Annotated in this window: 51 protein-coding genes, 1 tRNA gene and 1 riboswitch; of the genes, 17 read left to right on the top strand and 35 right to left on the bottom strand. The window is 55.0% G+C overall.

What is annotated here, in order from left to right:
• Positions 1-159: 159 nt before the first annotated feature.
• Positions 160-350: riboswitch (cobalamin riboswitch) on the top strand.
• A 214-nt stretch (positions 351-564) separates the two neighbouring features.
• The 9 genes from RDQ42_RS03800 (at position 565) to RDQ42_RS03760 (ending at position 8,488) form a co-directional block, all read left to right on the top strand.
• Positions 565-1,335: a sirohydrochlorin cobaltochelatase gene (locus RDQ42_RS03800; RefSeq protein WP_308588320.1), complete on the top strand. Its 771-nt coding sequence runs from the start codon at positions 565-567 to the stop codon at positions 1,333-1,335.
• A 113-nt stretch (positions 1,336-1,448) separates the two neighbouring features.
• Positions 1,449-2,570, top strand: a complete 1,122-nt coding sequence (cbiD, locus tag RDQ42_RS03795) for a cobalt-precorrin-5B (C(1))-methyltransferase CbiD (protein WP_231357962.1) — start codon at positions 1,449-1,451, stop codon at positions 2,568-2,570.
• A 19-nt stretch (positions 2,571-2,589) separates the two neighbouring features.
• Positions 2,590-3,276, top strand: a complete 687-nt coding sequence (gene cobI, locus RDQ42_RS03790) for a precorrin-2 C(20)-methyltransferase (RefSeq protein ID WP_231357961.1) — start codon at positions 2,590-2,592, stop codon at positions 3,274-3,276.
• Between the two features lie 5 nt (positions 3,277-3,281).
• Positions 3,282-4,049 carry a precorrin-4 C(11)-methyltransferase gene (gene cobM / locus RDQ42_RS03785; protein ID WP_231357960.1) on the top strand — a complete coding sequence of 256 codons (768 nt, stop codon included), beginning with the start codon at positions 3,282-3,284 and terminating at the stop codon, positions 4,047-4,049.
• Positions 4,046-5,062 carry a cobalamin biosynthesis protein gene (locus RDQ42_RS03780; protein ID WP_308588318.1) on the top strand — a complete coding sequence of 339 codons (1,017 nt, stop codon included), beginning with the start codon at positions 4,046-4,048 and terminating at the stop codon, positions 5,060-5,062. Before cobM ends, RDQ42_RS03780 begins: the two co-directional genes overlap by 4 nt.
• Positions 5,063-5,077: 15 nt before the next feature.
• Positions 5,078-5,815 (top strand): precorrin-3B C(17)-methyltransferase, encoded by a 738-nt coding sequence (gene cobJ, locus RDQ42_RS03775; protein ID WP_054331269.1) that lies wholly within the window; start codon positions 5,078-5,080, stop codon positions 5,813-5,815.
• Between the two features lie 12 nt (positions 5,816-5,827).
• Positions 5,828-7,048, top strand: coding sequence for a precorrin-6y C5,15-methyltransferase (decarboxylating) subunit CbiE (cbiE, locus tag RDQ42_RS03770; protein WP_308588316.1), 1,221 nt, complete (start codon positions 5,828-5,830; stop codon positions 7,046-7,048).
• 55 nt (positions 7,049-7,103) lie between these two features.
• Entirely contained in the window at positions 7,104-7,817 is a 714-nt protein-coding gene (locus tag RDQ42_RS03765) for a carboxylesterase (protein WP_231357956.1), read from the top strand.
• Positions 7,818-8,041: 224 nt separating this feature from the next.
• The gene (locus RDQ42_RS03760) at positions 8,042-8,488 is read left to right on the top strand and encodes an Hsp20/alpha crystallin family protein (RefSeq protein ID WP_054331267.1); all 447 of its coding nucleotides are present in this window, start codon (positions 8,042-8,044) and stop codon (positions 8,486-8,488) included.
• A gap of 139 nt (positions 8,489-8,627) precedes the next feature.
• Here the strand turns inward: RDQ42_RS03760 and RDQ42_RS03755 are convergent, their stop codons facing one another.
• The 7 genes from RDQ42_RS03755 to secA all read right to left on the bottom strand — a co-directional run bounded on the left by RDQ42_RS03755 (position 8,628) and on the right by secA (position 17,194).
• Positions 8,628-9,566: a thiamine pyrophosphate-dependent enzyme gene (locus RDQ42_RS03755; protein ID WP_054331266.1), complete on the bottom strand. Its 939-nt coding sequence runs from the start codon at positions 9,564-9,566 to the stop codon at positions 8,628-8,630.
• A gap of 13 nt (positions 9,567-9,579) precedes the next feature.
• The gene (gene porA, locus RDQ42_RS03750; protein WP_231357955.1) at positions 9,580-10,761 is read right to left on the bottom strand and encodes a pyruvate ferredoxin oxidoreductase; all 1,182 of its coding nucleotides are present in this window, start codon (positions 10,759-10,761) and stop codon (positions 9,580-9,582) included.
• A gap of 12 nt (positions 10,762-10,773) precedes the next feature.
• Positions 10,774-11,079, bottom strand: coding sequence for a 4Fe-4S dicluster domain-containing protein (locus RDQ42_RS03745; protein WP_231357954.1), 306 nt, complete (start codon positions 11,077-11,079; stop codon positions 10,774-10,776).
• Positions 11,072-11,653: a 2-oxoacid:acceptor oxidoreductase family protein gene (locus RDQ42_RS03740; protein ID WP_054331263.1), complete on the bottom strand. Its 582-nt coding sequence runs from the start codon at positions 11,651-11,653 to the stop codon at positions 11,072-11,074. Before RDQ42_RS03740 ends, RDQ42_RS03745 begins: the two co-directional genes overlap by 8 nt.
• Before the next feature lie 677 nt (positions 11,654-12,330).
• A complete protein-coding gene (locus RDQ42_RS03735; RefSeq protein WP_054331262.1) occupies positions 12,331-12,900 on the bottom strand; it encodes an XRE family transcriptional regulator in 570 nt (189 codons plus the stop codon).
• 4 nt (positions 12,901-12,904) lie between these two features.
• The gene (locus RDQ42_RS03730) at positions 12,905-14,083 is read right to left on the bottom strand and encodes a M20 family metallopeptidase (protein WP_054331261.1); all 1,179 of its coding nucleotides are present in this window, start codon (positions 14,081-14,083) and stop codon (positions 12,905-12,907) included.
• A 375-nt stretch (positions 14,084-14,458) separates the two neighbouring features.
• Complete coding sequence (gene secA / locus RDQ42_RS03725) at positions 14,459-17,194, bottom strand: preprotein translocase subunit SecA (protein ID WP_071427537.1); 2,736 nt, start codon at positions 17,192-17,194, stop codon at positions 14,459-14,461.
• A 263-nt stretch (positions 17,195-17,457) separates the two neighbouring features.
• Here secA and RDQ42_RS03720 point away from each other — a divergent pair, with 263 nt between their 5' ends.
• Positions 17,458-17,787: a hypothetical protein gene (locus RDQ42_RS03720; RefSeq protein ID WP_054331841.1), complete on the top strand. Its 330-nt coding sequence runs from the start codon at positions 17,458-17,460 to the stop codon at positions 17,785-17,787.
• A 214-nt stretch (positions 17,788-18,001) separates the two neighbouring features.
• On the opposite strand, the gene RDQ42_RS03715 is transcribed toward RDQ42_RS03720, so the two are convergent.
• Positions 18,002-18,910 (bottom strand): LysR family transcriptional regulator, encoded by a 909-nt coding sequence (locus RDQ42_RS03715; RefSeq protein WP_054331842.1) that lies wholly within the window; start codon positions 18,908-18,910, stop codon positions 18,002-18,004.
• A gap of 269 nt (positions 18,911-19,179) precedes the next feature.
• On the opposite strand from RDQ42_RS03715, the gene RDQ42_RS03710 reads away from it, so the two are divergent.
• Positions 19,180-20,427, top strand: a complete 1,248-nt coding sequence (locus RDQ42_RS03710) for a cation:proton antiporter (protein ID WP_269215243.1) — start codon at positions 19,180-19,182, stop codon at positions 20,425-20,427.
• Positions 20,428-20,478: 51 nt separating this feature from the next.
• Here RDQ42_RS03710 and RDQ42_RS03705 read toward each other — a convergent pair whose 3' ends face one another.
• The 3 genes from RDQ42_RS03705 to brnQ all read right to left on the bottom strand — a co-directional run bounded on the left by RDQ42_RS03705 (position 20,479) and on the right by brnQ (position 22,992).
• On the bottom strand, positions 20,479-21,147 hold the full coding sequence (locus tag RDQ42_RS03705; RefSeq protein WP_231357953.1) for a rhomboid family intramembrane serine protease: 669 nt from the start codon (positions 21,145-21,147) through the stop codon (positions 20,479-20,481).
• 197 nt (positions 21,148-21,344) lie between these two features.
• Entirely contained in the window at positions 21,345-21,596 is a 252-nt protein-coding gene (locus RDQ42_RS03700) for a kinase to dihydroxyacetone kinase (protein WP_054331843.1), read from the bottom strand.
• A gap of 82 nt (positions 21,597-21,678) precedes the next feature.
• Positions 21,679-22,992, bottom strand: a complete 1,314-nt coding sequence (gene brnQ / locus RDQ42_RS03695) for a branched-chain amino acid transport system II carrier protein (protein WP_071427535.1) — start codon at positions 22,990-22,992, stop codon at positions 21,679-21,681.
• Between the two features lie 234 nt (positions 22,993-23,226).
• Here brnQ and RDQ42_RS03690 point away from each other — a divergent pair, with 234 nt between their 5' ends.
• Positions 23,227-23,904: a hypothetical protein gene (locus RDQ42_RS03690; protein ID WP_143117178.1), complete on the top strand. Its 678-nt coding sequence runs from the start codon at positions 23,227-23,229 to the stop codon at positions 23,902-23,904.
• Positions 23,905-24,158: 254 nt separating this feature from the next.
• On the opposite strand, the gene RDQ42_RS03685 is transcribed toward RDQ42_RS03690, so the two are convergent.
• Both RDQ42_RS03685 and RDQ42_RS03680 read right to left on the bottom strand, forming a co-directional pair.
• A complete protein-coding gene (locus RDQ42_RS03685) occupies positions 24,159-25,946 on the bottom strand; it encodes a Na/Pi cotransporter family protein (protein WP_071427533.1) in 1,788 nt (595 codons plus the stop codon).
• Between the two features lie 297 nt (positions 25,947-26,243).
• A complete protein-coding gene (locus tag RDQ42_RS03680; protein ID WP_231357947.1) occupies positions 26,244-27,206 on the bottom strand; it encodes a polysaccharide deacetylase family protein in 963 nt (320 codons plus the stop codon).
• A 269-nt stretch (positions 27,207-27,475) separates the two neighbouring features.
• On the opposite strand from RDQ42_RS03680, the gene eno reads away from it, so the two are divergent.
• Entirely contained in the window at positions 27,476-28,777 is a 1,302-nt protein-coding gene (eno, locus tag RDQ42_RS03675; protein ID WP_231357946.1) for a phosphopyruvate hydratase, read from the top strand.
• Positions 28,778-28,861: 84 nt separating this feature from the next.
• Here the strand turns inward: eno and RDQ42_RS03670 are convergent, their stop codons facing one another.
• The 9 genes from RDQ42_RS03670 to RDQ42_RS03630 all read right to left on the bottom strand — a co-directional run bounded on the left by RDQ42_RS03670 (position 28,862) and on the right by RDQ42_RS03630 (position 38,278).
• Complete coding sequence (locus RDQ42_RS03670) at positions 28,862-31,192, bottom strand: hypothetical protein (protein ID WP_231357945.1); 2,331 nt, start codon at positions 31,190-31,192, stop codon at positions 28,862-28,864.
• 426 nt (positions 31,193-31,618) lie between these two features.
• Positions 31,619-32,659, bottom strand: coding sequence for a G5 domain-containing protein (locus RDQ42_RS03665; RefSeq protein WP_308588311.1), 1,041 nt, complete (start codon positions 32,657-32,659; stop codon positions 31,619-31,621).
• A gap of 644 nt (positions 32,660-33,303) precedes the next feature.
• Positions 33,304-33,702 carry a 30S ribosomal protein S9 gene (gene rpsI / locus RDQ42_RS03660; RefSeq protein WP_054331849.1) on the bottom strand — a complete coding sequence of 133 codons (399 nt, stop codon included), beginning with the start codon at positions 33,700-33,702 and terminating at the stop codon, positions 33,304-33,306.
• A gap of 20 nt (positions 33,703-33,722) precedes the next feature.
• Positions 33,723-34,151 carry a 50S ribosomal protein L13 gene (rplM, locus tag RDQ42_RS03655; protein WP_054331850.1) on the bottom strand — a complete coding sequence of 143 codons (429 nt, stop codon included), beginning with the start codon at positions 34,149-34,151 and terminating at the stop codon, positions 33,723-33,725.
• Between the two features lie 403 nt (positions 34,152-34,554).
• Positions 34,555-34,821 (bottom strand): AbrB/MazE/SpoVT family DNA-binding domain-containing protein, encoded by a 267-nt coding sequence (locus tag RDQ42_RS03650; RefSeq protein WP_054331851.1) that lies wholly within the window; start codon positions 34,819-34,821, stop codon positions 34,555-34,557.
• A 102-nt stretch (positions 34,822-34,923) separates the two neighbouring features.
• Positions 34,924-35,202 (bottom strand): AbrB/MazE/SpoVT family DNA-binding domain-containing protein, encoded by a 279-nt coding sequence (locus tag RDQ42_RS03645; protein WP_054331852.1) that lies wholly within the window; start codon positions 35,200-35,202, stop codon positions 34,924-34,926.
• Positions 35,203-35,478: 276 nt separating this feature from the next.
• Entirely contained in the window at positions 35,479-35,943 is a 465-nt protein-coding gene (locus RDQ42_RS03640; RefSeq protein WP_054331853.1) for a small multi-drug export protein, read from the bottom strand.
• Between the two features lie 41 nt (positions 35,944-35,984).
• Positions 35,985-37,388 carry a polysaccharide biosynthesis C-terminal domain-containing protein gene (locus RDQ42_RS03635; RefSeq protein WP_231357943.1) on the bottom strand — a complete coding sequence of 468 codons (1,404 nt, stop codon included), beginning with the start codon at positions 37,386-37,388 and terminating at the stop codon, positions 35,985-35,987.
• A 212-nt stretch (positions 37,389-37,600) separates the two neighbouring features.
• Positions 37,601-38,278, bottom strand: coding sequence for a transcriptional regulator (locus RDQ42_RS03630; protein ID WP_054331855.1), 678 nt, complete (start codon positions 38,276-38,278; stop codon positions 37,601-37,603).
• A gap of 679 nt (positions 38,279-38,957) precedes the next feature.
• Here RDQ42_RS03630 and RDQ42_RS03625 point away from each other — a divergent pair.
• Complete coding sequence (locus tag RDQ42_RS03625) at positions 38,958-39,338, top strand: RidA family protein (RefSeq protein ID WP_054331856.1); 381 nt, start codon at positions 38,958-38,960, stop codon at positions 39,336-39,338.
• Positions 39,339-39,735: 397 nt separating this feature from the next.
• Here RDQ42_RS03625 and RDQ42_RS03620 read toward each other — a convergent pair whose 3' ends face one another.
• From RDQ42_RS03620 to RDQ42_RS03585, 8 genes are all read right to left on the bottom strand, one after another.
• On the bottom strand, positions 39,736-40,596 hold the full coding sequence (locus RDQ42_RS03620; protein WP_054331857.1) for a YitT family protein: 861 nt from the start codon (positions 40,594-40,596) through the stop codon (positions 39,736-39,738).
• Between the two features lie 430 nt (positions 40,597-41,026).
• Positions 41,027-42,415, bottom strand: a complete 1,389-nt coding sequence (locus tag RDQ42_RS03615) for an MATE family efflux transporter (protein WP_054331858.1) — start codon at positions 42,413-42,415, stop codon at positions 41,027-41,029.
• Positions 42,416-42,488: 73 nt separating this feature from the next.
• Complete coding sequence (locus RDQ42_RS03610) at positions 42,489-42,947, bottom strand: MarR family winged helix-turn-helix transcriptional regulator (RefSeq protein ID WP_054331859.1); 459 nt, start codon at positions 42,945-42,947, stop codon at positions 42,489-42,491.
• Positions 42,948-43,318: 371 nt separating this feature from the next.
• Positions 43,319-43,406, bottom strand: a tRNA-Leu gene (locus RDQ42_RS03605).
• 109 nt (positions 43,407-43,515) lie between these two features.
• On the bottom strand, positions 43,516-45,687 hold the full coding sequence (locus tag RDQ42_RS03600; protein ID WP_231357942.1) for a sensor histidine kinase KdpD: 2,172 nt from the start codon (positions 45,685-45,687) through the stop codon (positions 43,516-43,518).
• A gap of 51 nt (positions 45,688-45,738) precedes the next feature.
• Positions 45,739-46,443: a response regulator transcription factor gene (locus RDQ42_RS03595; protein WP_231357941.1), complete on the bottom strand. Its 705-nt coding sequence runs from the start codon at positions 46,441-46,443 to the stop codon at positions 45,739-45,741.
• A gap of 406 nt (positions 46,444-46,849) precedes the next feature.
• On the bottom strand, positions 46,850-47,167 hold the full coding sequence (locus RDQ42_RS03590) for a helix-turn-helix domain-containing protein (RefSeq protein ID WP_054331864.1): 318 nt from the start codon (positions 47,165-47,167) through the stop codon (positions 46,850-46,852).
• A 287-nt stretch (positions 47,168-47,454) separates the two neighbouring features.
• Complete coding sequence (locus RDQ42_RS03585) at positions 47,455-48,309, bottom strand: DUF4438 domain-containing protein (RefSeq protein WP_054331865.1); 855 nt, start codon at positions 48,307-48,309, stop codon at positions 47,455-47,457.
• 308 nt (positions 48,310-48,617) lie between these two features.
• Here RDQ42_RS03585 and RDQ42_RS03580 point away from each other — a divergent pair, with 308 nt between their 5' ends.
• From RDQ42_RS03580 to RDQ42_RS03570, 3 genes are all read left to right on the top strand, one after another.
• Positions 48,618-50,405 carry an aminopeptidase P family protein gene (locus RDQ42_RS03580; RefSeq protein ID WP_071427528.1) on the top strand — a complete coding sequence of 596 codons (1,788 nt, stop codon included), beginning with the start codon at positions 48,618-48,620 and terminating at the stop codon, positions 50,403-50,405.
• Positions 50,406-50,411: 6 nt separating this feature from the next.
• Positions 50,412-51,497, top strand: a complete 1,086-nt coding sequence (locus tag RDQ42_RS03575; protein WP_054331868.1) for an ethanolamine utilization protein EutH — start codon at positions 50,412-50,414, stop codon at positions 51,495-51,497.
• Positions 51,498-51,611: 114 nt separating this feature from the next.
• Complete coding sequence (locus RDQ42_RS03570) at positions 51,612-51,788, top strand: sporulation transcriptional regulator SpoIIID (RefSeq protein WP_369949295.1); 177 nt, start codon at positions 51,612-51,614, stop codon at positions 51,786-51,788.
• Positions 51,789-52,143: 355 nt separating this feature from the next.
• On the opposite strand, the gene RDQ42_RS03565 is transcribed toward RDQ42_RS03570, so the two are convergent.
• From RDQ42_RS03565 to RDQ42_RS03545, 5 genes are all read right to left on the bottom strand, one after another.
• Positions 52,144-53,583, bottom strand: coding sequence for a hypothetical protein (locus tag RDQ42_RS03565; RefSeq protein WP_308588307.1), 1,440 nt, complete (start codon positions 53,581-53,583; stop codon positions 52,144-52,146).
• 89 nt (positions 53,584-53,672) lie between these two features.
• The gene (locus RDQ42_RS03560; protein WP_195277068.1) at positions 53,673-54,407 is read right to left on the bottom strand and encodes a PmeII family type II restriction endonuclease; all 735 of its coding nucleotides are present in this window, start codon (positions 54,405-54,407) and stop codon (positions 53,673-53,675) included.
• Positions 54,394-55,590, bottom strand: coding sequence for a DNA cytosine methyltransferase (locus RDQ42_RS03555; protein ID WP_195324375.1), 1,197 nt, complete (start codon positions 55,588-55,590; stop codon positions 54,394-54,396). The genes RDQ42_RS03560 and RDQ42_RS03555 overlap by 14 nt, the downstream gene beginning before the upstream one ends.
• Positions 55,591-55,603: 13 nt before the next feature.
• Positions 55,604-55,813 carry a helix-turn-helix transcriptional regulator gene (locus tag RDQ42_RS03550; RefSeq protein WP_021966360.1) on the bottom strand — a complete coding sequence of 70 codons (210 nt, stop codon included), beginning with the start codon at positions 55,811-55,813 and terminating at the stop codon, positions 55,604-55,606.
• Positions 55,814-55,860: 47 nt separating this feature from the next.
• Complete coding sequence (locus RDQ42_RS03545; protein WP_308588303.1) at positions 55,861-56,340, bottom strand: very short patch repair endonuclease; 480 nt, start codon at positions 56,338-56,340, stop codon at positions 55,861-55,863.
• Positions 56,341-56,451: the final 111 nt, after the last annotated feature.

Raw genomic sequence — 56,451 nt, 5'->3', positions numbered from 1 at the left:
GTTTGATTCAAAACCGTTCTAAAGGCCGTACTCCTCCTATTTGACACCCTATCCCCCATGGGATATTAGGTGATGGGAACAACTTGCCCGCTCTGGGATGGCTTTCCTTGACTTCCCCTCCGGCAAGATGCTACAATGATCGCAAGCGATCTTTGGGGGAAATCTCCCTCTCCTCGCTGTATATACACAAACAAAAAAGCTGTAGTTCGGAAACGGGTGCAAATCCCGTGCGGTCCCGCCGCTGTAAGGGCCAAGTCCTCCTGCTGGATGCCACTGGGAAACTGGGAAGGCGCAGGAAAGACACTGGGAAGGCCCAAGCCAGAATACGGACAGCTTTTTTCAGGGAAGGCGCCTCTTGCGAGCGACAAAGGCAGCCGGTTGGGCGGGGAAAACTCCGCCTTATTGGTGTTGTTGAGACCTCCGGCGCAGGGTAAGCCGGGGGCCTTTTCCATTTCTGGCAGGTTGTCCCAGCAAGAGTCATGGCCCTGCCATCCCCTGCTCCACGCGGCGGGCGCGCCTTCCCTTTTCATTCACACCAGCCAAAAAACGACGCGGAGGATTTTTATGGAACAGCAAGCGATTTTAGTGGTCAGTTTCGGCACCAGCCACGACGGCACCCGGGAAAAAACCATAGGCGCCTTGGAGCGGGAGGTGGCTAGTGCCTACCCTTCTATCCCAATTCGCCGTGCTTTCACCAGCAAGGTGATCCTCCGGGGGCTGGAGCGGCGGGGAATCCAGGTGGATTCGGTCCCCCAGGCCCTGGACAAATTGGTGGAGGAAGGGTTTTCCAACGTGGCTGTCCTCTCCTCTCATCTCATCCCCGGGGAAGAGTATGACAAACTCCGCGCCCTCATCGAGGAATACCGCCCCCGCTTTCCATCCCTTTCGCTGACTGCCCCCCTCCTGCACACCACCGGGGATTTGCTGGCAGTGGCCAAGGCGGTCCTAGGCCGGCACCCTGTCGCAGAAGGGGAGGCTCTGGTGCTGATGGGCCACGGTACTTACCATCCGGCCAACAGCATCTACCCTGCCCTGGACTTCGTCTTCCGGGACCTTGGCCGGGAGGATGTCTTTGTGGGCACGGTGGAGGGCTACCCGGAGGTGGATTCGGTGCTGCGGCGGCTGCAAAGGGCCGGGTACACCAAAGCCCTCCTTGTTCCGCTGATGCTGGTGGCCGGGGATCACGCCATCAACGACATGGCCGGGGAAGAGCCGGACAGTTGGAAAAACCAGTTGGAAGGGGCCGGCATCGCCGTCCGCTGCGCTTTGGAGGGGCTGGGGGAAGTCCCCGCCATCCGGGAGCTGTACCTCTCCCACCTGCGGGAGGTTTTGTAGGAGGATTTTCCTTTCCCTCACAGGCTTTTTTTGGTACAATGGTTCCATAGCAGGACAAAACGGCGCCCAAAGACCGCATGCTGCGGTCTTTTCTTTTAAAAGGGGGGATTTTCTTGGCATTTGAACAATATTTGCAGCGGGGCCGCCAAAAACTGCGCTGTGGATACACCACCGGCGCTTGCGCCGCCTTAGCGGCAAAGGCCGCCGCCAAAATGCTGCTGACCCAGCAGATGGCGCAGGAGGAAACCCTTGTGTTACCCAAGGGTTTGGCCGTCACCGTGCCCATAGAAGAAGCAGCCTTTTCCCCCTCTTTCGCCTCCTGTGCCGTCCGCAAGGACGGGGGGGACGACTGCGACGCCACCCATGGCCTTCTCATCTATGCCAGAGTCTCCCCCTGTGCCCACCCCGGTGTGGAAATCGACGGAGGCCAAGGGGTGGGCCGGGTCACCCGCCCCGGCCTGGATCAACCGGTGGGGGCTGCGGCCATCAACTCCACCCCCCGGCGGATGATCCGGGAGGAGGTGGAGGCAGTCTGCCGCAGTTTGGACTACCAAGGCGGCCTCTCGGTGGTGATCAGCACTCCAGGCGGGGAAGCGGTCGCCCAGAAGACCTTTAACCCGGTGCTGGGCATTGAAGGGGGGATCTCCATCTTGGGCACCAGCGGCGTAGTGGAACCCCAAAGCCTCCAAGCCCTCTTAGACACCATTCAAGTGGAGCTAAAGATGCATGCCGCCGCCGGCTGCAAAGAGGTCATCTTCACCCCTGGCAACTACGGGGAGGACTTTTTGAAGGCCCATCCCCCGGTCCGGGAAATCCCGGTGGTAAAAATCTCCAACTTTGTGGGGGATTCCCTGGATTTTGCGGTGGAGATGGGTTTCACCCAGGTGTACCTGGTGGGCCACCTGGGCAAATTTGTCAAGCTGGCCGCCGGGGTGATGAACACCCATTCCCGTTATGCCGACGGCCGGCGGGAGGTCTTTGCCGCCCATGCGGGGATGGCTGGGGCCAACCAGAACTGCATCTGCCAGCTGATGGAAGCCCCCACCGCCGACCAGTGCCTCGCCATTTTGGAAGACGCCGGCCTTCGGGAGCCGGTTCTCGATTCCATTTTCAAACAGATTCTCTACCACACCCGCCGCCGGGCCGATGGGATCCAGGTGGAGGCGGTGGTTTTCAGCAACCAATCCGGCGCACTCGCCTACAGCGAGGAGGCGGGCCGGTTATTTCGTTTGTAACAAAGGAGGGCATCCGCCCATGAACAAAGGCGTTTTCTGGGGGGTCAGCGTTGGCCCCGGCGACCCTGAACTCCTCACCCTGGCCGCCCAAAAGGCCATCCTCCGCTGCCCGGTGCTGGCGGTGCCCCGCACCAAAGGGGAACACATGCTAGCTCTTTCCATCGCCCAGGGGGCGGCGGACCTCTCAGACAAGGAAATCCTCCCCTTGGATTTTTTGATGACCACCGACCCCAAAGCCCTCACAGAAAATCACCGGCATCTGGCGGGGCTGGTCGCCCAAAAGCTGGACCAGGGTCTGGATGTGGCCATGCTCAACCTGGGGGATGCCTCCATCTACGCCACCTTTTCCTACCTGATGGAGCTTCTGGCTGGGGACTATGCGGTGAAGGTCATCCCTGGGGTGCCCAGCTTCTGCGCAGCTGCAGCCGCCGCCAGGTTCCCCCTCACCACCATGAACCAGCCTCTGCACATCCTCCCCGCCGGCAAGGAAGGGATGGAGGAACAGCTGACCCAGCCGGGCCGGTTTGTGCTGATGAAAAGCGGCCGGCAGCTCCCCCGGGTCCAGGAGGCCCTGCGCCAGGCCGGGCTCTATGAAAAATCGGTGCTGGTGGCCGATTGCGGCCTCCCCGGCCAGGCCATTTACGAAAATTTGGACGACATCCGGGAAAACCCTGGGTATTTTACCACCATCTTGGTAAAGGAGTGACAGCGATGGTCCATTTTGTAGGGGCGGGCAGCGGCGCCGCCGACTTGATCACCCTGCGGGGGGCGAGGCTTTTGGGCGAGGCCGATGTGGTTGTCTACGCCGGGAGCCTAATCAACCCAGAACTTCTGGAGCTGACCCGGCCGGGGTGCTCCCTGTACAACAGCGCCAAAATGACTTTGGAGGAGGTCCTTTCGGTCCTTCAACAAGCGGAAAGGGAGGGCAAAACCGCCGTCCGCCTTCACACCGGAGATCCCTGCCTCTATGGGGCCATCCGGGAACAGATGGACGCCTTGGATGCCCTTGGCATCCCCTGGGCAGTCTGCCCGGGGGTTTCCAGCTTCTGCGGGGCGGCGGCAGCCTTGGGGGCAGAGTACACCCTCCCCGGTGTGAGCCAGAGCGTCATCATCACCCGGATGGCGGGGCGCACCCCAGTGCCGGAGCGGGAATCCATCGCCGCCCTGGCAGCCCACGGCAGCACCATGGTGGTGTTTTTGAGCGCCGGCCTACTGGAGGGGCTCCAGGCCCAGCTGATGGAGGGGGGCTATGCCCCTGACACCCCGGCGGCCATCATCTATAAGGCCACCTGGCCGGAGGAAAAAGTCCTGCGCTGCCAGGTCTCCAGCTTGGCAAAAACCGCTCAGGAAAACGGCGTCGACCGGACTGCCCTCATCCTGGTGGGCCGTTTTTTGGAGGGAAGTTACGACCGCTCCCGGCTCTATGACCCCACCTTCACCACCGGCTACCGCCAAGGAAAGGACGGGGCAGAGGCATGAAGCTGGCCATCCTCTCCTTCACCGCAACTGGCAAGCAGCTGGGGGAGCGGCTTTGCCGCCTTCTCACCGCCCAAGGCCACCAGGTGGCCGCCAGTTCCACCAAGGCGGGGGCCGACCTCCACTCTTGGACGGCAGCCTGGTTTACCGATGCCGACGGTCTCATCTACATCGGGGCGGCGGCCATCGCGGTTCGGGCCATCGCCCCCCATCTAAAGAGCAAAACCACCGACCCCGCCGTCCTCTGTGTAGATGAGCTGGGGCGGTTTGTCATTCCCCTCCTGTCCGGCCACATTGGCGGGGCCAACAGCCTGGCCCGCCAGATCGGGGCCCTTTTGGGGGCCACGGCGGTGATCACCACCGCCACCGACCTCCACGGCCTGTTTGCCGTGGATACCTGGGCCAAATCCCAGGGGCTGGCTCTGCGCAATGCCGAGGCCATCAAACGGGTCTCCGGCAAGCTACTGGATGGGGAAACCATCCGGGTATTCAGTGAATTCCCGGTGGCCGGAGCCCTGCCTGCTGGGCTCCTCCTGGTTGGGGAGGAAGAACCGTGTGACCTCTATCTGGGCATCCATCCCTGCCCTTGCCCGGAGGCCCTCCAGCTCATCCCCCCCATTGTGTGCGCCGGGATAGGCTGCCGCCGGGGCATTGCCCAGGAAATCTTGGAACGATCTCTGCGGTCTGCCTTCCAGGCGGCAAACCTCTGCCCCCAAGCGCTGGGGAAGATCGCCTCCATCGACCGAAAAGCCGGGGAGCCGGGCCTTCTCGCCCTTTGCCATAAACTGGGCCTCCCCTTTCTCACCTATACCGCCGGGGAACTTATGGGAACCCCTGGCAGCTTCACCCCTTCCCCCTTTGTGGAGGCCACAGTGGGGGTGGACAACGTCTGCGAGCGCAGCGCTGTCCAGGGAAGCGGCGGGCGGCTCCTCCTCCCCAAACAGGTAGGGGACGGCGTCACCGTGGCGCTGGCCGCAGCTCCCTATCAAGTGGATTTTTCGACAACTAACACCTAAAGGAGGTTGATCCCCATGAAACAGCTGACCGTAGTTGGCCTCGGCCCGGGCGGCCCCCAGGGACTGACCGCCCAGGCACAGGAAGCCCTGGGGGAAGCGGATCTGATCTGCGGCTACACCGGCTACATCGATCTGATCCGGGAGTATTATCCAGATAAGGAGCTGCTTTCTACCCCCATGACCCAGGAGATCGCCCGGTGTCGGGCTGCTTTGGAGGCCGCCGGCCAAGGCCGCCGGGTGGCCATGGTATGCAGCGGGGATCCTGGCGTCTACGGGATGGCTAGCCCCATCCTGGAACTGGCGGAGGAATTCCCCCAGGTGGAAGTGGAAATCCTCCCCGGAGTGACCGCCGCCACCAGCGGGGCCGCCTTGCTGGGCGCACCCTTGACCCACGATTTTGCGGTGATCTCCCTCAGCGACCGGCTCACCCCCTGGGAACTGATCTTAAAACGGCTGCGGCTGGCTGCCCAGGGGGATTTTGTCCTCTGCTTATACAACCCGGTGAGCAAGTCCCGCCCTGACCATTTGAAAATCGCCTGCGACGCCCTGCTGGAGGTCCTCCCCGGCGACCGGCTCTGCGGCTGGGCCCGGAACATCGGCCGGGCAGGGGAGGAATCGGCCATCCTCACCCTTGGGGAGCTGCGGGAGACGGACAACCTGGACATGTTCACCACCGTGTTCATCGGCAACAGCTCCACCCGCCGGGTGGGGGATCGGCTGGTCACCCCCCGTGGCTACGGGATGAACCAGTAAGGGGGGAACTTTATGAAAGTAACACTGTTGGGCGTCGGCATGGGGAATGGCTCCCTGACCACCAAAGCCCAAGCCGCCCTGGGGGAAGCGGATGTCCTTCTGGGGGCCAGGCGAGTGCTGGATAGCATCCCCGGCTTCTGCGGGGAGCGGGTCGCTACCTATGCCCCAGGGGAGATTCTCTCCTTCCTCCAAAGCCACCCCGGATGCCGCCGGGCAGTGGTGGCCTACAGCGGCGACACCGGCTTTTACAGCGGTGCGCGGCAGCTCCTCCCCTTGTTGGAGGAGCACGGCATCCCAGTAGAGGTGCTTCCCGGCATCTCCACGGTGCAGGCCCTCGCGGCCCGGCTGGGGATTCCCTGGCAGGAATTTTGCCTGGTCAGCGCCCATGGGGTGGATACAGACGTCCTCGCCCCGCTGCTCAACCATCCATCGGTTTTTTACCTCACTGGGGGGAAGTGGACCCCCGGCGCCATCTGCGGGGAGTTCTGCCGGGCGGGCCTGGGGGACACCCTAGTGACGGTGGCATCCAACCTCTCTTACCCGGAAGAAGAAGTGGTCACCGCCACAGCCAAAGAGATCGCCCATCGGCCGTTCCCCTCTTTAAGCGCCCTCCTCGCCCGGCGGCAAAAACCGTCCTTCCGGCGGGAATTTGGCTCTTTTGGCATCCCCGACAGCGCCTTTCTGCGGGGAGAAGTCCCCATGACCAAGGCGGAGGTGCGGGCGGTTATCCTCTCCAAGCTGCGCCTTTCCCCCCACAGCGTCGCCTACGACGTGGGGGCGGGCACCGGGTCGGTTTCGGTAGAAATGTCCCTTGCCGCCCACTGGGGCAGGATCTACGCTATAGAGGAAAATCCCGCCGCCCTGGAGCTGATCGCCGCCAACCGGGAGCGCTTCGGCGCTTACAACATGGAGGTGGTTCCTGGCCGGGCGCCGGGTTCTTTGAAACCCCTCCCCCCGCCTGACGCGGTGTTTGTAGGCGGCTCCAAAGGGGAGCTGCAAGGGATTCTGGAGGCTGTGCTTGAAAAAAACCCCCGGTGCCGGGTGGCAATCAGCGCTGTGACTCTGGAGACCCTCGCCCAGGGAACAACCCTCCTCACCCGGCTGGGCTTATCCGGCGCAGAGTGGGTCCAAATCGGGGTGAGCCGGGCCAAACTCCTGGGCAGCAGCCATCTTTTGATGGCGCAGAACCCCATTTTCCTGCTGGCAGCAGGTGGGGAGGAACCCTCTTGGTAATTCCACCTGGCGGGGGAATCCCTGCCTTTCTTTGTCCTCGAAAGGAGGATATTTTATGGACACAACCCCTATTTTTATCGGGGAAATCCCCGCCCTCCTGTGGGGTGCCCCCTCCAGCCAGCTGATTGTGGCGGTCCACGGCAGCGGCTCCCACAAAGGGGATGAGGTCATCGCCCTGCTGGCCCGGGAGGCAGTGCCCAAAGGCTACCGGGTCCTCAGTTTCGACCTCCCGGAGCATGGGGACCGCCAAGGCCATCCCGCCCTGTGTAAGGCGCAGACCTGTGTCCCGGAACTGGTTCAGGTCATGGCCTACGCCCAAACCCTGGCCTCCCACATCCGGCTATTCGGGTGCAGCTTAGGAGCATATTTCGGCCTCCTCGCCTGCCGGGGATTCCCCTTGGAGCAGGCCCTGTTCCTTTCCCCAGTGGTGGATATGGAGCGGCTCATCGGGAATATGATGGGCTGGTTCCAGGTCACCCCCCAGCAGCTGGAAGCAGAGGGGGAAATTCCCACCCCCATGGGTCAAACCCTGTATTGGGACTATTACCGTTATGTAAAGGGCCATCCCATCGACCAGTGGGATGCCCCGACTGCCATCCTGTGCAGCTCCCAGGATACCCTAAGCGAGCCGGAGGTGGTGCATGCCTTTGCCCGGCGGTTCTCCTGCGATTTGCAGGTTCTGGAAGGCGGGGAGCACTTTTTCCACACCCCCCAGCAGCTGGCCGTCTATCGGGATTGGCTGTCACGTCATATAGAGCCAGTAGTCTAAAAGGCAAAAGGGCACCCGTTTCTACGGGTGCCCTTTTGCTGCGCCTAGGCCCTCTTGTCTCTTATTGCATGAAATGAAAACAATTTTTGAGGAAAATGTTAATTTTAGCACTCTAGTGTTGACAGTGCTAAATCCCAGTGGTATTCTAAAGGCGTACCAAGGAAAGGGGCCCAGAAAGGTCCCCCCTGGCAGGCAATATCCATCGTGAATAGGAGGAATGAAGTATGTTGCCTAGCATCTTTGGAGAAAACTTGTTTGATGATTGGTTTGAATCCCCCATTGAAAAAACCTTTTTTGGGGAACGCAACCCTCTGTATGGCAAACACGCCAAGAACTTGATGAAAACCGATGTACGGGAGACCGATTCCAGCTATGAGCTGGCCATCGACCTGCCTGGTTTTAAGAAAGAGGACATTCAGGCCCAGCTGAAAAATGGTTACCTAACCATCAGCGCATCCAAGGGTCTTGATAAAGATGAGACCGACAAAGAAGGCCGTTACATCCGTCAAGAGCGTTACACCGGCCAGTGCTGCCGCACCTTCTATGTGGGGGACGGCATCTCCCAAGAAGAGATCCGCGCCAAATTTGAGGACGGCATCTTGAAGCTGTCTGTCCCCAAGAAACAGCCCAAGGCCATCGAATCCAGCCAGTACATTTCCATCGAAGGCTAACAAGAAAGAGCCCGGCAATTGTTGCCGGGCTCTTTCTATCCCCCCAATCAGCGTTTCCCCATAATAGAACAAAAGGGCCAGGCAAAAGCCTGGCCCTTTTTCTCCATTGGGAAACGGTTGGGTAGTATCCTATTTGCAGTTACAGCTCTTCGCCACATTTTTTCAGCAGCTGGGCCCACTTCTCGTCAACATCCTTCTGGATCTCGGCGATCAGAGCTTCGTTGCCGGGTTTGAACAGGTGTCTGAACCGGCCCTGGAGCTTCAGGAACTCCTCAATGGGCAGCTTGTTCTTGGGACGGTAGGACAGCTTCCAAACGCCGTTCTCCACCTCAAACAGAGGCCAGAAGCAGGTCTCTACAGCCATCTTGCAGACGGTCATCATGTCCTCAGAGGGGTATCTCCAACCTCTGGGGCAGGGAGCCATGACGTTCAGGAAAGCCGCACCAGGGGTGTGGATGGCCTTGTAAGCCTTCTCATGCAGGTCTTTGAAGTTGCCGATAAAGGTGGTCTGGGCCACATAGGGGATGTCGTGGGCGGCGATCACCGCAGCCAGGTCTTTGCGGGACTGGGCCTTACCAGGGCTGCATTTGCCCACGGCAGAAGTGGTGGTCTCGGCATATTTGGGGGTGGAGGAGGCTCTCTGGATACCGGTGTTCATGTATGCTTCGTTGTCGTAGCAGACATACACCATATCGTGGCCGCGCTCCATGGCGCCGGACAGGGACTGGAAGCCGATGTCGTAGGTGCCGCCGTCACCGCCGAAGGCGATGAATTTATATTTCTCGTTCAGCTTGCCTCTCTGGGTCAGCGCGCGGTAGGCGGATTCCACACCGCTGCAGGTGGCGCCGGAGTTCTCAAACGCCGCGTGGATAAAGGAATCGTTCCAAGAGGTATAGGGATACATGCAGGTGGATACCTCCAGGCATCCGGTGGCGCTGGTGATAACCGCTTTTTCATCGGCGTCCAGCGCACGAAGCACACCTCTTACGGCGATACCGGCGCCACAGCCGGCACACAATCTGTGGCCGCCCGACAGACGCTCGGGTTTGCTCATCTCTTCTTTAAAGTTGTAAGCCATGCCTGTCGCCTCCTTATTCTCTTACTCCCAGGTACTGGTAACCTGTGGGGATTGCATCGGTTTTGACAACCTCTTCCAGCTTGCCGAAGGCGCACTTGATGTCGTCCACCTTCACGTCGCGGCCGCCCAGGCCGTAGACAAAGTTGATGGCCTTCACATTGTTGCAGACGCCGAACATAGAAGCGCGGACGTCAGCGCCCAAGGGGCCGCCGATGTCGGAGAAGCTCTCCGCCTTGTCCATGATAGCCACAGCCTTGACGTTCTTCAGGGCGGCGGCGATCTCCTCGCCGGGGAAGGGGCGGTACACGCGGACTTTGATCAGGCCGGCTTTGACGCCCTGGGCTCTGAGCTCATCCACAGCGTCCTTAGCAGTGCCGGCAGAGGAGCCGATGATGACCATGGCATACTCGGCATCTTCCATCTTGTACTCCTCGATGAAGCCGTATTTGCGGCCGGTCAGCTCCTCGTATTCCTTGGCGACGTCCAGGATGACCTTCTTGGCGTTGTGCATGGCGACAGCCTGCTGTTTTTTATGCTCCATGTAGTAATGGACGGTGTCGTAGGGGCCGACAGACAGGGCCTCGGCGGGGTTCAGGAGGCATTTCTCCGGCTTGTACTCGCCGACAAACGCCTTGACCTTCTCATCCTCCAACAGGGTGATGTTGTCCACAGCGTGGCTGGTGATAAAGCCGTCCTGGCAGGCCATAACCGGCAGCAGAACGTCTTTGTGCTCACCGATGCGGAAGCTCATGATGTAGTTGTCGTAGGCCTCCTGGGCGTTCTCAGCATAGATCTGGATCCAGCCGGCATCCCGGGCGCCCATGGAGTCGGAATGGTCGTTGTTGATGTTGATGGGGCCGGACAGGGCGCGGTTGATGCAAGCCAGCACGATGGGCAGGCGGCAGGAAGCGGCCACATACAGCATCTCCCACATCAGGGCCAAACCACAGGAAGAGGTGGCGGTGATGGTTCTGGCGCCGGCGGCCTCGGAGCCGATGGAAGCGGACATTGCGCTGTGCTCCGACTCAACGGGGACAAAGATGGTGTCGATCTGGCCGTTGGCGACATACTGGGAGATAAACTGTGGAATCTCGGTGGAAGGGGTGATGGGGAATGCGGGCATAACATCGGGGTTTACCTGCCGGATGGCATAGGAGACCGCCTCGTTGCCCGATAATCTCTCTCTGATTGCCATGTTCTCTCCTCCTTAGTCTTTGTTAAAGGTAATTGCCTTGAAGGGGCAGACTTTGAAGCAGATGCCGCAGCCTTTGCAGTGGTCATAATCAAAGTCCCCTCTCTTGCCGTCTACCACCGGGATAGCGCTGTCGGGGCAGACCGGTACGCACAAGAGGCACTGTTTGCAGTTTTCAGGAACGAACACGGGGGTAGCGGTTCTCCACTCGCCGGTGTTGAAGAAGCGGGAGTTGCCGGAACCGTAGATGTCACCACCGGGGGTGAGCTCGGCGTAGGCGCTCTTTTCGTGGATATCTTTCATCAAATTTTCTTTAGCCATTGCACTGAACCTCCTTCAGGGAGACTTCGAGGGCCTTCATATTGCCCGCGATGACTTCGGGTTTGGAAGCGAATTTGTGTTTGAAGGAAGCTTCCATGTTCTCCAGGAACAGCTTCTCATCCATGAAGCCGCTCGCTTTCACCGCAGCAGCCAGCATGGGGGTGTTGGGCATGTTTCTGCCGATGCACTCGATGGAGATCTTCTTGGCGTCGATGGTATACACCTTGCCGGTGTAGCCCTTCAGCTTGGCGCGCAGCTCGGCGGGGTCTTTGGCGGAGTTGATGACGATACCGCCCTCCGGTTTCAGGCCAGCGGTGACGTCGACAGAGTCCAGCAGGGTCTCATCCACAACCACCACGTAGTCGGGCTCGTAAATGTTGGAGTGTACGCGGATGGGCTCATTGGAGAGGCGGTTGTAGGCGGTGATGGGCGCGCCCATTCTCTCCGGGCCGTACTCTGGGAAGCCCTGGATGTAAAGACCGGTGCTGAAAGCAACGTCTGCCAGCAGGAGAGACGCGGTCTTAGCGCCCTGTCCGCCTCTGCCATGCCAACGAATTTCTGTTAGCTTTTTCATCATGTTTCCCCTTTCCATGAATGGTTTTTAGCCTATTAAATTCAATGAAATTTAATAATTTAATTCTATTCTACACGATATTTTTGACTTGTCAAGGGCGCAAGGGGAATCTATCCCCCGGCCCTTCCATTCGTTGTCAAATTCGACTGTTTTCTTCCAATTTCAGCGATATTCCCTGTTTAAACCGACGGTTCCTTTTTCTCTACTACTTCCCCTCCGCCCTGCATAGCTGGATGGTTTTGGCAGTTTTTTGCCCTTGAACGAGATTCTCTCTTTTTCGACAGGGGATTCTGCTGCATTTTCCCGGCCTCTGTCCATACTCCGCTGACAGAATGCACCAACTTTGTATGTTTTCTGGGAACAAACCGACTGCACCCATTCTTACGTTTTTACGTTCAAATTAAATCACATTAAATCTATGTTGGTTTCGTCAAATTTGGTGTTTTCCTTCTGTGCAATCTGCCTTCCAGGAAAAGGGAAAGCCCGATGTCCCAATGTGTGCCCTGGCGGATGGCTCCATTTCCCTCTCTCTGTCGGCAACTCCCCTAAGGGGCCGGGTAGTTCCCTCAACAAAACCAGAGCTGTCCAGACCTAAACCGCGGGAAAGCCCCCTTTCCAATACGCAAAAAGCTCCCCCACCGCCGCCAAGGCTAAGTAGGGGGGCTTTTTCTCGTTGTCTACAGCAAGGGGGCCGCTGTGGCGATGACCACCCGGGCCTCCTCCTTCCCCCGGTTCAGCCACCCGTGGCGGCTGCGGGGAGGGATGCGGGCACTGTCCCCCGGCAGGAGATGGTACTCCTGGTCGTCCATAAACAGGGTGACCTCCCCGGCCTGTACCAGGCAGACCTTCTCGCTCTCACTGACCATGGAGCGGTCGGTGGAGCCGTGGAAAGGGGATAGGTACATTTCATAAAAGGAGAGTTCCCCCGAGGCATCGGGGGTCAGCAGACGGTACGACCCTTCGGTGATCTGGGGGGTGACGACAGTCTTCCGGTCCTGGGGGCGGACCACCACTTCCTCTTTGTGGCTCTCCCCCATAAAAAAGTAATAGAGGGGGGTCTCCAGCGCGGCGGAGAGGGCTTTTAACGTGTTGATGGAGGGGTTGGCTAGGTTGCGCTCCATCTGGCTGAGCATTGAGGGGGAAATCCCCACCAGCCGGGAGAGCTCCTTGATGTTGAGCCCCTTCTGCTGCCGGTATGCCTGGATCTTCTCCCCGATGTTGACGGCGTCCAATTCCCGTTTTTCCATTGGCCTACTGGATGTCGTCTTTCAGGTTGATGACAAACGCCGCTGCCAGTTTGGCCCTGGTAAAGAGGGACTCCACCTCGGCATACTCATTGGGGGCGTGGTTCCAGGAACCCTTGGTGCCCAGGGCGTCCACCACCGGGATCCCCTTGGAAGCGACAATGCAGGAATCGGACCAGCCTCCCACCTTGTGGGCGGAGAGCTGGCCGGGATAGCCGATCTCCTCGGCAGTGGCCTTTAAAACCTCCAGCAGTTTCATATTGCCTTCGCTGCAGGGCATGGGAGTGGCGGCCCTTTCCCAGGTGAGGGTAGTTTTGGTGCCGTCCACAAAAGTTTTGGCGCAGATGGCCTCCACCTTAGGCCGCAGCTCCTCTAGGGCATCCATGGTGACATATCGCACATCGACCTTTACCGTGCAGCAATTGGGAACGGCATTGACCACGGTGCCGCCGGTGATGAGGCCCACATTGACGGTGGTACCCTTCTCAAAATCATTGAGGGCCTGGAGCTCGATGATCTTGTGGGCCATTTCCAGGATGGCGCTGCGGCCTTTTTCCGGGGAGTTGCCCGCATGGGCGGCCACCCCCTCCACCTCTACGGTGAAGTTGGCCGAGCCTTTGCGCTCCACCACGATGCCGTCGTGGGGATAGCCGGTCTCAAAATTGAGGGCGGCCATCGCCCCTTCGCACTCGTCCAGGTGAAGCTGGGTGCCGGTGGAGTTGACATGGCCGGGCTCCTCGTCGCCGGTGTAGAGGAACTTGATGGGCCGCTGGTCATAGCCTGCTTCTTTCAGTGCCTTCATGGCGTAGAGGCCAATAATCAGGCCGGACTTCATATCCAGCACGCCGGGGCCGTAAGCCATGCCGTCCTTGATGGTAAAGGGGCGTTCTTTGGTGACACCGTCCTCATTGAATACCGTGTCCATATGGCCCAGGAACAGAAGGGGTTTCTCCGGCCGGCCCTCTCCCCACAATCCGATCAAGGAGTTCCCAGCCTTTTCCATCTCCTCCACCCGGGTCTTGACCCCGGCCTTTTCCATCTCCTCTTTCAGGCGGGCGCAGACTTTATCCACCCCGGCCTTCTGCTGACTGCCGCTTTCAATCATCACCAGTTCTTCCCACAAATCCAGCATTTCCTGCCGGTGGGCGTCGATGTACGCGGCGGTTTTCTCCATCATTTTATCCATAATTGTCCTCCTCATCGTCTGGGATTTCATGTACATCCTCCATTCTACACGCAGAAGGCCGATTTTTCAACCTTCCCTCCTTTTCTTTGGGGAAAAGAAAAGGAGGACAAAAGAAACCGCGCACCCGCTTTGGGATCAGGTTTCTCCGAAATCCAGGCAGGGTTTCACCCCTCCCCTCTCTCGGGACAAGAAAGGGGGGACATAAAAACCGCGCACCCCTTTGGGGCCAGGTTTCCCTGAAATCCAGGCAGGGTTTCACCCCTCCCCTCTCTCAAGATAAGGAAAGGGGGCAAAAGAAACCCATACCTCCACCATGAAAAAAAGCGGAGCTGCATAAAACAGCTCCGCTTTTCTCACACCTGTGTTAGGCTGGGATTACTCATCCTTGCCGCAGCATTTTTTGTATTTCTTACCGCTGCCGCAGGGGCAGGGATCGTTGCGCCCCACCTTGTGGCCCTTCTTGGCCGGGGTGGATTTCACCGTGCCATCCCCTTGGTTGGTGGTCAAGGGTTTTGCCACCTGTTCCCGTTTTGGGGGCTCGCTGGTGCGGATTTGTACGGTGAGCAGCATCTTGACAGTATCTTCCCGGATGGAGGCGATCAGCTCGTCGAACATCTCAAAGCCCTCAATGCGGTACTCCACAACCGGGTCCTTCTGGCCGTAGGAGCGCAGGTAGATGCCCTTCTTCAGCTCATCCATGGCGTCAATGTGATCCATCCACTTGGAGTCCACGTTTTTCAAGAGGATGATCCGCTCCAGCTCCCGCATGATATTGCTGGAGAACTTCTCCTCCCGGCTGGCATAGAGCTCATGGGCTTTTTCGGTCAGCTGCTGGGTGATCTCCTCCCGGCTGGTCTTCTGGAGGGCCTCGTCGTCAAACCGCAGGTCGTCCTCGGTGGTGATCCAGCCGCGGAAGTATTCCCGCAGGCCGGAGAGGTTCCAATCCTTGTGTTCCACCCCTTCGGGCAGGTACCGTGCCACCCCTTCGCTGACCACGTCGTCCACCATTTTGGAGATAATCTCTCCCAAGTCTTCGCCGTCCAGCACCTTTTCCCGCTGGCCGTAGATAATCTCCCGCTGGCGGTTCATGACGTCGTCGAACTGGAGCACATTTTTGCGGATGGCGAAGTTGCGGCCTTCCACCTTGCTCTGGGCGCTTTCGATGGTGCCGGAGAGGAGTTTGGCCTCGATGGGCATGTCGTCCTCAATCTTCAGGGTGTCCATCAGGTTCTGGATCCGGTCGCCGCCGAAGAGGCGCATCAGGTCGTCTTCCAGGGAGAGGAAGAACCGGGTCTTGCCCGGGTCGCCCTGCCGGCCGGAACGGCCCCGCAGCTGGTTGTCGATCCGGCGGGATTCGTGGCGCTCGGTGCCGATGATGAACAGTCCGCCCGCATCCCGGACCTTTTCGGCCTCGCCTTTGATCTCCTCTTTGTGTTTGGCCAACAGTTCCCGGAATTTCTCCCGGGCGGCGAGGATCTCCTCGTCGTCGGTGTTGGAGTAGCCCTCCGCCTCAGCGATCAATTCATCGCTGTAATCCAGTTTGCGCAGGTCTGCTTTGGCCAAGTACTCGGCGTTACCGCCCAACATGATGTCGGTGCCGCGGCCGGCCATGTTGGTGGCGATGGTCACCGCGCCGAATTTACCGGCCTGGGCGACAATCTCCGCCTCTTTTTCATGGTACTTGGCGTTGAGCACCTCGTGCTTGATGCCCCGGCGGCGCAGCATGGAGGACAGGTGCTCGGATTTTTCAATGGATACGGTGCCCACCAGCACTGGCTGGCCGATGTTGTGGCACTCGATGATCTGCTCGATGACCGCGTTGAACTTGCCATCCTCAGTCTTGTAGATCACGTCCTCCATGTCGATCCGCTGGATGGGGCGGTTGGTGGGGATCTCAATGACGTCCAGCTTATAGATCTCCCGGAACTCGTTCTCCTCGGTGAGGGCGGTACCGGTCATGCCGGCCAGCTTCTTGTACATGCGGAAATAGTTCTGGAAGGTGATGGTAGCCAGGGTTTTGGACTCCCGGGCCACGGTGACCCCTTCCTTGGCCTCGATGGCTTGGTGCAGGCCCTCATTGTACCGGCGGCCGATCATCAAGCGGCCGGTGAACTCGTCCACAATGATGACCTCGCCGTCCTTGACCACATAGTCGATGTCCCGCTTCATAATGCCGTGGGCCCGGATGGCCTGGTTGATGTGGTGGGAGATGGTCATGTTCTCCGGGTCGGTCAGGTTTTCCAGGTTGAAGTATTTTTCAGCCTTGCGCACGCCCTCGGGGGTGAGGGTGCAGGTGCGGGCCTTTTCATCCACAATATAGTCGCCTTCGATGTCGTCGTTGTCCTGTTTGTCGTCCAGCTCCTTGACCTTGGTCATGGTCAGGGTGCGGGCAAACTTGTCGGCGATCTCGTACAGGTCGGTAGATTTATCCCCCTGGCCGGAGATGATCAAGGGGGTTCTGGCCTCGTCGATGAGGATGGAGTCCACCTCGTCCACAATGGCGTAGGCATGGCCCCGCTGGACCTGGTTCTCCTTGTAGGTGACCATGTTGTCCCGCAGGTAGTCAAACCCGAACTCGTTGTTGGTGCCGTAGATGATATCACAGGCATAGGCCTTTTTCTTGGCGGCGTTGTCCATGCCGCTGATGATCAGGCCCACCGAAAGCCCCAGGTAGTTGTACAGCTTGCCCATCCATTCGCTGTCCCGCTTGGCCAGGTAGTCGTTGACGGTGACAATGTGGACGCCCTTGCCGGAAAGGCCGTTCAGGTAGGCGGGCAGGGTGGCCACCAAGGTCTTGCCTTCACCGGTCTTCATCTCGGCGATGCGCCCCTGGTGGAGCACGATGCCGCCGATGATCTGCACCGGGTAGTGTTTCATCCCCAGCACCCGCTGGGCCGCTTCCCGGCAGACGGCGAAAGCGTCGGGCAGAATGTCGTCCAGCGTTTCACCGGCAGCCAGCCGGTCTTTCAGTTTAGGGGTCATGGCCCGCAAGTCCGCATCGCTCATGGCGGCGTAGGTCTCGTCTAGAGCCAGCACCTTGTCCCGGATGGGATATATATGTTTCAGCTCTCGCTGTGAGTAGGTACCAAACAGCTTATCAAAAAGCCCCATTCATTTCACCTCTGTATGTTATTTGCAGGACTATCATTGCATATGAAAACCCATTTTAGATTAACATTAACATTTTACCCTTCGTCTCTTGCTTTGTCAAACGACTTTGGGTATTATATTCTTAATTTTCTGTGTCCAACAATAGTTCCCAAGGGATTTTTCCGAAAATTGCCCCCAGCGGGCGGAAAGATTTGCCCTGCTGCCCATATTTTGCCCCATTTTTGGGCATGCTACACCGTAGAATTGACGGGAGGGATTTTGACATGGAGCAGCAATGCCCAAAGATAGAAGCGGCCCTCCAGCACCTTCTGGCCACAGTCCGGCCCAAGCTGGTCTACCTGTACAAGCACCGGATCTCCGACCAGGGGGAGACGGTGGGGTTCAAGTTCTGCGTGGTGACACAAGTCGCCGACCCGGTGGAGCTGGAGCGGCGGCTGTACTTGGCTGTAGATTGTCCAGTTACCTTTGGCCTTTTAGTCTACACCCCTGAGGAGTGGGACGTTCTCTGCCGCTGCCCTGGCAGCTTTGCCCATGAGATTTTAGACCGGGGCGAACTGCTTTTCCAGCAGGAGGGCGCTGGAGCCCCGCTATAGCCATCCCTTGGTGCCGGCCTTTTGAAGAGGGGCGTCCGGCGTGAACATCAAAGGGGGAGCGGCGCATGGCATCTGCCATGCGCCGCTCCTTTTCTTTTACCACTTATCAAAAAAGCAAGACCGCACAATCTTTCCCCTCTGTGGGTCACAGTGCTTCTTTCAAAAGGGGCGCTCCTTCTACACGGCCTTCCAGCCCTGCGGGCGGGAGCCCCGCTCAATCGGTGGCACTGGCGGGCCAGGAAAGCCGCGAATACAGTTTGCACAGCTCCTCCAACAGCTCCAGATGGGAAAAGTCCTTTTGATAGACCATGACGATGTCCCGGGTCATCCGGGCGTTCTCGATGGGCACCACAGCCAGGCGGCCCTGGGCCTCCTCCTGGCGGCAGGCGCTGCGTGCGATGATAGAGACCCCCATATTGAGGGCCACCAGATCCTTGATCATGGCCACATTGTCCACCTCCATGATCACATGGAAGTTTTTGATGTTCTCCGACTGGTTGTACAGGTAGTTGTCAAACAGCTGCCGGGTGCCAGCCGAGCTGGAGCGCAGGATCATATTCTCCTCTTTGAGCTCCTGCAGGGAGACGCTCTGCCGTTTGGCAAAGGGGTGTTTGGGGGAGGCGATGACACAGAGGAAATCGGTGTCCAGCAGCACCGACTGGAACTCGTCATCGGGCAAAACCCCCTCCACAACCGCCATATCCAGCTCGAAGGAGCGGAGCCTATTATAAAGATTTTTTATAGAATCGGTATAAATATTTATTTGTGTGCCCGGGTGTTCAGCGCAGTAGGCGGCGATGACCTGGGGCATGATATTCTCACCGGCGGTGCGGGTCATGCCGATGGAGAGGTGGGTCAGCTGCCGCCTGGAATCGTCGATCACCTGGCGGGCGGTGTTGTATAAAGCCATAATCCGCCGAGCATACTTCACCAAAATCTCCCCTTCAGGGGTGATTTTAAGCTCTTTTTTATCCGGATAAAAAATTTTTATTGAAAACTCCTTTTCCAGCTGGCGGATGTGGTTGCTCACCGCCGGCTGGGTCAGGTGGAGTTCTTCCGCCGCACGGGTATAGCTTCCCACATTGACCAGGGTCAACAGGGTGCGGATTTTGGTATCAATCATAGGAATTACTCCTTTTAAGGAAGGATTATAAATTTAATTTATAAAAACCCAATCAATTATTATTTGATATTAGCACAGTTGACCGTTATAATCAACAGTAAATCAAGATCGTGCAAACAAAAAACCGTTAAAACTGCTATCTAGGTTTGTTTTTTCCTATACAGGGAGGCTCGTTTTTTTGCCTCCTTCCTCCCCCCGTGACCGAGGAATCGCCCGATCTTCTACAAGGCCAGAACACCTCAAACACCATCGAAAGGAGCCCCGACATCATGTTCCATCTGTCGTCCATTACCAACGCGTCCGCCCAAGTCATTCTTGGCCTGTCGATCATTCTATTCGCCGGGTTTGTCATCACCCGGATCACCAAAAAACTGCGCCTGCCCAACGTCACCGGCTACATCCTGTCCGGCGTGCTGATCGGGCCCTACGTATTGGACCTGATCCCCGGCGAGATTGTAGAGCACATGGAGTTTGTCACCGATGTGGCCCTCGCCTTCATCGCCTTTGGAGTGGGGCGGTATTTCAAACTGTCCACCCTGCGCACCAGCGGGAGCAAAATCGTCATCCTCACCCTGTTTGAATCGTTGGCTGCCGCCGTGCTGGTCACCGCCTCCATGGCTTTGATTTTCCACCTGCCCATGCCCTTCTGCCTCTTGCTGGGGGCCATCGGGTCGGCCACTGCACCCGCGTCCACCATCATGACCATCCGCCAGTACCAAGCCAAAGGGGAGTTTGTAAACACCATCCTCCAGGTGGTGGCCTTGGATGACGCTGTGGCCCTCATCGCCTTCAGTGTCTGCGCCGCCGTGGTCAGCGCCATGGAGGACAGTTCCAAAGCCTTGGATTTTGGCGTAGTGATTCTGCCGGTCATCCTCAACGCGGTCACCGTTATCGCCGGCGGGGCCTTAGGCTATGTCCTGCACCGTCTGATCGACAACGAGCGCCGTTCCTCTGACCACCGGCTGATCCTCACCACTGCGATCCTCTTGTTCATCACCGGCTTTTGCACCTGCTTTGACATTTCGCCCCTGCTCTCCTGCATGGCCCTGGGCGCTGTTTACACCAACGTCAGCGACAACGACCGGGTATTCACCCAGGTAAACAGCTTCACCCCGCCCATCCTTCTCATGTTCTTCGTCCTGTCGGGCATGCGTCTCAACCTGCCCTCCCTGGCGACAGCCGGGGTCATCGGCATATTTTACTTCTTCATCCGCATCCTGGGCAAATACACCGGCACTTACGCCGGGGCGCGGATCTGCGGTTACTCTGCCAACATCCGCAATTACCTGGGCTTGGCACTGATCCCCCAGGCCGGCGTCTCCATCGGCTTGGCGGTGCTGGGGCAGCGGCTCCTCTCCCCCGAGACCGGCCTTATGCTCTCCACCATCATCCTCTCTTCCGGTGTGCTGTATGAAATGGTTGGCCCGGCTTGTGCCAAGGCTTCCCTTTTCCTCTCCCACTCCATTGAAAAAGAGGATGCCCACCCTGTCCAGCAGGAGGGAGCTGCCCACAACTGAACCACACAAAAAGGCCGGGCGCTTTGAGGCGCCCGGCCTTTTTTCACCGAGTTACCAGCCCCGGCGGTCATCGTTCATCTGCCGGCGAAAATTATCCCGGACCGCCTTGAACTTCCGCCGCTCCCGCTCCCGGCGCAGGTAATCCGGCCCAAAGAACAGGAAGAAGTTGATCAGGGAGGCCACTGCGGCTGCCCGCATGGACCAGCTCCCAAACAGGAGCCCTATGGCAAAGTAGCCCAAATCCAGATAAGCCAGATACTTGACCTTCATGGGGATGACAAAGAAGAGCAGAACCTCCTCCTCGGGGAAGAGGGCGGCAAAGGCGAGGAACAGCGACATGTTCAGGTAATTGTTGGTGGCATAGCCGGTGATCATCGCCGCCACGATGGTCCCCAGCACTCCACACAGGTAGTAGACGTTAAACCGGAAGGATCCCCAATGGCTCTCCAGAGCACTGCCGATAAAGTAATAGAAGTACAGCATCAGCAGCACGGTGAGGATGGAGGAGGAGGGCGGCAGGAACACAAAGGTGATCAGCCGCCAGACCTGCCCCCGCAACACCAAGGAGGGCACCAGGGACAGCCATTGGTTGACCGGGAACAGCCCCAATACATTTTGAAAAAGGTAGAGCACCAGCATGGTGCTGGTGATATAGAGCATCAGATCCGGAATTTTGTAGCGGCCATATCTCCGCTCCAGCCGGTCCAGCCAGTTGTTCAAGGAAAACGCCTCCGTTCATCGAGTTGGGCAGCTGCCCATAGAGTGATTGTGTTCCATAGTATACCCCAAATTTTGGGTTTTCACAATCCAAAGCACCAATTGTTTTAAGATTGTTCACGACCGCTGCGCCTGTCAGGGGATGCAAAAATCCCCCGGGGAATGCCCCCTGGGGGATCTTACGGCCTAGCGGGAGGGCATCAGCCCTGGAGGCCGTTTTCCTGCCGCTCCATATTTTCTACCACCACATCGTGGATGTCCCCCAGCGAGGCGCCATACTCCAGCACCTTCCAGGGGGCGTTGGTGTGGAAGTGGATTTTGATCAGCGTTTCATCCCCCACCACCAAAAGGCAGTCACCGGGGATATTGGCCACAATATAATCGTGGATAGCGTCCTCCGAAAGGGCTTCCCCCTCGATGAGGAGCTGGGTGTCAAACTTGTATTCCAGCATAGGTACTCTCCTTTTCATACATCGTTTTGGGGAGAGTATGCCCCGCAGCCCGGCGGGGCAACCATCCCCAGCAAAATTCCAGCTACCCCTCCTGTTTGGCGGGGATCAAAAGGCCTAACAGGCAGCCCGCTATGGCCGGCAGAATCCATCCCACCCCCAAATCATAGAAGGGGAGCATCTTCGCCAAGGCGGTGATGGGTCCCAGGGTGATTTTTAAGCTTTCTAGGCCGCTGATCCCCCCCACTGCCAGCGCAAAGCCCATCCCGCACAGATAGACCGGCTTGCGCCCGCCAAAGGCGTCGTGAAAGTAGGAGAGGACAATCATCACCACCACAGCGGGATACAAGGTCACCAGCACCGGAAGGGTGTAATAGATCATGGTGGAGAGGCCGACATTGGATACAGCGAAGCTAAACAGGTTGACCGCTACCACCACCTGGCGGTAGGTGAACCGTGGGAATGCCTTGTGGAAATACTCGGCGAAGGAAGTGGTCAGGCCGATGGAAGTGGTCAGGCAGGCGAACAGCACCGCCAGGCCCAAAATCATCTGCCCATAGGGGCCAAACAGCTGCCGGGCGCCCATGGTGAGCAGCTGACCCCCGTTCTCAAAGAGGGGAAGGCTGGAGCAGCTGGCCCCGATGTACCCCAGCGCCACATAGACCAGCGCCAATGCGGCGGAAGCGATAAGCCCCACCCAGAAGGTATTTTTCTGCAACAGCTTTTTGTCGGTGATGCCGTACCCCTTCATGGAGTTGATGACAATCCCCGCGAAGATCAGCGAGGCAAAGCCGTCCAGCGCCAAATACCCCTCCACCAGGCCCTTGAAAAAGGGGATTTCGGCATAGGGCCCTGTGGTGGGGACAATGGCCCCCAGGGGGTGGAGGATGGACGCCACCGTCAACGCCCCAATGGCCAACAGAAGGATGGGGGTGAGCACCTTGCCCACAATGTCCACTACCTTGGAGGGGTTGAGGGACAAAAAGATGGAACACCCAAAAAACGCCAGGGTAAACAGGAGGGAGCCCATTCCCGGAGAAACGGGGAGGGCGCCCAAAAAGGGGAGCATCGCCAGCTCAAAGGAGACTGCACCGGTCCGGGGCATGGCGAACAACGGCCCCAGCATCAGGTAGATGAGCAGGGAAAACCCGACGGAAAACCGGGGCCCGATCCGGCCGGCCAAATCCTCCAAGGTGGAGCCGACCCGCACCACCGCCATGATCCCCAATAGGGAGATCCCCACGTCGGTGGCCACAAATCCCATGATCCCCCACAGGTATTTGTCCCCGGCCTGCTGGCCCAGCGCCGGGGGGAAGATCATGTTTCCAGCGCCAAAAAAGATGGCGAACAACATAAATGAAAGGGAAATCATCTGGGAAGCCGTCAATTTTTCTTTCATACTGCACCTCATCCCACGGGAGAAGCCCCTGTGGGGATTCCTCCAAAATGGCCCCTCGTAAAAACCGGGGCTCTTTCTCTCTCGCCCCGATGCTTTCATAAACTAAAGCAAGTATAACACAGTCCCAGCCAATTGGGTAGTGGCAATTTTCATAAAATCATCACACTCCCTTCCCCCATCCAACAGGGGAGGGGGGTATTCTGTGGACAGCAACCAAAAAGGAGGAATCCAGAGTTGAGACGATTGCCCGCTCTTCTGTTGGCCGGTCTGCTGCTGTGCAGCCTGCCCACCTATGCCGCATTGGGGGACGATATGCTCCCCACGGTGCAGCGAACCACCTCCCACCGGTATTTGATCCGCGGGGAGTACGACCGGGAGGAAACGCTGGACACCGCCGTCATCTCCGCCGAACGGGTGGAGCTGGAAAACAAAGCCATCACCGGTGACCTGACCATCGACTCCATGGTGGGAGAAGGCCCTGTGGATCTGAAAAACGTCTCCATCGGCGGCACCCTATACATCTACGGCGGAGGGGAAATCACCTTAAACGGGGTGACGGCCGCCCAAATGGTGGTGGACTCCCCAGACACGGAGGTGGAGCTGACTATCCGGGGAAAAAGCGAAATTGCATTGGCCCAGGTGAAAACCGACCTCTCCATCACTGAAAATATGCTCTCCTCCGGGTACGGCGGCCTCAAGGCATTGGAAGTCCCTGCGGACACCACCTGCACCCTCCTTCCACTGACTTTTACCCATTGCCGCTTGGATTCCATGACCGTCCATTCCCCCACAGAGATTTCCGGCACTGGAAGCTGTAAAATCACCCAGCTGACCGCGAACCGCACCACCTCCCTCTCCGGGGTGGAGGTAGTGGAATCCACTGGCAGCGTCACCGGAAATGATGACAACTAAATTTGCTAGACTACTTCTTCGCGATAAATCTCCATCACATTCTCACAGGCAGAACACCCCCGCTGTTGAGCGGGGGTGTTCTGCTTTCTCGATCCAATGGCATAAAGGTTTGCGGATTATAGGGAGTTAGCGCCAGATGTTTGCGCCTTCTGTCCCCCCGGCGGGGAATCCACTGGAAGGCGGGCCCCTTTTCCCCCTGGGGTGCAAAATGGCCCCTTTGGCATCTCTGCCAAAGGGGCCTTGGCTCAATTGGATTAGTCTTCCGCAAGGGCAATGCGGTCGTAGTATTTTTTCTCATAGGCAGAAAAGTGTTCGGCGTAGTGTTCGGTTTCCCCTTTGTGTATCATCCGCAGGTACTCGTGGCGGTCGAAATCACCGTCTTTCTCGCCCTCATGGCTGATGATGTAGGTCCCCACATTGGAACAGTGGTCGGCAATCCGCTCCAGGCAGGAGAGGGCCTCTACAAAGGGGAAAGCGGCGTCGGGGGTGCATTTGCCTTGACGCAGCCGCTCAATGTGCCGGTCTTTCAGGGTCTCCTCCATCAGGTCGATGACCTCCTCCAAGGGCTCAATGTTGGTGGCCACCTGGACGTCCTCCGACTCAAAGGCGCTGACTGAAATGTCCAAAATCTCATATACCGCCTGACCGATGGTATCCATCTCCGCTTGGGCGGCCTTGGAGAATTTGGAGCCCCGCTGATACATGGTTTCAGCCGCTTCCATCACATTGACCGAATAGTCGCCCACCCGCTCGTATTCGCTGACTACGTGGAGCAGCTCGGAAACCGCGCGGCTGTCCTTCTCGCTCAGCTCCTGGGCGGAAACCATCAACAGATAGGCGCTCAGGCGGTCCTCCATCCGGTCCAGCATATCCTCCACTTCATTGATCCGCTCCACCTTTTTGGAGTCGTAGTGGCGCATTAGGCCCATGGCGGAGACAAAATTCTCCTTGGCCAAAAAGCCCATCTTTACAATGATCTTCCTCCCTTGCTGGATGGCCAGGCCGGGGGACCGCATAAAGCGTTCGTCCAGCTCGAGGGCGACGTCGTCGCTGTCCATATCCTCGGGGGAGTCCTTGACAATGGCGCAGGCCAATTTCTCCAACTGTTTCGTGAAGGGCAAAAAGAGAAGGGTAACCACCACATTAAACAATGTGTGGAAGTTGGCGATGCCCCCCTTGTCGATGGGGTCAAGCCAGAAGGGGAAGCCGATCAGCGCCTGAATGGTGTAGGTGCCAATCAAAAACACTATTGTGCCGATGACGTTGAAGGAGAGGTGAACCACCGCAGTCCGCTTGGCGTTTTTAGAAGCGCCGATGCTGGCGATCAGCGGAGTGACGCAGGTGCCGATGTTCTGGCCCATAATGATGGGAAAAGCGGAGGCATAGGTGATCATACCGGTGGAACTCAGCGCCTGCAGAATGCCCACCGAGGCCGAAGAGGACTGGATGATGCCTGTCACTACTGCGCCCACCAGCACGCCTAAAATGGGGTTCTGGAACTTAGCAAAGAGGGCGGTAAACTCCGGCACGTCTTTGAGGGGGGCCACTGCGGCCTCCATGGCGAAGAGGCCGGTGAACAGGATGCTGAAGCCCAGCATCACCTGGCCGATCTCCTTATGGCTGCTTTTGCGGGCAGTCATATACAAAATAATGCCGATGACCGCAACCAGCGGGGCTAAGGTGGTAGGTTTCAACATCTGAAGCAGGAACCCGCCGCCGGAAAGGTCCGCCAAGCGCAGGATGTGGGCGGTGATGGTGGTGCCGATGTTGGCCCCCATGATGACCCCAATGGCTTGGCGCAGGCCCAAAATCCGGGAGTTGACCAGGCCCACCACAATGACAGTGGTGGCGGATGAACTCTGTACAGCAGCGGTCACTACCGCGCCGAACAGGACGCTTTTGAGGACGCTGTTGGTCAATTTTTCCAGTGTTTTTTCTAGGCGGCCGCCACTGGTCCTCTCCAGACCGGAACCCAGCACGCTCATGCCGTACAAAAAGAGGGCCAACCCGCCCAACAGACTGATGACGCCAAAAATATCCATCGTGTTCCTCCGTTACCGGTTGTATTTGCGCCGCTCCCCTTTGACCCTCTGGCCAAAACAGCGCAGGCTTTTCCCATTGTTCGACCCCATTATAGCATTGGGCGGTGCCTTTTGTATGTAAAAGGAAGGTAAAGTACCTGTAAGCTTTTCTATGGATTTCTTTAAAAAAACCGGCTCTACCACCGCAAAATCCGCGGTTTTTCCCCAGTGGGAGCAAAAATCGGAGGGCACAGTGTCAGTGTACCCCCCGTTTGGTGGAAAATTATTTGTGTATTATTTCCCAGGTGACATTTCCGTTTATTTGCTGCTGGACTCCTCAGCTGGGGAATCCTGAACGGTGTAATCCACGTCGTAGTCGGCTATGGTATACCCCTCGGCCCGGATGTAGTCAATCAGCCGGGGCAGAATTTCCGCATTGTCCTTGGATACGGCGTGAAGCAGCATAATCTCACCGAAGTGGAGGTTCTCGGTCACCTTCTGGAAGGCGGCCTCAGCGCCCATCTGCTTGTCCACCTCCCAATCCCGGTAGGCGAAGCTCCAGAACACCGTTTTGTAACCCATGGACTGCAGGAGGGCCAAATCCTTTTCACAGAATTCCCCCATAGGGAAGCGGAAAAGGGTCATCTCGTAGTTAAAATTCTCCTTCATGTAGTCGTGGAGCCGCAGCACATCCGCACGGGCATCCTCCAAGGAGAGGTCGGGGTAGGAAAGGTGCTTGTCGCTGTGGTTGCCTACTATATGTCCTTCGTCGATCATCCGCTGCACCAGTGCGGTGTTTTGTTTGACATAGGGCAGGGTGACAAAGAAGACCGCGTGGGCGTCCTTCTCTTTGAGGGCGTCCAAAATCTTTTCGGTATAGCCGTTTTCATACCCTTCGTCAAAGGTTAAGTAGATGTTTTGGCTGTCCGGCGCAATGTAGTGGGCATTGTACTTGCCGTATTTTTCCTGGTACTGGATGGCGCCATAGGGCCGCCCCCGCTCATCTTTGTTGGTGCCGGGCCCCCAGCCCAGCTTGGTGCCGTCCAGAGTACCGATTTGCTCCAAATCGGTACTCATGGCGGACTCGGCTTCGCTGCTGCCCTCCGGCTCCATAGGCAGGGAGGAAGAGGAGGACTCTTCATCCATAGAACTGCTGGGCTCCGGGACCGAAGAGCTCATCGGCAGGGAGGAAGAACTGCTTCCATCCCCATCGCGGGAACTACAGGCGGTGACGGACAATACAAGCGCTACGGCCAAAGCCAAGGTTGCAAAACGTTTCATAAAACTATCCTCCGTTATTCAATCACCGGAATTCGGTGGATTTCCACTGCTTTCAGCATACTCCAAATCCGGTGGAAAATCGAGGTGGAATTGTAAATTTTGCTCCAATCCCTCGCTTTCCCCTCTAGTATGTGCCAAAAAAGGCAGTCCATCACTGCATCTTTTTGACAATCGGCGAAATTTGATGCCGGCCGCAAATCCCGCCGGATTTGGGATAGAATAACGGGGAAGTTTGCATGTTTACCAAGTCACATAGGAGGAATTGAAATATGGGATATTTGCAGCAGATCGCATCGGTGCACGCCCGGCAGATCATTGACAGCCGGGGCAACCCCACAGTGGAATGCGCTGTCACCTTGGAGGATGGCTCTGCGGGCCTGGCCTCGGTGCCCTCGGGGGCGTCCACCGGCAGCCGGGAGGCAGTGGAACTGCGGGACCATGTGGACAAGCTTTGGAAGGGCAAGGGGGTGATGACCGCCGTCCTGGGGGTCAACCGGGAAATTGCCCACGGCCTGGTGGGGATGGACGCATCCAACATCCCCGCCATCGACCACGCCATGCGGGTGCTGGACGCCACTGCGGACAAAAGGAACCTGGGGGCCAACGCCATCCTGGCAGTCTCCCTGGCCGCAAGCCGGGCCATGGCTGCCTCCACCGGCCTATCTCTGTACCAATTTTTGGGCGGTTGTGATAAGCGCACCCTGCCGGTTCCCCTGCTCAACATCATCAACGGCGGGCTGCACGCCTCCAACAACCTGGACATCCAGGAATTCATGATTGTCCCGGTGGGCGCCCCCAGTTACCGGGACGCCCTGCGCTGGAGCTGCGAGGTCTACCACACCCTGGGGGACCTGCTGCGCAGCCGGGGCAAATCCACTGCCGTAGGGGATGAGGGCGGGTTCGCCCCCGACCTTGCCAGCAACGAGGAGGCCATCCAGTGGATTTTGGAGGCCATCAGCCTTTGCGGCTACCAGCCTGGCAAGCAGTTCATGATCGCCTTGGATGCCGCGGCCTCCGGCTGGAAAACCGCCGAAGGGTACACTTTGCCCAAGCAGGGCCGTTCCCTTTCCTGCGAAGAGCTGATCAGCTATTGGGACGACCTCTCCCGCCGCTACCCCGTCGTGTCCATCGAAGATCCCTTGGGGGAGGAGGACTGGCCCTCCTGGCAGGAGCTGACCCGCCGCATCGGCGACCGGGTTCAGCTGGTGGGGGATGATCTGTTCGTCACCAACCCAGGGCGCATCCGCCAAGGTATCCAGAAGAAGGCGGCAAATGCCGCGCTGATCAAGCCCAACCAAATCGGCACCTTGACCGAGACATTGGAGGCGGTCTCCATCGCCCAGAACGCCGGATACCGGGCGGTGATCTCCCACCGTTCCGGAGAGACGGAGGACAGCTTTATCGCCGATTTGGCGGTGGCGACAGCCACTGGGCAGATCAAAGCGGGCGCCCCCTGCCGAAGCGACCGCACCGCCAAATACAACCGGCTTTTGCGGATCGAGGAGCACCTGGGCCGCCGTGCCCGCTACGCCGGGCGGGAGGCATTCGCCTGCCTGGCACAGCAGCAGTAAACTTATGGGATAACAAACCACCCCGGAGGCATGCCTCCGGGGTGGTTTGCGATTCATCCTATATTCAACCGGTTCACCCATCGGCTATTCTTCACTGGAAGAAGAACCCTGCGAAGAAGGAACCTCTTCCGGTGAAGTTGAGCTGGCAGTATCCACCACCCACTCTGCCGGCAAGGTGTACCAGGGAGAATTGTGGGATCCGGCTGCATCGGTCAATGTCAGCCGCCATGTTTTGCCACCCAAATCCAGGGCGGTATTGTCCCATTTGAGCTCTACAAAACTTTCACTTAAAGAATTAAACGTATAAAGGCCAGGGGCATCCGCCTTATCTTCGGTGACTGTCAATTGGGCAGGGGTATTCATCCCACTCCAAACAGCTTTGATACACTTAGCAACAGAATCATACCCAAATTTCAGCCGTAAATCCCATGTTTGGGTGGAAATTGGGTCGCTGTCCAAGTTCAGGTCTCCATCCCCTTTGGAGATCACCGAAATACTAAAGGCATCCACCCCATTCAGCACAGACAGTGGAATATTGCAGGTCGCACTGCCGGCTGCGATGGTATACGTTGGGCTCAAGGGCGAGCCACCGCTTACAACAGTCACCTGATAGCTGGCAATCCCTGTAATATCACTGGGCGGGGTAATGGTCAACTGGGCATCTTTCTTAGCGTCAATATTCCCATCGGCATCCAAGGGAATGGCTGATAGCTTGACATCAATGGGGGCGTTAACCTTAACAGGCTGCGGCACCTTCCAATCGGGGAGGATGTAGCGTGGCGATTGATAGCTTCCATACACCAGCTGCACATAGGCGCTGGGGGTAAGGGGTTTGGCAACGCCATCGCTGCTGGCAACCACCGCGGAACCATCCTCTAAAACAGCCAGCTCATAGCTTGTTTTTGAGCCGTCGCTGCGGTGCTGGTTCACCGTCAACGTCCCGCTGCCAGCCAGCTGGCCTTTGTGGGCGGTGATCTTTTGGGTACCGCCGTCATAAGACAGCCGCAAAGCCACCTGATAGGTGGCGCTTGTGCCCGGTGCAGAGTCGGTGCGGTTCTGAGCGCTGTCGCCTTTGGCCACCACCTGGTAAGCAATGGTATTTTGTGGATTGATTTCGTTGGAGGTAAACACCGCGCTCCGATCCCCGACGCCAAGTGTTTTTGCCTTATCGGTCAGCAGGGAGCCATCCACAATAGGAGTAACCACATAACCGGTCACTCCCGTTGTATTGGACATGGAGAAAGAAAAGGCCCAGCTTTCTACCTCCGCGCTGTTGTCGTTCTTCAATTTTGCCTCTGGCACACTGGCAGAAGGCATCGCCACCGGTGTTTTCACCGGTGTGGGGGTGCTGCTGGAGCTGGAGGAACTGGAACTGCTAGGCTTATGGCTTCCGCCACCTCCCCCTTCATCGGGTTCTGGTGTGCCGATAGGATAGCCTCCCAGTTTGGGTTCTTCATAGTCCCCTTTTACCTGGATTTTCTTGGGTTTCACCGAGTAGGAAACCCGGTCCGCCTTCACCTGCATAGTGCCGATCTGGCCTTTGCCGGTAAAGTGGACGTTTGCCGCCGCCACAGCCGTCCCCACCTTGGTGTTGCTGGACAGGTTGATGTTGGCGGGGCTATAAACTGCAATCTCGGTCAGCACGGCATTTTTGATGGAGACTTCGTACCAAATCTGGGTGGACTCCATCAAAGTCACCCGCATAAAGCCCTCCGCGTCATCCGCCAACCTTTTTTCTTCCAGGGTGGCATGGGCTTTGAGGACTGTATTGTTGATTTTGGTATTGCCTGTCGCCGTGATGTGGAACCCATCGGAACTGCGCTGCACCGTCATATTGGGGGCGACCACATCTTTCAGTTCGATCTCCCCGCCGCCGTAGACATAGAGTTTCCCTTCTACGATCACATTTTCCAGCTTGACGGTCCCGCTTTTGCCCACTCCGCTTTGGATGGTCAAATCCCCTTTGACCGTCTTGTTTTTGACGGTGACGCCGCTGGCGCCGATGGAGAGGGATTTGCAGATCTGGGAATCGTCATAGGTGCCCTTGGAGTTGTAGGTCAGCTTGTTCTGCACCGTCTGTGCTGGGGCTTGGCTGGAACTGCTGGGGGCGGAGGATGGGGGCGTGGGATAAGTGGGCCGGCTCACCGGCGTGGTGCTCCCTCCGCTCACCGGCCGGGAGGAACTGACGGTAGAGGACGAGGAGGATTCTTCCTCTTCCTCCGGGTCGCTTTCCTCCGGTTCACTGGAGGAACTCTCCTCCTGGCTGCTGGTCGGCAGGTTCCCCGACACAGGCTGGTCGCCATTGTTCTGGGCAAACATCATGCCGATCACCGCCACCAACAAGATGATGGTGATAACCAGCAAGGTGATAATCACCATGAGCAAACTGTTTTTGTTTTTATCCATCTCACTCATATTGTTCCCTCCTTCACAGGGATTCTGAGGTTCCCCGTCCCTCCCACGGAACCGGTTTCCCCCCATTGTTGCGTGCGGTGTGCCGCATCCAGGCCGCGATTCCCTGGACCGGGGCCGACGCCCTCATAGCGGGGGCCGCATGGCGGGCAAAGAAAATTCCCGCCATGACGGCAACACCTCTGCCTGTCAAGATGATCTCTCTGAAATCATTGTAACATAAACCCAGGATAGTTTCCAATTTTGGGGCGCTGTTGCCCCTCGATTTGGAAGCTCTGTCATAGATTAAGTGTTGCTCCTGGCAAAGTTTACTGCACTGCGGGATTGTTTCCTCCACCTCCAAATTCTCCCAGAAATCCGCCTCTAACTGCAAACAAAAACAGGATGGAGAAGCTGCTCCATCCTGTTCCTTTTCTCAGGGATTTCCCCTTAATCCAAAATATAAATATTGACGATGCGGTGGCTGCTCAGGCAGCTCTCGGTATAGGTGTCATAGAACAAGTCCACATCGATGACATCCTGCATAAGGCCGGTTCCTGTGTCCGCCGCAATGGCATACCCATAGACAAAGCTGCCGTCTGGGCTGGCGATGTACATTTTGGTGCCATAGGGAATCTCATTGGGGTTGGTGGCCACATATCCGGGGGAAAGCCGCATGCCACTGGCCCCCCAGGCACCCCGCTTGGCACTGTAGCCGGTGGCCCGCTGGCCGGTGAGAACCGTGCGGTAATTGGTGGGCGCGCCGTTTGCCCCCACGGTGCCAAACTGCAAGGGAGATATTGGGGAATTGTCCCCCACTAGGATCTCTTCGGTGACTGGGCGCTTGGTGATATTCTCCCCCACAAGCTCCCGCTCTTGAGGCACCCCATCGATGGACATATCAATATAGGTGGTGACCTTATGGCCGTTCTCCCCCCGGGTCAGCACCCGGGTGCGCCCGTTGGGGATCAGGCTGGTGCTTTTGGTGATGGTTTCATAGGGGATGTCGCTCTCCTCGGTGACAGTGGTGTATTCTACCCGCTGGATGACGATCCGGTCCCCTTCCTCCACCGGTTTGCCCGGCCGGTAGTTGATGAGGTCATCCGAATCGATGGAAAGACCCACCTGATCCATGGCATCGCCCACTGTGCCACCGGTGACCATCACCGTTTGGGTGGAACCGTCCGCGGTGATCTCCACTGGGAAAGCTCGGGTGATGCTGATTTCCCCCACCCGGCCGTGGAACCCGTCAAAGTCGACAATATCACAGGCCATGGTGGCGATGCCGTTCTCTTCAAGGATATCATCGGCGTCCTGGCGGATGGTAAATTTCAAAATGGTTTCCTCTCCATCGCGGATATACACTGCGCGGGTGAGGACGGTGAGCTGAATCACGGTCAGCGCCAGCGATAGGGTCAGAAGAACTGCTGCAAAAGTTCTGCTTTTCAGCTTGCGCAGCAGCACGATCACCCAATTGGCAACCTTATCCATACACTTCTCCTTCATGGTAAATCAAATTCTTGCAAGGCTTGGGACAAGCCCGCCAGTCTTATTTTTACCAGATTAGTTGCCATTATATGCAGTGGTCTATCCGCTGTCAAGTTTTTAGGTCGACGAAAAGAGGCTTTCTCATGCCCTTTTTTCGGGTTTTTCCGGGTGAATTTCCACCACCTGACAAATTATCGCCGGAAAAATCCGTTGTCTTTCTGTGGAAAATGAACAAAATTTTAAGAAGTTTCTGTATCTGTTTATTTTAAACAGTTTTACTATTTAATATCCTTTCTGTTTTATTGTAAACACATAAATAGTTTGTGAAATTTTCCATGCATTTCCTTTGCAGCAAAAATTCATTTTCACCAGTTCCATGAATTGTCGTTCCCCTTATGTCCTCCACTTTTTGAGTAAACAGCGTCCGTTTTCGGCATATCCGTGGGAAAAAACAACACCTTTCCCTCTTTTTGGCCCCACTTTTCCACCTTCCGCATTTGGAAGCCTCCCATTGTGCCACCCGCCGGGAGATGCCTTTTTGTTGTGAAAATACCCAAAAGGCCCTTTTTCCCCACAGGGGGGACAGGGGATATATGCAAAAAGTCCGCCCCATTGCTGGAGCGGACTGATTGGCAGGAAGGATAAAACTATCTCTTGGAGAACTGAGGAGCGCGACGTGCGGCTTTGAGGCCGTATTTCTTTCTCTCCTTCATTCTGGGGTCACGGGTCAGGAAGCCGGCTTTTTTCAGGATGGGGCGGTTGTTCTCATCCTGCTGCAGCAGAGCTCTGGCAAGACCGTGACGGATGGCACCAGCCTGGCCGGTAACGCCGCCGCCTGCAACGGTGCAGATGACATCAAAGCGGCCAGTGGCTTCAATCAGCTCCAGGGGCTGGCGGACGATGAGCTTCAAAGTCTCCAGGCCAAAGTAATTGTCAATATCGCGGCCATTGATGGTGATCGCGCCGGTGCCGGGGTAAACACGGACACGGGCAACGGAATTCTTTCTTCTACCAGTTCCGTAGAAATAAGGTTTGGAATCGTACATCAAATTTGTCCTCCTTCCGGTTACAGGGTCCAGGCCTCAGGTTTCTGAGCCTGCTGGTTGTGGGTGGCGTCTCTGTAGATTTTGCATCTGGTCAGAGCTTTGCGGCCGATGGTGGTGTCAGGCAGCATGCCTTTGACAGCCAGCATCATGGCTTTTTCGGGGTTCTCAGCCATCAGTTTGGAGTATTTGACCTCCTTCAGGCCGCCAACCCAACCGGAATGATGACGGTACACCTTCTGCTCTAGTTTTTTACCGGTCAGAACCGCTTTGCTGGCGTTGAGGATGATCACATGGTCACCGCAGTCAACGTGAGGGGCAAAGGTGGTTTTGTGTTTGCCGCGCAGGATCATGGCAGCAGTCGCTGCGGTGTGGCCAAGCGGCTTATCAGCTGCGTCGAGAATATACCATTTACGGCTAATCTCTTGTGCCTTAGGCATAAAAGTGGACATAGTCTTACCTCCTAATTCTTTTGATCACATATCGAAACCATGCCCTTGCGGCATCCTAAGCCGCAGGGCCAGGAAGGCATGGGATGGATGCTCCACACTTGCTTTTGCCAGGGAAATTCCCGCAAAAAAGCGCAGCATGGCTTAGATCAGCAAGATTTATTATAGTAAACGGGACGGGTTCTGTCAATAGGTTTTTCCCAATTTTTTAATTTAATGCCGCCGATCTTCCAATTTCTCTTGATTTTGGCCCCAATCTCTTTAGTTCTCCTGCGTCATTTCACTTTTTTGCCGCCTGCCGCCGGAGAATTCTTTCTCGATTTGGCTATTCTGTCTAATAAGAGCAGACGGCAAAAAGCCCCGGTCCCATGGGACCGGGGCTTTTTCGCTTTCCCTTGGCGATGGGTTAGAAATCCATACCAGTGGTCATGAGACGGCCGTCTTTGATCTTGGCCATGCACTTGTCACAGACACAGTACAGCGGGGGCACCAAGTTTTCGGTGGAGCCGCACAGCACGCAGTGGTCGATGTGCTTCTCAATGACAATGTGGCCAGACCGCTCGACGACGCTCACGTTGTCGCCGGCTTTCAAGCCCAATTTGTCCATAACCTCTTTTGGCACTTCCAAAACGCCGTTTTCGTTGACCTTTGCCATCCTGCTCAATTCGCTCATGACAGTTCCTCCATTCAGCTGCCTGTGGGAACCATGTGCCTAAGCCTTTTGTCCTGCTGCGGTTCCCTGTACTCGATGGGTTTTTCCCTTACAGTCCAGTTGCTAAAAGATATCAATCCGGTTGGCACCGCTGGTCAGCGCACTGCCGCTCTTAATCTTGGCAGCACATTCCTCGCAGACGCAGTACAGCGGCGGCAACAGGTTTTCGGTGGAACCACACAAAATGCAGTGGTCGATGTGTTTTTCAATGACGATGTGGCCAGACCGCTCGACAATGCTCACCTTGTCGCCGACTTTCAAGCCCAATTTATCCATGGCTTCTTTGGGAACCTCTAAAATGCCGTTTTCATTGACTTTAGCCATCATGTTCAATTCGCTCATTACAGTTCCTCCATTCAGTTGCCAGTAGAGCCTCCACAAAATCGGATCTATGCCGCAGAACCCACTCCATGGCGGCCCGTTCATTCCATACGCCTACTATCCCTTTGGGGATAGCCCAAGCGGAAACCCCTTTAGGAGGCGGCCCTCCCTTGGATTACCCTTTTAGTATACCTTGGTAAACTTATGGCCGCAAGTAGTTTTTTCCACAAACTTTTGGCTATTTCAAGCCGTTTTTTAGAATTTCGCACTTTGTGTGAATGGAGTGTCACAAATCGGTTAACCCCCGATTCCCAAAAGGCCTAGAATCCCCCAGGAGCCGATGCCCATGAGGATGCCGCTGGTCATCACTCCAAGGGCGATGACCAAAAACGCCTTCCACAGCCGCATCTGGAGCAGGGTGGCGATGAGGGAACCGGTCCAGGCGCCAGTGCCCGGCATGGGAACGGCCACAAATAAGTAGAGGCCCAGGTATTCATAGTTGCCCAGTTTATCAATCTTACTCTGGCCGATGTCAATAATCTTTTGGAAGTACTTGCCGATCTTTGGCTGTTTGGCCAGGAAGAACAGCACCCGCCGGGCAAAGAGGATCAGCACCGGCACCGGCAGGATGTTGCCCAGCACACAAACCAGGTAGTTGAGCCAAAAGGGTATGCCCCAGGCGGCGCCCAGGGGGATGGCCCCCCGCAGTTCTACCACCGGGACCATGGAGAGGACAAACAGGAAGAGGAGATGCTTCAGCATACAGGTGCTCCTTATAAACAGAATTGGTTTTGCATCGTTTTCTACAGGCGGATTCCCACCATCCGCAGGGCTTGGAAGAGAAGGCGGCCGATGGATTTTAAGTTGACCAGGCAGAGCAGCAGCACAATGCCAATCTGGATCGGGTAGAGGAACTTGACCTCATAGAGGAGGCAGAGGGCCTGTGCGGCCACCCCCAGGGTGTTGAGGGCCATGCGGCCCAGCCCCAGGTCCAGCCGGACGATCCTCCGGGTGTCCACCGCACGCAGCACAAACACAGTGAAGTAGCAGGCAAAGGTGGCGAAGGCCGCCCCATTGACCCCATATTTAGGGATCAAAAAGTAGTTGAGCACCAGGTTGAGCCCAGCGCCCACGCAGGTGGTGACCAGGGCCATGGCGTTCTTTTTGGCGACCATGTAAAAAGTGCCCAAAAAGGTGACAAAGCAGGAGAAGATGACCGACAGCACCAAAAAGGGGACATACTTCCAGGAGGGGTAAAACGCCTCCGACACCAGGATGGCGGTGATGGGCTTGATGAGCAGCAAAACCCCCGAAGCACACATGAAAACCACCGTCTGATAGCTGGAAAAGATGTCGGAGTAAAACCGGGACTGACCCGGGTCATCTGCCTCGGTGACGGCGGAGATCTGCCACGCCTGGGAGAAGATGCCCGAGATCATGGTGATCACCGTGGGGATTTTGTAAGCCACCGAGAAAAGGCCGTTGGCGCTCTCCCCTAAGAAGTAGGTGACCATGTACCGGCCGGAGACGTTGGTGATCCACCAAAAGATGGTGGTGGGGATCAAGGGCAGGGAGTAGACCAGCATCGCCTTGGCAATGGCGGGGGAGACCTGCCGGGGCTTGACGAACTTTTTCAGATTGGCAATCCAGAAGAGGAACAGCACCGACAGCACATTGGAGAGGACGGTGGACAGCACATAGCCGTTGATTCCCCATTTAAAGACCACCAGCAGCAGGATGTTGAACACCACGGTGGTGAAGGTGGAGAGGATGCCGTCGAAGGCGTAGAGCTTCACATAGCCGATGGCCCGCACAAACTGGGACACCACCGATTTGAGGCAGCCCGCCAGCACATAGGCATAGATCAGCATGGTATAGCTGGAGATGAACTCCACCCGCTTCATCAAAGGGATAAACAGGCCAAAGACAAGAAACCCCGCCAGGCACACCCCCAGCCCGGTGGAGAGGACGTCGCTCTTGCGGACCGACCGGTCCAAACCGAAGCGGATGATCCCCTCGTTGATGCTGACCATCACAATGGGGATCAGCAGGTTGGAGGTGTTGACAATAATGTCCATCACCCCATAGTCCGAGGTGGTCAGCACCCGGGTGTACAACGGCATCAGCAAAAACACCAGCAGCTTGGAACTGAAGCTGCCGATGGCAAAAATGACGGTATTCCCTATCAGCTTTTTGTATTTGTTCATCGGTTCACCTTTCCGCTCCCATCGAAAAGGGAGGGATGCCGCCCTCCCCCAAGATGTCTTTGCCAGCCTGTCCCCAGGCTATGGGAACATTATAGCCCAATTCCCATGGCGTGTAAATTCAGTATGGGAAAAAAAGGGGAAAATATCCCTTTTTGTCACCCAATTCGCACATTAGACAACAAAAAGGAGAGGGCAGAGCCCTCTCCCTCCAATCAGTTCCCTGATTCGTTCTGCTTGTTGATCTTGCCCAGATACCGGTAGATGCTGGCCGCAGAACAGTGGAGCCGGGTGGCCACCTCGTTGACCGCACCTTTTAATAAGAAGATGCCCCGCTCCTCCAGCTGTTTGACGATGGCCATCTTCTCCTCCTGGGTCAACCGTTCGGGCGGGATGCCATCCTTCAAATACCGTTTGAGGACAGTGTCGGTGACCTCGGAAATGGAATCGGAGAAATTCTCCACCTCGCCCGCCGGGTGGAGGTGGTTGTCCTCCAGGAAGATCTCCCCATCCAGGCCGCAGAGCTTCAGGATGTCTTGGGAGGCTTTTTGATAGCGGCTGGGGTCAAAGTTGATACACAGCATGCCGATGAGCCTTCCCCCATCGTCTTTGATAAACATGGTGGAGGCCCGCAACGTCCGCTCGTCCTTAGAGCGGCCGGTGTAGTTGCACAGGAAGTCCTGGTCCTGGTAGGTTTTGTCGGCGATAAACCGAAGGGCTTTGTCTGTTAGGGGCGCGCCCACATTCCGCCCGCTGATTCGGCCATTGGCGATAGCTGCCACCGACTGGTCCTTTCCGTTGATGTCATGCAGGACAATTTCATAGTCTGGGCCCAGCGCCGCGCCTAGGAATTTGACCAGCGCGGTGTATTGGGCAAGCTTGACTTTATTCATCTTCAAAACCTCCCCTAGGTGTTTTCATTTTGCTGGGAGAATACCGGTGTTCTCACACACACAAGGATTCCCCGGAGCCACACGGGCAAGGTCGAATGGCAGGAGCCTCTCTCCCTTGAGCATGGCACAGACAGCCCTCCTGTGTAGGCAGGGCTTGCAGGCAGACCAAATGGCGACAAAACTATTTCCCCGGACTACAAATGGCCCGCGATTCCAACAGAATTTGCTATCCAATTGCACAAGTTTTGACCGTAAGGCGATAAAAATTATCCTTGGGGGAGATACCTCCCTAGAACTGCGGGTACGCCTTTCCATAAAAGGGGCAAATGCGCAGGAAACCGGGCGTTCCTGCACTTTGTAAAGCGATGGCCCATTTTGTGACTATTTTTTATTATGTTCCTAGTATTTTTACATCATTATACTATCTTTTCCCCCATACTGTAAAGCTCCATCCGCATTTTTCACCACATGATATACAATAATTTTTTATTATTTTGCCCCTGATTTGTTACATTATTTTCCAATTAGTGGCTTTTTCTATTGACAGCCTGTACCAAATTTGGTACTCTTGAATTAACGGAAATGTTTTCCGTCCATAGACAAGCAACCGACCGGCCTTTGGGCAGGCCGGTGGTTTTAGTACGGCCAAATGGCTAATTTAAGAAAAGGAAGATGCATCATGAAAAAAGTAGTTTCTACCCCCAACGCACCCGCTGCAGTTGGCGCCTATTCCCAGGCAATCCGCGTAGGCGGCCTGCTGTTCATCTCCGGCCAGATCCCCCTGGTTCCTTCCACCGGCGCCATTGTGGAAGGTGACGTTTGCGCCCAGGCCAGACAGTCCTTGGAGAACCTGAAAGCCATCCTGGCTTCTGAGGGCTACACCATGGACGATGCGGTTAAAACCACCGTCCTGCTGGAAGACATCAACGACTTTGCCGCTGTCAATGACGTCTATGCCGAGTACTTTGTGAAGGACTGCCCTGCCAGAGCTTGCTTTGCTGTCGACAAACTGCCCAAAGGCGCCAAGGTTGAAATTGAGCTGATTGCCTACAAAGACTAATTATTGCCATAATTATAAAACCGGCGGGGAACCCTTCCCGCCGGTTTTTTCTTTTTCAAAGTGACTTTATCGGGAAACCCGATTTTCCCGCTCCATCCAATTGAAAAAAACAATTGGATTTTCCCCTCGACGTTTGGTATCGTAAGGGAAGTGCAGGGGGAGTCCCCCAGCACTTCCCGTTGTAAGACAGAGTTTACTCGTTCCATACCAGCAAAAGAGACGCCTGCAGGCGTCTCTTTTGCTATTTTCTGGCATTTCCTTCTTGCTTGAGCTGTCTTTACACTGGCCTTCCTGGGAATGGCGGCGCCTTACAAAAAGGGGGCCTTGCCGGGGCAACGCCAATGAAAAACGGCGCGGCTTCGACCGCGCCGTCCTAGATCGGAAGATTGTTTCGCCCTTAGATGCTGCCGCGGAACCCTTTGCCCACGATCTCGCTGCTGTTGGTGATGAGGATAAACGCCTTGGGGTCCACTTCCCGGGCATATTTTTGCAGCTGGGATGCCTGGCGGCGGTACAGGGCGGTGAGGACGATGGTCCGGTCCTCATGGGTGTAGTAACCCTCGCCTTTATAGATGGTGGCACCCCGGTGCAGCTCCCCGACGATGTAGTCGCAGATAGCTTGGGGCTCGGTGGTGATGATGGTAAAGTATTTGTTGCGGTTCATATTCTCCATAATGGCATCCACTGCAATGGACTTGGCGGATAGGCCGAGGATGGAGAGGAGCCCTGTCTTGGGCCCAAATACAAAAAAGGCGGCCAAGGTGATGAGGATATCGCTGGCCAGCAGGCACTGGCCAATGTCCATGTGGGTGTATTTGCGGACGATCATCGCCACAATGTCGGTGCCGCCGGTAGAAGCGTCGATGCGGAACAGGATCGCCGAACCGATGGCGGGCAGCATCACCGCGAAGATCAATTCCAAAAGGGGTTCATCGGTCATGGGGCCGTCCATGGGGAATATGCGCTCCAACACCCACACCCCGGCGGAAAGGACGGTACTGGTGTAGGCAGTTTTAATGCCGAAGCCCTTTCCCAGCATCAGGTAGCCCACCACCAAGAGGGCCATGTTGATGCCGAACACCAGGGATCCAGGGGAAATCCCTGGAAGGAAAGGGGCGACCACCACCGACAGGCCGCTGACGCCGCCGATGGAAAAGTTATTGGGAAATTTGAAGAAATACACACCGATGATGACGGGGAGAATCCCAAGATTCAAAAGCAGGAATTCCCGAAACTTGGAGCTGTTTTGCTGGCTCATACAATCCCTCTTTATAAACTATTTTAAAATACCCTTGGATGGCCCATCTAAAATAGCACAGCCCCTCGGGGATTGCAACAGGGATTGCAACAAAAATTTTCAGAATCAGGCTTTTGTTCAACATTCGTAAAATTTCAATTATCAATTTAGATATTCTGCTGTTTATTCTGCTAAAACATGAATTTCTTTCTTCATTTTAGAGGAAAATCCCACCTTGTTTCGCCAATCTTTTTCAAGGGAGGCAATTCTGCATTCCTTGGGTACCCAAGCTGCAAAAAGTGGGTAGAGCTGCCTTGAAGTGGAAGCCTCCCTTTGCCTTTCAATAGCAAGAGAAAACCCCCAGCCAGGCTCCATCGCCTGACTGGGGGCTTTCTCTTATTCTTATTTTTCTGGGATTACCCTTTCCCTCTAGGGAACAATGGTCCTTCTCTTAAATCTGTTCAGGCTGAGATTTTTTGCCTGACTCCAGTTCACGCATCGCTTTGCCAAACTGACGGGAGAAGAGCACAAGGGTAAATGCGACCGCAAGCACATCTGCAACTGGCTCTGCCAGGTAGACGCCCATGGTGGGGTTAGACACCAAGTGTGGCAGAATGTAGATAAGCGGCACAAGCAGGATGAACTTCCGCATAACAGCCACCATAATCGATGCCTTGGCGTTGCCAATGGAAGTAAAGGTCATCTGGCAGGCAACCTGCGCACCAAAGATACCCATACCAGCACAGTAGATCCGTAGCGCCCAGCTTGTAAAGTCAATGAGCTCAGGTTGTGGCACAAAAATCTTGGCAAACATCTGTGGGAAGGCCATAACCAGCGTCCAGACAACCATGGTATAACCCAGCGTACAGCAAAGCAGAATTTTAAAGGTCTTGCGCACACGGTCCGCGTTGCCCGCTCCGTAGTTGTAGCTGGTGATGGGCTGTGCACCCTGGGCCAACCCCTGTGCGGGCAGGTTGGAGAACTGCATGATGCTCGAGAGAATGGTCATGGCGCCCACCGCCACATCGCCGCCGTACTTGAGCAGCGAGGAGTTGAAGCAGACTAGAATGATGCTCTCACTTGCCTGCATGATAAAGGCCGAAAGGCCCAGTGTGAAGATGGGCTTGAGGATGCGTCCCTCCAGCCGCATATTTTTGCGTCGGATGCGCAAGGTGGTCTTTTTCCCAGTCAAAAAACGCAGTACCCAGAGGGTTGACATCGCCTGGGAGAGGATCGTCGCCAGCGCTGCACCCTTGACACCCATATCCATTCCGTAGATGAAGATGGGGTCGAGGATGATGTTGCATACGGCGCCGATCAGCACACTCAGCATACCGGTGGTGGCAAAGCCCTGTGCGGTGATGAACATATTCATGCCCAGGGTGAGCTGTACAAAAACCGTGCCGATTGCATAGATATTCATATAGTCGGTCGCATAGCCGATGGTGTTTTCACTGGCGCCAAACGCCAGCAGAAGGGGGCGGTTAAACAGCAACAGGGCTATGGTGAGTGCCGCCGAAATCAGCAGCTGTACACAGAAGCTGTTGCCCAGAATTTTCTCTGCCTCCTCATGGTCCCCGCGTCCCATTGCCATCGAAGCACGTGGGGCAGCGCCGCTTCCCACAAATGCGGCAAAGGCCGATACAATCATAATGACCGACATGCATACGCCCACGCCCGTGAGCGCCAGGTCACCGACCTCGGGCATATGACCGATATAGATGCGGTCGACCATGTTGTACAGCAGGTTGACAATCTGTGCCGCAATCGCGGGCAGCGACAGCCTTAACAACAGCTTGCCAACGGGTTCTTTCCCTAAAAAATCATTTTTCTGTTCCATTTTTACAAATCCACCTACCTAACAGAATAACTGCGATGCTTGTAGCTTTTGCATCTATAAAGTTCTGCGCACCCTATTCGCCCGTAGGGTTGGCCGCGTCAATCTCCGCACGAAAGTTCTGAATATACTTCTCCAGCAGAGAAAGCACCATTTGCAGCTCCTCGGGGGTGGCAGCCTCTCGCACCCTATGCTCCGCCTGGAAAATCCAGGCAACCTTCTGCTGTCCAAAGGCGCGTCCACTTTCGGTTAGGCAGATGAGCTTTCGGTTGCGGCTGTTTGGGGCGGGCTTTAGGCAGACATACCCCTTCTTCCTGAGATTGGCGATCAGCGAATTGACCGTCTGGCGCGGCAGGGAGAAAAAGTCGCAGATATCCTGCTGGGAGCATTCCTTTTCTAGGTGGAGTAACACCAACCAAATGGCGAGCTCCCCCTCCGGAATATTTGCCCTGGCAGCCGCCCCGCGATAGATGGCGTCAATCTCCCGCATTTTGCGCATAATCAGCCCAAATTTCCACGGGTGTACCTCCTGCATCTTCCCTACCTCCTGCTGTTTTGGCGATAGTAGGAATTATAGTCCGAGTTCGGATATTTGTCAATGTCTTCCTACTCCTTCTCCCCAATATTTACAGGGCGTTCATATTGTTCACAAAGGGTTGCGAGTTTGCTGCAAACCTCGCCCATTTTCCCATCCGTTGCATTTCCCACAGTTTCATTGTCCAAACGCCCCTCCTTCTTAGAAGAGCTGGGGGGGCTTTTTATTCCAGGGTGATGCGATAGACCAGGAGGTATCTGATGTTCCAGGCGGGGGGAATCAAATAGATGATCGCTGAAAAACCGCATTGTGACGCGATTTTTGAGCAATTACAAAAGAAAAAACCAGCCATTTCTGACTGGTTTTTTTCTTGGTGCGGATAAGAGGACTTGAACCTCCACCGAGTTGACCCCGACTAGAACCTGAATCTAGCGCGTCTGCCGATTCCGCCATATCCGCATATTCCATTTGCTTTCTACCGGAGAAAGCTTTTTTATTATACCAAGGCGTTGTTTGTTTGTCAAGAGAAAAAACGGGGAATTGAAAAAAATTTTCGATTCCCCGTTTTTTATTCTTTTCCCACAGTCAAAGGCCCTTCCTTTGAGGGCGATTCCAAATCATCTTTGGGCACAAATCGGGGCAGCAGCACCGTCGCCTTGAAGAGATCCCCATCGATAGAGACGGCAAACTCCCCCTCATGGAGGGCAACAAAACTTTTCACGATGGCAAGGCCCAGGCCGGAGCCTTCGGTAGTCCGGGAGGAATCCCCCCGGACAAACCGCTCGGTGATCTCATCAGCGGAGAAGTTCATCTCATATCCGGCCACGTTTTTGAAGGCAATCTTGACCCAATTTTCCTCGGCGGAAAGGGAGACATACACCCGGCTTCCAGCCAGCGAGTAGTTGAGTGCGTTGACCAGCAGGTTTTCAAACACCCGGTGGATGCGGTGGCCGTCGGCCAGAATCCACAGCCGCTGGGCGGGGAATTCGGTTTTCACCGAAAGACCGCTTTGGGAAATCCGGTTGTCCAGCTCCGCAATGGTCTGTTCCAGCAGTTCCTGGACGTCAATCTTATTTTTTTGAATGCGGATTTCCCCGCTGTTTGCCTTGGAGATGTCAAACAGATCCTGTACTAGGGTTTTGAGCCGGTCTGCTTTCTGTTTCAAAATGCGCACATAATCGTTGGCGTAATCCGGGGTCAGGTCTTCTTTGGAGAGGAGGTCCGCATAATTGATGATCGAGGTCAGCGGGGTTTTCAGATCGTGGGAGACGTTGGTGATCAGCTCCACCTTCATCTTCTCACTCCGGACCTGTTCATCCACCGCCCGGCGCATACCGTTCTGCACATAATTGAGGCTGTCTGCCGCCGGATAGAGGATCTGGTCCTCGGTGAATTCCAGGGGATGGGAAAAGTCCCCCTCCCGGATCCGTTCCACCTGGTCGATGATCGCCTCAAACTGCTTGAGAGTCCCGGTGTAGCTGCGCAGGTAGAGCACAGGCAGCAAAATGCCCATCCCCAAACAGAGCAGAAAGAAAAAATCACAGACAAAGGAGCCAAAATTGCTGGTAGTGATGGCGGTGACAAAAAACAGCCCCCCAAAGAAGATCAGCGCCCCTTCACTGAAGATGAGGAAGAGCAATTGATTGCGCATCCGCCGCCCAAAGCGGTATTTGAGCTGGCCGCGGTGCCACATCCCCTTGATGGAGGAGACGGTGTTGCGCTTCAAAAAACCTTCCCGCTGCAAAAAGAGTTCACACAGCATGGGATAACACAGCCAAAAATAGACGAGGAACCAGCGGATGGCATCGGAGTTCCAGTAGCTGCTCAGTTCCCCAACCAAGGTATACAACCACCCGGCGGTGAAAATCAACCACACCACCTTGACCTCGGCAAAGACCCGGCTGGATTTTTGGGCCATCCTTTGGTGGAGAATCCACAGACGTTTGCGGCCCGCCATGGCGACGGCGACCAGCCCCGCGCCAGCAGCGGCGCACAAGCCAGTCAGGTTGAGGATACTCCCACGGCCGCTGAGATACCCTGTGTACACCTGGGTCAACCGCCCAGCTCCGGTGGGAACCAATGGCACACAGAACAACAGGTAGGCATCCCGGATATTGCGCCCAGAGGCGCCGCTGTCCCGCACATAGGTGTTGTGCTGCAACCGGTTGGCAAGAGCGGCCTCCTGTTCCTCCGCAAGGCCGTCCCTCTGGGCCAGGCCGAAGAGCATCTGCACCTGTTCCCACAGGGTGGGCTGATAGTTGGGGATCGTCACCTGGTAGGTGCCATTTTTTAGCTCGATGAGGATGGCGCTGCCATCCTGGTATTCCTGTAAAAACTGCTGGGGGTTGTAAATGCTGGTATTGCTGCTCACTGCCTGGTAGATGGAGGAGTAGGCGATATACTGGAAGGAGCCGCTGTACTCCTGGTAATCGCTGATGGTGGTGCCGCGGATCTGGATGGTGGGCGGGGCCGGCTGGGTGGAGACCTCCACCTGGCCGAAGCTGTACTCCTGCGCACCATCCGGCACCAGGACTTGGTTGCCCCAGATGGTGTCCAAGGCATTCTGTACATTCGCTTCGATGATGTAAAGGCTGGGGGTGGAGAGGAACCAGTTGCTTAAATACCCCATCCCAGAGATATGCAGGCACCCAAACAGCGAGACGATGAGCAGCGATATTCCCGCCATCCAAGCGACGGCGGGCAAAAATGCGGAACGGCGGCCAGTTTGTTGCGTATTCATGGCGCCATCCTCCTTCTTTGTTTCCAGATGAATGAGGCGGGCAGACACCGGCTATAATTTTTCAATCTTATAGCCGATGCCCCACACCACCTTCAGATATTTGGGGTCCTTGGGGTTGATCTCAATCTTTTCCCGAATGCGGCGGATGTGGACAGCCACTGTGTTTTCCGGCGCGAAGCTGGGCTCGTTCCACACCCGTTCATAAATTTCATCGATGGAGAACACCCGGTTCTGGTTGCGCAGCAAAAGCTCGGTGATCTTCAGTTCAATGGGGGTCAGTTTCACCGGTTCCCCATCCACTGTGACTGTCTTGCTGCGGCAGTCCATCACCAATCCGCCGGAGCGGAGAATCTCCTCATCGGGCTGTTCCTGGGGCAAAGTTCCCAGCTTAACGTACCGGCGCAGCTGGGATTTTACCCGGGCGATCAGCTCCAAGGGATTGAAAGGTTTGGTGATGTAGTCGTCCGCCCCCATGTTGAGGCCGAGGATTTTGTCGGTGTCTTCGCTTTTGGCGGAAAGCAATATGATAGGGATATTGTTCTTCTCCCGCAGGCGCATGGTGGCTTTCATGCCGTCCAGCTTGGGCATCATAATGTCCATGACAATAAGGTGGATGTTCCCCTGTGCAACTGCCTCCAGGGCCTCCAAACCGTCGTAAGCTTTGACGACATGCATCCCCTCGTTCTCCAGATAGATAGCGATGGCCGACACAATCTCCCGGTCGTCATCCACCACCAAAATGTTGTATTTATCCATGCTTTGACACCTCCATTGTGTTCCCGGCGCTTTTTGTTTGCCAATCCCCAGTCCGCTGGGCCATATCACAAAGTCTGCACAAACGGCAAGAATTGCGGTGCGGCTGTTGCCGCAAAGGGCTTCGCCCGGCAAGCAATTCTTCGAATGCCACAGCTTTGCTGTGGCTATTATACCACAAAGTCTTCCCCTGTGGACGCCCTGCGTTTATTGTGTCACCGAAAGGATTGGCTTCGGGGAACCCAAAGGGCCCTACAGCATCAGTATAAAAATTCCTTCTTACAAACCAAAGGGTTTCTTTCTTACAATATTCTTAACCCGTCCAAAAAAGCCCACAGTAAAAGAGGGAAGAAGGTGGGCCTTCTTCCCTTTCCCGCCGAAAAGCCCAGCGGGAGCCGGCATTCCCCGGTCAACGTTGGATGGATTTGCTGTTGGCCTCCCGGAATTCCTCCGCCAGTATTTCCAGAGCCTTCTCCTGGGAAGGGGTTAGGCCTTCAATCACCAAAACCCGTTTCCGGTCGTTTTTTACCCCTAAAAGGTAATCCACCGATACGCCGTAAATGTCGGCCAAGCGAACCAGGGTGTCTGCGGGAGGAGTTTGAGTGTTGTTTTCATAATTGCTGATACTGGAACGGGTCAATCCCAGCCAGTCGGCCAATTGCTGCTGTGACAGGCGCTTTTTCTCCCGAAGTTCCCGCAGCCGGAGACCGAAATCAAAGATTTCCATAGAATTCCTCCTTTACAGAAAAATTGTATGGAAATGGAGTCGAGCTATACTGTCGCATTCTGTAAATAAAGAAAATTTAAATGTCAGAATAGGATGTAATTACTGGCAATTGTCTTGTTTTTCTTCGTTTTTTCACAGAATTGTTTCCTTGCCTGGCATATTGTTCTTCTCCTTCCGTGGAGCTGGCTGAAACTACCGACAGGAAAAGGCGGTTTTCCCTTATAAAACCCGGTCAGAATAACAAAAGCCCCGCCTCTCACCGGAGGGGGGCTTCTGGAACGCCCTACTTACAGCAGGATGTCCGCCAAGTTGGCTTTGGGGTCGATCTTGCCCTCGATCAGCGGCCGTTTGCTGGTCAACAGGGTGGTGACACCGGGGCCGTGGCCCATGATGCGGCAGTCGCTGTGGACTACCACACCGATGGTGCAGGCGCCGCTGAGGTAGTTGCGTCCGTGGGTGTTGTCGCAGTCCTCCAGGAGAACGATATCCCCCAGCCGCAGATCCCGCAGGCCATATTCCGCCACCGTGGCATCGTCAAACAAGCAGATGTCGTAATCGCCTTTGTTGGTGGTGTTGGAGCCAAGGCCGGAACCCATGATCTTGGCGGGCACCTTTTTGGCCACCGGGACGATCAGTTTGCCGCTCTTTTCCTCAATGTTCAGCTTGTCCAGCAGGTCAGGGTCCAGGTTTTTCACGGTGATTTCGGGGTAATCCAGCAGTTTGAGGCCCTGTCCATAGGCTTTGACATTGACTTTGTCCCCGATGTTGAGGGTGTCCAGGATAGCGGGGTCAAAGTACATAATGACGTGTTCGATGCCGCCGTGGGTGCCGGTGACAAAACCTTTGGCCCCCTTGCCATCGCCGGTGATGATGGTCGCCTCATTGCCGATGCAGGACAGGTAGTTGTAAGCGTTGTTCTTCATCTCATCGTAGTTTTTGGTGGAGACACCGGGCTCCACATGGTCGCACTCAAACCCGCAGGCCGGGTCGCCGATCTTGACGTTGTAAGTGATGCCGCCGGTTCCGGGCAGAACAAAGATCCGGCCCTCGGAATCCAGTTTTCCGGGGTTGCTGTAGATGGGGGCGCTGATCTCCCCCTGGACGGAGATTTTTACCACTTGGTCGCGGTTGGTTCTAAGCATGGGGGTGTCCTCCTACAATTCAATTTCTCTATGGTGGCAAGGGCCGGTTGCAGCCCTTGTGAGAGATGCCCTGCAAGCAATTCTTCGAATGGCACAGCTTGGCTGTGACTATCCCAACGGAAAGTCTGCACAGATGGCACAGCTTTGCTGTGACTATGGTACCATACTCCCCCTGCAAAAACAAGGCGAGGCGATTCTTCCCCTTCAAAAATGTTGGATTTGCCATGCCTTCCCCCCTTGAAACCACACAGAACTTTGCTACAATAGGGGTATATGCCCTATCTGAAAAGAAAAGAGGAACACCACATATGACAACCAATGAGAAACTATCTCTTTTGCGCGTGCACATGAAAGAAGCTGGGGTACAAGCCTACCTGATCCCCTCTTCCGACCCCCACATCAGCGAATATCTCCCCGACCATTGGCGAGCCCGGGCCTGGCTCTCCGGGTTTGACGGTTCCGCCGGCACCCTGGTGGTCACCGAGACGGAAAGCGGCCTGTGGACCGACGGCCGGTACTTCATCCAAGCCCAGCGGCAGATGGAGGGCAGTGAAATTGTCCTCTACCGCATGGGGGAGAAAGGGGTCCCCACTGTGCAGGAATTCCTGCTCTCCCGCCTGAAAGCCGGAGAGACCTTGGGCCTGGACGGCATGGTCACCGCCACCAGCATCGTGCTGGATATGGAGGCTCAGTTTGTGGAGCGGGAGATCGGCATCCGGGCAGTGGACCTAATCGCCCCCATCTGGGAAGGCCGTCCCGCCATCCCCCAAAGCCCTGTCTATCTGCTGGAGGAGAAATACGCCGGCCTTTCCGCCGCCGAGAAGATCGCCCAGGTCCGCGCCTGTCTCCGGGAGAACGGCGCCGGCGCCATGGTGGTCACCCGGCTGGACAGCGTGGCCTGGCTCCTCAACCTGCGGGCCTCTGACGTGGCGTACAATACCTCCTTTGTGGCCTATGCCCTCCTGACCCAGGAGGAAGCGGCTGTCTATGTCAACTCCAGCCGCATCTCCCCGGAGGCCCTCGCCTACCTGGAGAAAAACGGGGTAGCCATCCGCCCCTATGAGGGGATTTTGGAGGGTGTCGCCGCCATCTCCAAGCCCACCGTCATGCTGGTCAGCGTGGAAGATGTCAACTACCGGCTGTACCTTGCCATGGAGGAAAACCCCAACCTGACCATTTTGGAAGGGGAGGAGCCCGCCTTCTGCCTGAAGGCCGTCAAAAACCCCACCGAGATCGCCAACACCAAAAACGCCCACATCAAGGAGGGCGTGGCTATGGCCCGGCTTCAGATGTGGCTGGAAAAAGCCTTGGCCGCCGGGGAGACCATCTCCGAGGTGGATGTGGGCGAAAAGCTCGTGGAGTTCCGCCGCCAGCAGGAGGGTTACCTGGAGGACAGCTTTGCGGTGATCGCGGCCTACGGCCCCAACGCCGCCATGATGCACTACCATCCCACAAAGGAGAACCACGCGGTGCTGCAAAAGAAGGGCTTCCTCCTCTTGGACACCGGGGCCCAGTACATCGACGGAACCACCGACACCACCCGCACCTACGCCCTGGGCGAACTGACCGACGAGGAGCGCCGGTATTACACCTATGTCCTCAAATCCAACATCGCCATGGCCCGCACCGTCTTTATGGAGGGCTGTTCCGGGGCCAACCTGGACATCATGGCCCGGAACCAGGTGTGGCGCTACGGCATCGACTACCGCTGCGGCACCGGCCACGGCGTCGGGTTTGTAGGCCCCATCCACGAAGGCCCTCAGAGCATGCGGATGACCAACCACGTTCCCTTCCAGCCCGGCATGACCATCACCGACGAACCCGGCATTTATGAGGAGGGCATTGTGGGTATCCGCACCGAAAACGAGCTTTTGGTGGTGGAGCATATGGAGACCAAATACGGCCGGTTCTTCGCCTTCCAGCCCATCACCTACCTGCCCATCGACACTACACCGGTGGTGCTGGAGTTGATGAACGAGGAGGAACTGGGCTGGCTCAACGACTACCATCAGATGGTCTATGACACCTTGAGCCCCCGCATGGACGACCGGGAGAAAGCCTGGCTCAAAGAAAAAACAAAACCATTGGAGAAGTAAACCTGCATGAATATCTTCATCGGCATCCTGCTGATCTTCGCCCTCCTGGGCCTATTTGATAAACTCTTTGGGGGGAAACTGGGCCTGGCCGCCGAATTCGATTCCGGCCTGGAGTCGATGGCCTCCCTGGCCCTTTCCATCGTGGGGGTCTACTGCATCGGGGTCACCGCGGTCAAAAGCAACCCGGAGGCCATCGCCGCCTTTGCCGCCCACCTGCCCTTTGACGCCTCCATCCTCATCGGCAGCCTGCTGGCCCCAGACATGGGTGGCTATGCCATCGCCAAGGAGATGGCCGCTACCCCCGCCCTGGGGATTTTCTCCGGGGTAATGGTGGCTTCCAGCCTGGGCGCCACCATCTCCTTCACCCTGCCGGTGGCCCTGACCACCATCCGCAAGGAGGACACTGCCCCCTTTATGCAGGGCATCGTCTGGGGGATCGTCACCATTCCCGCCGGGGTGGTGGCGGGTGCGCTGCTCACCGGCCTGCCCATGGGGGATCTTATCCGCAACCTTCTGCCCATCCTCCTTCTGTGCGCCGGCATCTGCCTTTGCCTCCTCAAGGCCAAGGACGTCACCATCCGGGTGCTGTCCGCCTTGGGCAACCTGGTGCGGATTGCCAGCCTCCTCCTCTTTGCCCTGGTGATGCTGGGGGTGTTTCTTCCCTCTTATCAGATAGTTTCCGACGATCTGTTCTTCGAATCCCTCACCATCGTCATCAAAATCGCGGTGGTGGTGGCTGGGTCGATGGTGGCCGCTTCCCTCATCCTGCGGTATTTCTACAACGCCATCGCCCGCATCGCCGACCGGCTGGGCATCAACGCCTATTCGGTGGTGGGGCTGATCGCCAGCCTGGCCACCTGTATCTCCATGATCCCCATGCTGGATAAGATGGACCAGCGGGGCAAGGTGATGAATGCTGCCTTTGCAGTCAGCGGGGCCTTTGTTCTGGGGGGACAATTGGCCTTTATGGCCAGTGTAGAACCCTCCTCGGTGGTCTCTGCCTACATGGCGGCCAAGTTGACCGGGGGCATCTGTGCGGTGGTTGCCGCCATGGCCTTCACCCCCAAATCCAGCGCCCTTCCTCAACAATAATAAAAAAGCCGCCTTCCCCACATCTGGGGAGGGCGGCTTCTCTTATTGGGGAACCCCAAGATTTTTTCCTTTTCCCGCCCAAAGCGCCAGACAACCGCATAAACCCTTTTCCCAGTGCATACTCATGTGTTAAACACTAGACACGGGGAGGGAACTGGGTTGAAAGGGTTGCCCGAGGAGCGTGCCATTACGCTGGGAAACTATATTATCGAACACGATGCCACCGTGCGGCAGGCCGCGAAGGAATTCAATATCAGCAAATCAACGGTACATACGGAAGTGATAAATTAGAACGGTTAATATGGGCGATAGAGTAAGAAGCCCATGTAGGCAAATAGGCGGCATAGATCAGTACCGGGAACGGGCTGGCCTATGCTGCTTATTTTGCATTTTGAAGGAAGTGTGACCACACACTCCGACAAAATAGGGTTTCCAAAGGGTACCCCTTTGGCACACGACTTTGCTTGCAAAGTGTAGTGTGTTATACCTGCTGTCACGGCTGATGGGTAAAGTGAGGGTTTCGCCAGATGGAAACGCTCACTTTGCCCGGCAGGAAAACGGACAGGTTTTTGAGAATGGGAATGAGCAAAACACTGGACGGTTTCGAGAGGGACAGTAGGGATATGAGGATTGCTTTGTTAGATAATCACGAAGTGATAAGTTGATATTTTCGGGTAAGAAACTTATCAATTTGATTTCGTTTTCCGTCTTTTGCCAGTGTTAACATATATATAACATCTGCATCATCAAGGCACAGAATAACTCCACGACCATCTTTTGCAGTATCCTTACAGCGTTCATAAAACAAATCTTTTTGAGAGAATTGACGAGAGAGTATTACTCCAAACCACCCCCGCAAATTTGAAAATCTTCCTGCCATCTGATCCAACTCTGGATTTTTAATGTCATTTGAATAGTTTTTACATTCAATCATAATTGTTGATGCCGCTATTGTTGGGGATGTTCGTAGTATATGCCAAAATCCTTCTGTTGCAGCGTTATGAAATGTAATATCAATCCTTTTTCTTCCATCATGAATTTCATGTTCTTTTTGAGGATACATCAAGTGTGGGAAAAATAGGAATTCAAGGATTCCGATGGAAAGACTATGGAAAGTAGAAGCCAACTCCCCTCCTGGTTTAATAGTTTGCAATTGTTCAATTAGTCTTTGCGCTATAAACGCTTCATCAATCTCATTAATGTCTGTAATTTTAAGAGCTTCCTTGCCCTTTCTGCTTTTGTAATTACTAATAACATCAGGGTGTTTATTGCAAAAATCATATATAAATTCTTTTGACATTTTATATTCGTTTGACTCTTTTAATGACTTTTTTGTTACACGCCTTTTTCCGTTTTTTAGAACTTCAACGAGAGATGACATTGCTGCTATATGTTCAGCTTGGATATATTCAAGAATTTCATGATTATATAATTCTTGAGATGATAAGGAGGGCTTAAAAACCACGGCGTATTTTGGAACAAGTATAATTTTTTTGCCATTGGCAACTGGTAAATTTGTATAGCTACCATTCCACCATCTTTTTTCGGTGGGATTCCATAGTTTTCCACTCGGGACATTTTGCATAGGAATATTATGAAGATTACATTGTGCTTGTGTATATTCAATAAGTTGTCTTCGAATTATGTTCGTAGTAATATCAGAGATCTTATCAAACCCTATACCTGGAATCATTAGCTCGCAGTCGGATAAGTCTTTTAAATGGCCTGTTTTTACAGCTTTGCTCGTTTTCAATTTCTCATACAAATCACTTGCTTGCTTTCCGCTTACGCCTTTACCCGAAACGGAAAGTCGGCTAACGCCTAAATGCGTTTCTTTCGGTTCCGCTAACTGGTCTAAGAGCCTTTTGGCATATGTGATTTCTTTATTTTTAATGGCAATAACAACTGTATTAAAAAAATCAACAATTAGATTATTGCATTCTACAGACCATGCATCATTACGAATCTTGAATACATATGGGTCGATGTAAAGAGACTTATCATCGTCAATAAAAACATCGACAAAATCTAATTCAGCTTGTTGCTTGTTTAGATTAAAATATTCTGAAAAAAGAGTTTTTTTCATTTTACACCTCCATTGTATCCATCGCTATTTTTTAGGATTTGGTTGCCTAACTAATGTAAAATCGTATCTGAATACTTTACATATTCAAATTAATTTCCTGAATTAAATTCCACAAGTTTCTCCCAATCAATACTACCATCCTCAAAGCAGAACTCTTGGGTAAACTCACGAACAAGCCGATTTGAAGCTTTTTGATAGGAAGCATCGAATTCTTCTACATATTTCTCTGGAAGCTTATCCATGAAACGGATTAGCTTTATGTAGAATTCTTCATCTCCGGTCAACTCCGTCCAGAAATCCTTACCTGCCAATTCCATGTAGAATTTTGGAAGCCCACGGCTGGAAGTTTTCTTCTTTCCGTAGCCATAGCCTACAATCGGGACAAAGCGTTTCTTTGCCTGCTGTGCCAGCTTACTTGCTGCCATAAAGTTCTGCTCCTGTTTCTTGCGGCTGTCCGCATTGAAAACGCTTGTGCCAGATTTTACAGCAATAGCATAGATAGTGTTGTCCCGCTCTACCATAATGTCAACGCCTTCTGCCAATGCCTTTTGTCCTTGTGCAGCAGCAGTAGCAATAGGTTCAAAGAAAACATTTCCAAATATTGTTTCCTCGGACGAGGATACAAAGGCAGCAAGGATTGCATCAATAATCTGTGCGGCCCCATTCATAGCCTTCGCCCGAAACAGGTACGGGTTCTTGCGCTTCATAACCTTTTTGATGTTGAGCTTGTCAATATTGCTGATTAAGTTAGTGTAAAAATTATCCAATGCAGTCGCAATTGCTTCTACAATAGCTTCTTCATTGTAATTACTATTTATTGGCATAACAGCTTCCTCCTATTTCGATAGCTTGTTTCAGCTTTTGATGGATGTCTGTCCCTCTGAATCGTTTTGTGCGGATTTCAGCAGATTGATCCGCAACAGAGAGTACGGCATTTCCCAATGCTAATGCCAACCCAACCGGTACAGCGTTGCCAATCTGCCTATATTTTGCAACACTTGTCCCCATGAAATGCCAATCATCAGGAAACTGCTGAATACGGGCATATTCCCTGATACTTAAAGGTCGATCTTGGGTCGGATGGCACATCATAGTTGCTTTTTGTACCGGGGAAGTCACTAAAGTTGGTGAAGGTTGGCTATAAGATAATCTCCGATAAAATCCAACTTTTCCACCGCCAGAGCCATAGGCACCACCCATAGCTTCTTTCCGAATATCTTCCGGTAGATCACGCCAATTTCCACCCTCTGGGACAAGGCGGAGATATGCAAGACGGTCTTTACTAAAGGCAGCACATTCCCCACAATTATTTTCCAAATCCCGTATAGTATCGTTCAAGGTACGCCAGCGATATTGCGAGTCTTGGTGCATCTGGAAGTGTGTTGGGAATGGTAAGAAAATATTTTCATTGTCCCGGCTTCCAATCAACACAAACCGTTCCCGGAATTGAGGTACGCCATAATTGACAGCATCCAAAATCCCATACACCGTTTTATATCCTAATTTATCAAATTCAGAGAGGATAACATCTAATACAGTTCCTAAATGTTGCTCAGGGTCATTTTTGTCACGCTCCGCAAGGGGCATATGCTTTAATGGGGCAGACATAATCCCCTTTACATTTTCCATAATAAAAAAACGGGGACGGATATAGTCAATCATACGGATAAAATCCATAAATAAACTGCCTCGTGGATCGTTAATCCCCAGCCTCTTACCGGCAGTAGAAAACGGCTGACAGGGCGGGCCACCACAAATCAGGAAAGGTTCTCCCTGTGCTAATCCAGTCTGTTCCAACAAAGCTGCTTCATTGATTTCACGGATATCACCGCCCAGAACCTTATGTCCATTTGCACGCATGGTTGCGACACAAGCAGGGTCAAAGTCTTGTCCAATTACGATGTTGAGGCCAGCTTTTGAAAGGCCAATATCCAACCCCATTGCCCCTGAAAACAGGGAAATTACATCCCGATTTGAGGCATTATCTTTAAAGTGCAATAAATTCATGTATATCCTCCCATTAAATCTTTTCTCCATCTGGAAGGACAAAATAGCGTTCAAAAGAACACCCCAATGTTTCTGCCAGATATTCTAAATCAGATATTGTAAAGCTTTCCCGTTTCATTTTTGAATTGAAATTCTGAGGGGTAGTCCCCATACGCCTTGCCAGTTCCGCAACACTGATATTGCAGCGTACACAAAGCACCTTAATCTGTTCTGATATTGTCATAAGGGTACTCCTTTTATTTTATCAATATAACAATTGAAAATATAAAATTATAGTTTTATATCTTCAATATAGTCCCTTGTTCCGTTTATCATAACATCAAATTGGCTCATCTGCAATTCAAAAATCAAATCTTCGACGGCTTGTACACATTCTCCTGTGTGTTTTTGTATCTCTTGCCCCCAAAAATGCATGGGAATCCAATCCATAGCAATTAGCTTGAAATCATTTTCCCGGTCACGGGCCATATTGCGTTCGATTTTTTTGATCCAATATTCCCGGTTATGACCAAGCTTTTGTTTCTTGATCTCCCAATTATAGCCGTGGAAGAACTCGCTGTCGCAAAAGATAGCAATCCTGTATTTTGTTATAGCTATATCGGGCGTACCCGGCAGCTTTTTATAATTTTTCCGATACCGGATGCCTTTGTGCCAGAGTGCTTTCCGTAGTATAACCTCAATACTGGTATCTTTTCCCTTAATATGGCTCATAGCTCGGCTCCGCTGCTCCGGGGTCATTACATCACTCATGGTTCTTCCTCTTTTTGAGCATCGCCTGCTTGTTCTATCATCTTTTTTGCCAGTGCTTGAAACTGCTTGGTGGTTTCCTCGTCCATAGGAAGAAGCTGCCCAATCTGTCCG

The organism is uncultured Merdimmobilis sp., assembly GCF_902471145.1.
Taxonomy (GTDB): Bacteria; Bacillota; Clostridia; order Oscillospirales; family Ruminococcaceae; genus Merdimmobilis; species Merdimmobilis hominis.
The sequence above is the reverse complement of the archived record's forward strand: the minus strand, read 5'-3'. Positions and strand labels throughout refer to the sequence as shown.

What these genes read in the sequence shown, in the direction of transcription:
- RDQ42_RS03800 (WP_308588320.1), top strand. Translation starts at nt 565, where the DNA reads ATGGAACAGCAAGCGATTTTAGTGGTCAGTTTCGGCACCAGCCACGAC.
- cobI (WP_231357961.1), top strand. Translation starts at nt 2,590, where the DNA reads ATGAACAAAGGCGTTTTCTGGGGGGTCAGCGTTGGCCCCGGCGACCCT.
- cobM (WP_231357960.1), top strand. Translation starts at nt 3,282, where the DNA reads ATGGTCCATTTTGTAGGGGCGGGCAGCGGCGCCGCCGACTTGATCACC.
- RDQ42_RS03780 (WP_308588318.1), top strand. Translation starts at nt 4,046, where the DNA reads ATGAAGCTGGCCATCCTCTCCTTCACCGCAACTGGCAAGCAGCTGGGG.
- cobJ (WP_054331269.1), top strand. Translation starts at nt 5,078, where the DNA reads ATGAAACAGCTGACCGTAGTTGGCCTCGGCCCGGGCGGCCCCCAGGGA.
- cbiE (WP_308588316.1), top strand. Translation starts at nt 5,828, where the DNA reads ATGAAAGTAACACTGTTGGGCGTCGGCATGGGGAATGGCTCCCTGACC.
- RDQ42_RS03765 (WP_231357956.1), top strand. Translation starts at nt 7,104, where the DNA reads ATGGACACAACCCCTATTTTTATCGGGGAAATCCCCGCCCTCCTGTGG.
- RDQ42_RS03760 (WP_054331267.1), top strand. Translation starts at nt 8,042, where the DNA reads ATGTTGCCTAGCATCTTTGGAGAAAACTTGTTTGATGATTGGTTTGAA.
- RDQ42_RS03755 (WP_054331266.1), bottom strand. Translation starts at nt 9,566, where the DNA reads ATGGCTTACAACTTTAAAGAAGAGATGAGCAAACCCGAGCGTCTGTCG.
- porA (WP_231357955.1), bottom strand. Translation starts at nt 10,761, where the DNA reads ATGGCAATCAGAGAGAGATTATCGGGCAACGAGGCGGTCTCCTATGCC.
- RDQ42_RS03745 (WP_231357954.1), bottom strand. Translation starts at nt 11,079, where the DNA reads ATGGCTAAAGAAAATTTGATGAAAGATATCCACGAAAAGAGCGCCTAC.
- RDQ42_RS03740 (WP_054331263.1), bottom strand. Translation starts at nt 11,653, where the DNA reads ATGAAAAAGCTAACAGAAATTCGTTGGCATGGCAGAGGCGGACAGGGC.
- RDQ42_RS03735 (WP_054331262.1), bottom strand. Translation starts at nt 12,900, where the DNA reads ATGGAAAAACGGGAATTGGACGCCGTCAACATCGGGGAGAAGATCCAG.
- RDQ42_RS03730 (WP_054331261.1), bottom strand. Translation starts at nt 14,083, where the DNA reads ATGGATAAAATGATGGAGAAAACCGCCGCGTACATCGACGCCCACCGG.
- secA (WP_071427537.1), bottom strand. Translation starts at nt 17,194, where the DNA reads ATGGGGCTTTTTGATAAGCTGTTTGGTACCTACTCACAGCGAGAGCTG.
- RDQ42_RS03720 (WP_054331841.1), top strand. Translation starts at nt 17,458, where the DNA reads ATGGAGCAGCAATGCCCAAAGATAGAAGCGGCCCTCCAGCACCTTCTG.
- RDQ42_RS03715 (WP_054331842.1), bottom strand. Translation starts at nt 18,910, where the DNA reads ATGATTGATACCAAAATCCGCACCCTGTTGACCCTGGTCAATGTGGGA.
- RDQ42_RS03710 (WP_269215243.1), top strand. Translation starts at nt 19,180, where the DNA reads ATGTTCCATCTGTCGTCCATTACCAACGCGTCCGCCCAAGTCATTCTT.
- RDQ42_RS03700 (WP_054331843.1), bottom strand. Translation starts at nt 21,596, where the DNA reads ATGCTGGAATACAAGTTTGACACCCAGCTCCTCATCGAGGGGGAAGCC.
- brnQ (WP_071427535.1), bottom strand. Translation starts at nt 22,992, where the DNA reads ATGAAAGAAAAATTGACGGCTTCCCAGATGATTTCCCTTTCATTTATG.
- RDQ42_RS03685 (WP_071427533.1), bottom strand. Translation starts at nt 25,946, where the DNA reads ATGGATATTTTTGGCGTCATCAGTCTGTTGGGCGGGTTGGCCCTCTTT.
- RDQ42_RS03680 (WP_231357947.1), bottom strand. Translation starts at nt 27,206, where the DNA reads ATGAAACGTTTTGCAACCTTGGCTTTGGCCGTAGCGCTTGTATTGTCC.
- eno (WP_231357946.1), top strand. Translation starts at nt 27,476, where the DNA reads ATGGGATATTTGCAGCAGATCGCATCGGTGCACGCCCGGCAGATCATT.
- RDQ42_RS03670 (WP_231357945.1), bottom strand. Translation starts at nt 31,192, where the DNA reads ATGAGTGAGATGGATAAAAACAAAAACAGTTTGCTCATGGTGATTATC.
- RDQ42_RS03665 (WP_308588311.1), bottom strand. Translation starts at nt 32,659, where the DNA reads ATGGATAAGGTTGCCAATTGGGTGATCGTGCTGCTGCGCAAGCTGAAA.
- rpsI (WP_054331849.1), bottom strand. Translation starts at nt 33,702, where the DNA reads ATGTACGATTCCAAACCTTATTTCTACGGAACTGGTAGAAGAAAGAAT.
- rplM (WP_054331850.1), bottom strand. Translation starts at nt 34,151, where the DNA reads ATGTCCACTTTTATGCCTAAGGCACAAGAGATTAGCCGTAAATGGTAT.
- RDQ42_RS03650 (WP_054331851.1), bottom strand. Translation starts at nt 34,821, where the DNA reads ATGAGCGAATTGAGCAGGATGGCAAAGGTCAACGAAAACGGCGTTTTG.
- RDQ42_RS03645 (WP_054331852.1), bottom strand. Translation starts at nt 35,202, where the DNA reads ATGAGCGAATTGAACATGATGGCTAAAGTCAATGAAAACGGCATTTTA.
- RDQ42_RS03640 (WP_054331853.1), bottom strand. Translation starts at nt 35,943, where the DNA reads ATGCTGAAGCATCTCCTCTTCCTGTTTGTCCTCTCCATGGTCCCGGTG.
- RDQ42_RS03635 (WP_231357943.1), bottom strand. Translation starts at nt 37,388, where the DNA reads ATGAACAAATACAAAAAGCTGATAGGGAATACCGTCATTTTTGCCATC.
- RDQ42_RS03630 (WP_054331855.1), bottom strand. Translation starts at nt 38,278, where the DNA reads ATGAATAAAGTCAAGCTTGCCCAATACACCGCGCTGGTCAAATTCCTA.
- RDQ42_RS03625 (WP_054331856.1), top strand. Translation starts at nt 38,958, where the DNA reads ATGAAAAAAGTAGTTTCTACCCCCAACGCACCCGCTGCAGTTGGCGCC.
- RDQ42_RS03620 (WP_054331857.1), bottom strand. Translation starts at nt 40,596, where the DNA reads ATGAGCCAGCAAAACAGCTCCAAGTTTCGGGAATTCCTGCTTTTGAAT.
- RDQ42_RS03615 (WP_054331858.1), bottom strand. Translation starts at nt 42,415, where the DNA reads ATGGAACAGAAAAATGATTTTTTAGGGAAAGAACCCGTTGGCAAGCTG.
- RDQ42_RS03610 (WP_054331859.1), bottom strand. Translation starts at nt 42,947, where the DNA reads ATGCAGGAGGTACACCCGTGGAAATTTGGGCTGATTATGCGCAAAATG.
- RDQ42_RS03600 (WP_231357942.1), bottom strand. Translation starts at nt 45,687, where the DNA reads ATGAATACGCAACAAACTGGCCGCCGTTCCGCATTTTTGCCCGCCGTC.
- RDQ42_RS03595 (WP_231357941.1), bottom strand. Translation starts at nt 46,443, where the DNA reads ATGGATAAATACAACATTTTGGTGGTGGATGACGACCGGGAGATTGTG.
- RDQ42_RS03590 (WP_054331864.1), bottom strand. Translation starts at nt 47,167, where the DNA reads ATGGAAATCTTTGATTTCGGTCTCCGGCTGCGGGAACTTCGGGAGAAA.
- RDQ42_RS03585 (WP_054331865.1), bottom strand. Translation starts at nt 48,309, where the DNA reads ATGCTTAGAACCAACCGCGACCAAGTGGTAAAAATCTCCGTCCAGGGG.
- RDQ42_RS03580 (WP_071427528.1), top strand. Translation starts at nt 48,618, where the DNA reads ATGACAACCAATGAGAAACTATCTCTTTTGCGCGTGCACATGAAAGAA.
- RDQ42_RS03575 (WP_054331868.1), top strand. Translation starts at nt 50,412, where the DNA reads ATGAATATCTTCATCGGCATCCTGCTGATCTTCGCCCTCCTGGGCCTA.
- RDQ42_RS03565 (WP_308588307.1), bottom strand. Translation starts at nt 53,583, where the DNA reads ATGAAAAAAACTCTTTTTTCAGAATATTTTAATCTAAACAAGCAACAA.
- RDQ42_RS03560 (WP_195277068.1), bottom strand. Translation starts at nt 54,407, where the DNA reads ATGCCAATAAATAGTAATTACAATGAAGAAGCTATTGTAGAAGCAATT.
- RDQ42_RS03555 (WP_195324375.1), bottom strand. Translation starts at nt 55,590, where the DNA reads ATGAATTTATTGCACTTTAAAGATAATGCCTCAAATCGGGATGTAATT.
- RDQ42_RS03550 (WP_021966360.1), bottom strand. Translation starts at nt 55,813, where the DNA reads ATGACAATATCAGAACAGATTAAGGTGCTTTGTGTACGCTGCAATATC.
- RDQ42_RS03545 (WP_308588303.1), bottom strand. Translation starts at nt 56,340, where the DNA reads ATGAGTGATGTAATGACCCCGGAGCAGCGGAGCCGAGCTATGAGCCAT.